The sequence below is a fragment of the Methylophilus sp. genome (assembly GCF_052437885.1).
In the GTDB taxonomy this organism is placed as follows: domain Bacteria; phylum Pseudomonadota; class Gammaproteobacteria; order Burkholderiales; family Methylophilaceae; genus Methylophilus.
Genome location: NZ_JBQVPB010000002.1, coordinates 1 through 57,671 on the forward strand (window position 1 = coordinate 1; position 57,671 = coordinate 57,671).

The window sequence follows — 57,671 nt, forward strand, 5'->3', positions numbered from 1 at the left end:
AAGCAGCAACAAGACCCGGCAGTGGAGATCTATGCCGATGAGCATGCCGAATATGGCATCGTGGCCAAGGTGCTGGCGGCGATACAGCGGGCCGGTATCAGCAAATTCAGTTTTGTCATGTCGCCGGAAGCAGGCAGATAAGCGTATGACCAGCCTGGTCTATGCCGCGGATGATCACTACACGCTGGTTTGGCGTGCAGTGGTCGTGTCATTGCTGCTGCATGCGCTGGTGGTGGCGATTTATCCCACGCTGAGTCATATACAGCTACCCGCCATGCCGCAACGGCTGGAGATCGAATTCTTCACCATGAAGATGCCTGCTTCCAAGCCCAGCGAGCAGCAGGTTTCTCCGCCGGTGGTGACTTCGGCTCCACCCGAGCCACAAACGACCCCCACCACGGTCAAGCCACGCACAGCGCCGCCGGTGGAGAACCAGAAGTCGGTCATCACCGCCCCTGCCCACAATGAGGCAGATTACCAGGTGCCTGAGCAGGCATTGCCGGCGCGGGTAGAGCCAGCGCCGGCCGTGAATACCACCGCTGCGCCGAGTAGCAGTGATGCAGCCAACCATACGGCGACCGAGTCAGCCGCCAAAGAAGCGCGTGCCGCGCCTGCGGTGAGTGCGCCGGTAAGCAATGAGACTGATGAGCTGGCCCCCAGCGACAATGATGCCTGGGGCGATTATGGCGATCAGCTGCGCAACCTGGTCAACAAGAGCAAGCAATATCCGACCATCGCCATCCGACGCCATCTGGAAGGCGATGTGACTATCCTGGCGCAGTTCGTGCGCGGCGAGCTGGTGCAGGTGTCACTGGTAGATAGCAGCAAGCATGCGCCACTCGATGAGGAGGCGGTGCGCATGGTGAGAAAAGCCATCGCCCAGCTCGGCGTCAAGGACAGCTTGAGGAAAAAAACCTTCAAGATCACTATCCCGGTTTCTTTCAGGCTGGAATAAAAAATACAAACGGTCTGCAGCAGACATGATCGGAAAGGCAATCCCTCACTTTCTAAACGATGATGTTTGCATTTCACCCCTTGCACCTGCCATCTTCCTCCGGCAGGGGCAGGGGATTTTTTTGCGCAAAACAATCCCGCTGACTGGGCCAGATTGAAACTGGACAACGATGAAGCCGGACTCGCTCGGACCTGGCGTTGACCGTTTGCAGTTGTAAAGAAACATTTTTTCTATGTCACTGATTTTTTTAGTTTTTGTGGCGTCATGCACCATCAGAAAACCATTCTGCCAGCACTGCTGAAAATCGCCGGAGAGTGGAATGGGCCACTTTCTTCACCGCATCCGCATTCTTTTTCTTGTCACTCAAGTCGTCTTATGCTACCTTTCAATGTGTAACAAATTTGTAACTAAACGTAATTTAGTTGCTACAGATTCAGTTCCGGGTTGGCAAACATGTTATCCATCTACGAAACACAATGCATTACAAAGCCAAATGCTTCCGCTTCTGCTGAAAGTGTCTGGAGGTTGCTGTTGAGTTTAGGCGTATTGACCGGGTTGATAGCCTTGGCTTTTTTGCATATCGGTGCCTGGATGGTGTTGCCATTTGCTGGTTTGGAAATAGTGTTAGTGGTTCTGGCGTTTGTGTTGGTGTTGCGACACAGCAGTGATTACGAAAAAGTCACGGTCGCTGAGGATCATGTTGAGATAGAACAGAGTGTGCTGGGCAAAATAAAACACGTTCGCTTTCAACGATATTGGACCCGTATAACGCTCAGGGAAGGTGAGAACGGTAAAACGTCACTGTGGATAGGGTCCCATAATCAAGAGGTCGAGTTTGGTCGTGACACCATGAACAACGCGCAACGCGATGAACTGGCTTCACATCTCAGGCGGACACTTCTCAAAACTAAATAACTAGATTTTGGAGCAGATTAGATGCAAGGAATGAAGAAACTCGGGGTTAGTGCTTTTGCACTGTTTTATTCATTAAGCGCACGCGCTGACTACACGTTCAACTTCCCGGACCCGGTCACACCGATGGCGCTGGACACGCTGCATGTGCATAACAAGTTCATGCTGATCACCGCCGTGATCTTTGTGGTGGTGCTGGCCATCATGATTTACTCTATCGTGAAACACCGTCACGACAAAGGCTACCAGGCCGTGGTCGACAAGACGCCTTCCACCTCGATGGAGATCTTCTGGACTCTGATCCCGTTCGTCATCCTGCTGCTGATCGACTTTGTCATCATGGGTATCCCGGCTTACCACAGTGTGGTGATGATGGAAGATACCCGCGACCAGTCGACCATGGTGATCAAGATCACCGGCTCGCAATGGCGCTGGCAGTATGAGTATCTCGACGGTGACGCCAAAGGCATCAAATTCGTCAGCAACCTCGCCACCTCCGACAGCCAGATGCATAACAAGGAAGACAAGGGCGAAAACTATCTGCTTGAAGTGGATAACCCGCTGGTGCTGCCTGTGGGCGAAAAAGTCCGCATCCTGATGACGGCCTCCGACGTATTGCATAACTGGTGGGTGCCGCAATTCGGTTCCTCACGCGTGGCGGTGCCTGGCTTTATCCGTGAAACCTGGGTGCAGGTCGAAAAAGCCGGTGTTTATCGCGGCCAGTGTAAAGAGTTATGCGGTAAAGGCCATGGTTATATGCCCGTGGTGGTGAATGCGGTCTCCAAAGAAGAGTTCGCTGCCTGGGCTGGTAAAAAACAGGATGAGCAAAAAGCTGCCGGTGATGTCAAAGAGTTGAGCAAGGAAGAGTTGCTGGCGCAGGGCAAGATCGTGTACGAGAAAAACTGTGCGGTCTGTCACCAGGTCACTGGTGCTGGCTTGCCACCGGCTTTCCCGGCGCTTACTGGCAGCAAGATCGCCGTGGGGCCGATCTTCGGCGCCGATGGTAAATATCAAAAAGACAGTCATCTGGATAGAGTGTTGAATGGTAAAGGCGTGATGCCACCATGGAAATCGACCCTGAATGACACTGAAATCGCTGCTGTGATCACTTATGAGCGCAATGCCCTGGGCAATACCGCATCGGTAGATGCCCTGGTGCAACCGCCACAAGTCAAAGCAGCACGTGAATAATACTTTAAGAGATTTTTAGGAGAGCAACGATGAGTACTACTTCCGTAGCACATCACGACGAGCACCAGGAGCATCCTACCGGGATCATGCGTTGGTTGACCACCACCAACCACAAGGATATCGGCACCATGTACCTGACTTTTTCACTGGTCATGTTCCTGGTCGGTGGCTGTATGATCCTTGGCATCCGTGCCGAGCTATTCAAGCCTGGCCTGCAATTGATGAATCCCGAGTTTTTCAACCAGCTGATAGGCGTGCATGCGCTGATCATGATCTTTGCGGCGCTTATGCCTGCTGCGACTGGTTTTGCCAACTGGATGTTGCCGTTACAACTGGGCGCGCCGGATATGGCATTGCCGCGCCTGAATAACTGGGGCTTCTGGATACTGCCGCCTTCAGCCATTTTGCTGACCCTGCCTTTCACTCTGGCACTGTTCGGTATCGGTGATGGCGCATTGGCGACCGGCTGGACTTTCTACCCGCCGCTCTCGGTACAGGGTGGCATAGGTGTGGACTTCGCCATTTTTGCCGTGCACTTGCTGGGGATCTCATCCGTATTGGGTTCCATCAACGTCATCGTCACCATTTTCAACATGCGTGCCCCGGGCATGACCCTGATGAAGATGCCATTGTTTGCCTGGGGCTGGCTGATCACGGCTTTCCTGCTGATCGCGACCATCCCGGTGCTGGCCGGTGCCGTGACCATGTTGCTGACAGACCGCCATTTCGGTACTCACTTCTTTGATGCTGCCGGTGGTGGCGACCCTATCATGTTCCAGCATCTGTTCTGGTTCTTTGGTCACCCTGAAGTGTATATCCTGCTGTTGCCGGTGTGGGGTTTCATTCCACAGATCCTGCAGACATTCAGCCGTAAACCCATGTATGGCTACAAAGCACAGGTGTATTCACTGTGGTCTATAGGCGCGCTGTCTGTGGTCGTGTGGGCGCACCATTTCTTCACTGCGGGTATGCCAGTGCCGGCGCTGCTGTATTTCATGTATAGCACCATGGCGATCTCGCTGCCGCTCGCTGTCTTGTTCTATTGCTGGATACGTACCATGTGGAAAGGCGCGATGACTTTTGAAACGCCTATGCTGTTCACGGTAGGCTGGATCATCCTGTTTGGTGTCGGTGGCCTGACCGGCCTGGTACTGGCCGACGTGGCAGCCGATGCGCAATACCATAACAGCTACTTCGTGGTGGCACACTTCCACTACACCCTGTTTGCCGGTGGCATCATGGGTATCATGGCTGGTGTGTATTACTGGTTGCCAAAAATGACTGGTCATATGTACAACGAGAAGCTGGGTAAATTGCACTTCTGGCTGACCGCCATTTCATTCAATGTCACTTTCATTCCGCAGTTCTTTGTCGGCCTGGCTGGCATGCCACGTCGTATCCCTGACTACGCACTGCAATTTGCCGAATTCAATATGATTTCGACCGTAGGTGCTTTTGTACTGGGCTTGTCACAGTTGTTACTGGTGTACAACATCATCAGTTGCGCCCGTGGTGGCCAAAAGGCGACCGACAAAGTGTGGGAAGGCGCGATTGGCCTGGAGTGGACATTACCTTCACCGCCGCCATATCACAGCTTTACCGAGCAACCTATCGTCAAGTGATCGCAGTGGCATCACTGTGTCATGGTGAATCGCTACCAGCACGCGCCAGTGCCATACTATGTTAATCAATGGCACTGGTCGCCGACTCACCCGGGCACAGAGAAATACAGGAAAAAGATTTTGAGCAACAAACCGAAGCAAAGTAACAATAAAAAGATCGCCTGGATTCTGGCGGGTGTGGCGATCGCATGGTATGTGGTTTCAATGTTCACCATGTGGAAATAATATTGTTAAAGGTATGCAGTCGTGAACGAGCAGCAGGCGCAGGCCAATAAAAAACTGGCCCTAAAGTTAGTCTGGATCATAGTCGGTGCTTTGCTGTTTGCATTCGCCCTGGTGCCGCTGTATGACGTGTTCTGTTCTGTCACCGGTTTGAATGGCAAAACCAGCAATATTGCACAGACCGCCACCAGCCAGAAGGTGGATACCTCGCGGGAGGTGACAGTGCAGTTTGTTTCAGCGGTGATGCCTGGCCTGGGCTGGAATTTCTATCCCAAGCAGGCGAGTGTCAAGGTGCACCCCGGGCAAGTGACGGTGGTGATGTTTGAAGCAAAGAATATTACGAGTGAAGTGGTGGCCGGGCAGGCAATCCCTAGTGTGACACCGGGTAAAGCCTCGGCCCACCTGAAAAAGATTGAGTGTTTCTGCTTTGTGCGGCAATCACTGGATCCCGGTCAGGTGAAACTGCTGCCACTCAGGTTTTTTATCAGCGCGGATCTGCCGCCAGATGTGAATGAGCTTACCTTGTCGTACTCATTCTTTCCGGCGACTAATGACGCAAATTAATGTGATGTGTGATTCAAGGAGGCTCTAATCAAGTGTGACTTCTAAGCCAGACCTGGCCTGTGCAGGAAATATCGACGCGGTATGTAGCTATTTATCAGTCTATGTTTTATCAACAGCAAGGGGTGGCAGCGAAGATGGACTTAAGCAGAGCTTGCGACATTATAAAAATCAAATGATTGGGAGTTAGGCATGGCAAGTCATTCAGATAACCATTATTTCGTTCCACACGGCAGTATTTATCCCGCATTTATTTCTGTAGGCCTGCTGTCTATGGCCAGCGGTTTTGTATTCAATGTGACGGGCTCAGATCTGCGCGGTGATGGCTCGCTCAAGAATCCATCCCTCGATTATCTGGCCACCCCTGGCAAATACATGATGTATATAGGCCTGGCGATCATTCTGTTCATGATGTTCAAATGGCTGAGTGATGTGGTGACAGAGAGCCTGACCGGGCAGTATAAAAGATGGGAAGACAAATCATTCCGTATCGGCATGATAGTGTTCATCTGTTCCGAAGTGGCGTTCTTTGCCGCGTTCTTTGGTGCGCTATTTTATATGCGGGTGCTGTCGGTGCCTGACCTGGCTTCGTATGCGCCGGATATCACGCCGTATAAAGACTTCCTCAACAGCTGGCCGTCACAGGGGCCGGGCGGGGTGGTGCTGGGCGAGACCTTCAAGCCTAATCCTGATTTTCACCCTATGGAATGGAGTGGTCTGCCGCTGATCAATACGCTGCTGCTGTTAAGCTCGGGCGCGACCATCACCTGGGCGCACTGGGGTTTGATCAAAAATAAGCGCAAGCAACTGATCACCGGTTTATTTCTGACCGTGGCACTGGGCGTGACTTTCCTGTTCTGCCAGGCAGCTGAATATCACCACGCCTATACCGAAATGGGCTTGACGCTGAAGTCAGGCGCTTATGGTGCCACCTTCTTCATGTTGACCGGTTTTCACGGTTTTCATGTCACCATTGGTACCCTGATGCTGATCGTGATCTTGCTGCGCAGTATCAAGGGCCACTTCACGCCTGAGCATCATTTCGGTTTTGAAGGTGTCGCCTGGTACTGGCACTTTGTGGATGTGGTGTGGTTAGGCTTGTATATCTTTGTCTACATGCTCTAGCCAGACTAAAAAGGGCGCAGCAAGCGCCCTTTTGTTTCACTGCCGGTGAGCTGGCCCATCATCAGAAAGCAGCACTTAACAGTGCTGCATCGGGGTTATCGATTACTTTATCGCAGGTGACTAAAGGCTATGGCCGATATAGCCAAAATGGGCGGCAATAATGAGCAGCAGGAACAAGGCGATAGAAAGGCCGATACGCATGGTGAGTGCTTTCACGGTGCGGTCAGAACCTTGCTTGTCTTTGAGCAGGAATAGCAGGGCAGAAAACAGACTGCCTATGATGACCAGTAATACAAGAACCGTTGCAATTTTAATAAGCATGGTGTGATCCTGCGCTAAGTGAAAGCAATGAGTGAAGGCACATTATGGGCTGTAAGTAGGAAAATGCAAATACCTTTAGGATCGTATGTTTTACGGGTGCGGCCGCTGGTGATACTGGTGGTGGCAGTCATGGTTTTTGGCTGTTTAAAATTGGGCATGTGGCAGTGGCACAAAGCCGAACAAAAGCAGGCGATCACGCATGCCCTGGCCGACGGCAGACTGAATGTGCTCGAGCTGGCGGCACAGGGCAAGCTGGATGAAACGCATGTAGAAGCATTGCATACGCGGACGGTGAAGCTGAGCGGGCATTACCTGGTTGAGCAAAGCTTTTTCCTTGATAATCAGGTCGAGCAGGGGCAGGCAGGCTTTCATGTGCTGACGCCATTTCTGCTGGCTGACGGGCACACCGTTATCCTGGTCAATCGTGGCTGGGTGGCGGGTTTCGCAGATCACCAGCAGTTACCAGTGGTAGAGACGCATACTGCCGAACAGACCCTGACCGGCATGTTGTGGCATCAGAGCAAAACCGGTTTTCAATTGGGTAAGCCGGGAACAAGCTGGAATAAAGTACAGCAGGTGATCGATTTTGAATATTTGCAGCAGCAGCTGACTTACCCTTTGCTGCCGCATGCTATATTGAAGCTGGACCCGGCAGTAGCACAAGATGGGTTCGTCCGGCATTGGGATGTACCGGCCGGGCAGGTAGAGAAACATTTAAGTTATGCCTATCAATGGTTTGGTTTTGCTTTGGCCAGCATACTGATAGGTGTGTATCAAATGCTGGAAAAACGCCAGTAAACAAGCCAGTAAACAAGTTAATCAGGTAGGTTCATGCAAGAAGATACAACAACGCACGCTAGTTTGAATGCCGCACAGCAGCGCAAAGGACGCATGATCTTTTTACTGCTGGCCATTTTCTTCACCGTGCCACTGGTCGTGGTGGTGGCGATGATCAAGTTTGACTGGCGCCCCAGTGGCAAAAGCTATGGCCAGCTGATCCAACCCCCGGTTTCAATCGCATCCACCAGCCATTGGCTGACCGATGACAAGCAGGCTGTGCCTGCCTTCTGGCAGGATAAATGGAGCATGGTGCTGATCGCAGGCGAATGCGATGACCGTTGCATGCAGCGCCTGCACGATTTAAGGCAGGTGTATGTCTCGCTGTATAAAGACATGATACGCGTGCAGCGTGTGCTGATCACGCAGCAGGCCGACACACAGCAGATACGTGCACGTTTCCCTGACCTGCTGATCATCAATGGCGAGCCTGAACAGATAGTAGCCGTGGGCCGCATGCTCAGCGGTGGCGGGCAGAATACGCTGGCGGCGCAACGCGTTTATTTTGTCGACCCGCTAGGCAATATCATGATGCAGTATGACCTGGAGCAGGAAGCCAAGTGGATACGCAAGGACCTGGTGAAATTGCTCAAGGCTTCCTGGGCAGGTTGATGATGTTTAAACCTTTAAGTGTTTTTGCGGTGGTGCTGGCATTTTGCGTGGTGGTGCTGGGCTCTTATGTGCGCCTGTCTGATGCCGGCCTGGGTTGCCCTGACTGGCCGGGCTGTTATGGCGCCCTGTCAGTGCCGCAAAGTGAGTCTGCCATACAGTCTGCACAGCAGGCCTACCCGGACCGGCCACTGGAACATGCCAAGGCCTGGAAAGAAATGGCGCACAGGTACCTGGCCGGCAGTCTGGGCCTGGTGGTGCTAGGCCTGGCTGTGCTGGCCTACAGGCACAGGCAGCACATACGCAGCAGCTGGCAGTTATCCGCGGCTCTGGTGGTATTGGTCGGCTTGCAGGCATTGCTGGGCATGTGGACAGTGACTTTGCTACTCAAGCCGCTGATAGTCACCCTGCATCTGCTGGGCGGCATGAGCACACTGGCTTTGTTATGCTGGATAGCCGTACGCAATACTGGACAACCATCCATCGCCTTGCCCTCGGCCCAGCAATGGTGGTTACGCCTGGCCTTACTGGTGTGGTTGCTGCAAGTCATACTGGGTGGCTGGACCAGTAGTAATTATGCGGCGCTGGCCTGTACTGATTTTCCGACCTGTCATGGCCTGTGGTGGCCGGACATGGATATGTATGATGCCTTTCACCTGACGCGCGCGCTGGGTGAGAGCCGCGATGGCGGTCAGCTGCACCTCGATGCCCTGACGGCCATCCAGTGGGTGCACAGGCTGGGGGCTTTGCTGGTGCTGGCCTGGGGTGTGGTGAGTATCAGGATTCTGTTGCAACGGAAAACCGCCAGGCCGCTGGCATGGGCACTGCTGGTAGTCCTGTTGTTACAGATCAGCGTCGGTATAGGCAACCTGTTGCTGCAACTGCCGCTGGTGCTGGCGGTGTTGCATAACGCTGGCGCTGCTTTGCTGGGCATCTGCCTGGTGACTGTGAATGCGAGATTAATTGATACGTCTTATTAGAAAAGTTGGGGGATTAGTCATGCAAAGTATTTGGGTTACACAACTGACATCGGCCAAGATGAGCCTGCGCAATTTTTATGCCTTGACCAAGCCGCGGGTGACGGCGTTGATCGTTTTTACCGCCATCATAGGCATGTTGATGGCCACGCCGGGCATGGTGTCACTGCAGATATTGCTGGCAGCGACAGTGGGTATCGCTTTTGCCTCGGGCGCGGCGGCTGCGTTCAACTGCCTGATAGAGCACAAGATAGATGCCATGATGGCACGCACGCGTGCGCGACCTATCCCGACCGGGCAACTGTCGCAGATGGAGACCCTGCTGTTTGCCAGTGTGCTCGGTGGCCTGGGCCTGAGTATTCTGTATTACTGGGTCAACCCGCTCACCATGTGGCTGACACTGGGCACCTTTGTCGGCTATGCCGTGATCTATACCGTTTTTCTCAAACCGGCCACGCCTATGAATATCGTGATTGGTGGCGCATCCGGCGCCATGCCGCCTATCCTGGGCTGGGCGGCAGTCAATAATACCGTCTCGCCGGAAGCGCTGGTGATGTTCCTGATTATTTTTGCCTGGACGCCGCCGCATTTCTGGGCGCTGGCCTTATACCGCCGTGAAGAGTATGCCAAAGTCGGCATGCCTATGTTGCCAGTGACGCATGGCGAGCGGTTCACCTTGCTGCATATCCTGCTGTATACCGTGATTTTGATCGTGGTGTCTTTCATGCCTTATGGCCTGGGCATGAGCGGCTGGTTATACCTGGCGTCTGCTGTCGCGCTGAATGCGGTGTTTCTCTACTATGTGGTCAGCCTTTACCGCCACTACTCTGACGCATTGGCCAAAACCACATTCAAATACTCTATCCTTTACCTGAGCCTGATCTTCGCCGCTTTGTTGCTGGACCATTACTTGATCTAGCGGCTCATATCAAGCACACCTGCTTAAGATAACTTGGTGGCAGCATGTTGCAATGCTGCCATTTTTGTTTCTACGCCTAGTAATGGCTGCGATAGCTGATCCAGCGTCTGCTGGTCTATCTGCTGCAACAGCGAACTGAACAGCGCCGGTTTACCGTGCAAAAATCCCTGGATAAAATCACAGTTGATCACCTTGAGGATATTCTCCTGCTGGGCGTTCTCCACGCCTTCGGCGATCAGCTGCATATTCAGCTCATGTGCCATCTGTATGATAGAGCGGCACAGGATAAAGTCATAGTTGTCCTCACCCAGGTTGCTGATAAATGACTTGTCGATCTTGACGTAATCGACATGGTATTTCTTCAGATAACCCAGTGCCGAATAGCCGGTGCCAAAGTCGTCGATAGAGAGCTTGATCCCCGCCTGCTTGAGGGCTCTTAAAGTGTCCTGCACCACGCGTGAAGGTTCCAGTAGCAAGCCTTCGGTGATCTCAAAACAGAATAATTCACACGGGATATTCGAACGCTCCAGGCGTTTGATGAATGCCATCAGGTGTTGCGGGTGCGCGAACTGCACCGGCGAGATGTTGAGGCTGATCTGCACACCTTGCAGGCGCAGCGGGTCTATGGTCGATAAATCACGCAATACTTCATTAAACACCCACTTGCCTATCTCTATGATAGAGCCGGATTCTTCTGCCAGCGGGATAAACGTGCCCGGCGGGATATTGCCGCGTGTAGGATGCTGCCAGCGTAGCAGCGCTTCGGCTTTGATCAGCGTGATATCCTGCAGGCGGTAGATAGGCTGGTAGACCAGGTGCAACTCGTCATTTTCAACCGCCGAACGCAGGTCGTGCGTCAGGGAGATGCGCTCGGTGATCTCCTGTTGCATGGTCTGGGTAAAAAACTGGTACTGGTTCTTGCCCGCGCGTTTGGCGGCATACAGGGCCTGGTCGGCATACATCATCAGCGTTTCGGCCGAGTCACTGTGGTCGGGGAACACGGCGATCCCTATGCTGGCGGTGACGAAATACTGATTATCATCGATATGGAAAGGCGAGCGCACCGTCTCGACGATCTTGGCGCCTATATCATGCAACAGCCTGACATCTTTCAGTTTGGGGATCACCACCACAAACTCATCACCGCCGAGCTTGGCGGTGGTGTCGCCGTCGCGTACACATGACTGGATACGCAATGCCGCATTCTGCAGCAGCCGGTCGCCGACCGCATGCCCGGCAATATCATTCACATCTTTAAACCCATCCAGGTCTATCAACAGCAAGCCCAGTTGCTGCTGCGACTGCTGGCAGTCCAGGATAGCGTTCTCCAGACACTGCTGTAACAGATAGCGGTTGGGTAATTGCGTCAGGTAATCATAATTGGCCTGGCGCCAGATCTGCTGGCGCACTTCGGTTTCGCGGCGTTGTGCGCGCAAGTAAAAACGCCACAGCTGATAGACGAGAAACACGCAGGCCAATGCCAGTACCGTTATGCCGGCCTCTATCGCCAGGCCGCTGACCAATGCCGGTTCACTGGCGGCCAAAGGCTGAGCCAGTGTCGCCGACCAGGCCTGCGGCACCAGTGGCGGTGACATTGATAGCACTATCAATAATCGTCTTGCAGATGAGTTTCTGAGTGGGTTATGCATACCATTCTATCTTTGCGTTCCTTGCAATGATGGCTTGGTATCAGGGCGGCCGGTATTACCCGCTGGAGGTCTGCGCCACCCCACACCAAGAGCTAACTGGGTTAACGGCAGGCAGGCGAAAAACTTGAGGGGTGCTGTGGATTATTTTGCAGTGGCCACCTGCAGCGCGGCTGCAGGTGGTTGCTACGTGAGTGCTACGTGGCTCAGAGACTGCGGGCCGGCATTATTTGCCGGACAAACAGCTCTTCATAAAGGCTTTGCGTTCGTCGCCTTGCAAGGCCTTGGTCTTGGCATCGGCGTTGCAGGTCTTCATTTTATTCTGTTGCGCAGTCAGGCCGGAATCTGCGCTATCGGCTGATAAACAGGTTTTCATAAAGGCTTTACGTTCGTCCCCTTGCAAGGCCTTGGTTTTGGCATCGGCATTACAGGTTTTCATTTTCTCCTGTTGCGGGCCTGCAGATACTGACAGACAGAAAGAGGACAGCAGCAGGGCAAGAACCAGTTTTTTCATGAAAGTCTCCAAACAAAAATAAACAGATGATAGTGTGATACAGGCAGCCATATGCGTGCCTGTGACTGGCATTCTGACACAGACAAGAAAGCCCAGGTAAACAAATAGCTAAACAAAAAATCTGCACAAAAAAAGCCCGGTGAGACACCGGGCTTTCAGGTCTTGTGACTAAGGTCTACTGGATAGGCACGCTGTGCAGTGTGCCTGCTTTCATATCTGGTACCAGCAAGGACTGACCATCGCTGGACAGACTGATATCTGCCGCAGACTGGTAACCCTGGATAATGCGCTGCGGTGTCGCTTTCGGCTCACTCAGTTGCCAGACATTGCCGCCCGCCCAGTCGCTCACATACAGGCGGCCATGGGCATCGCGCACCAGGCCATCAGCACCACCAAAGCCCTGGTTGAGCAGGGTGACGGTCGGCTTTTTAGCGCCCAGTTGTACCCTGAACAGTTTGCCCGTGCCAAAGTCAGCGACCAGCAGGCTGTTCTGGCCGTCCATCAGCAAGCCATTCGGCCGTTTGATACCGGCATTGCCTTTGAGCACTTCAGTCACTTTACCGGCTGCGATCTTGAAGATGCCTGCGCCTTTGCCATTGTCATCGCCACTGTCCGAGATATACACATTGCCCAGACCGTCTATCTCAACATCGTTGAGGAACACTGGTTTGCGTGGAAAGGCCGAGCTCTCAGCCAGCACGGTTTGCTGACCACTCTGTGCATCTATACGCACCACTCGGTCTACATCGGCGACATACAGCTGGCCATTGAAAAGATCCAGGCCTTTAGGGTCATTCAGGCCATCCGCCAGTGTTTTGCGGGTGCCATCTGCAGCGATACTGGTGATCTTGCCATCACCGGCTTTGCCAAACTCGCCTATCTCCGACACATACACCACACCATCAGGCGCGGCGAATACCGATTCCGGCATGGCAAATCCACTCAGGGTCTTGTCACCTGTGCTGGCCGCCGGTGCGCTGGTCGCCGCTTTGGTCTGGGCTTTGCCATCATAGCTGACACGGTAGATCACGCCATTGTAGTCATCCGACACCAGCAATGAGCCATCTGGCAATTGCAGCACATCGTTAGGGCGTCCCCAGACTTCACCTTCGGCACTCAGCCAGCCGTCTATGAATACCTTGGTTTCCTTGACTTGTTTCTGCTCGTCAAACGTGACGCGCACCAGCTGGTAACCGACCGGCTCTTTACGGTTCCAGGAGCCATGCTGTGCAATTACGGCATTGCCCTGGTATTCACTGGGGAATTGCTTGCCGGTGTAAAACTTGAAGCCCAGGTTGGCGCTGTGCGCCTGAAACTCGGCGACCGGTTTGGTCACTGCCGCTGGCGGGGTCTTGTTCTTCCAGTTCGGGTCACGTGCATCGCCACCGGCAAAGAAAGGGAAACCAAAATGCAGGCCCGCTTTAGGCGCCGCATTCAGCTCGTCATGCGGAATATCCGCGCCCAGCAAGTCCACACCGTTGTCGGTAAAGAACAGGGTGTTGGTGCCCGGCTGAAAGTCCAGGCCGACTGAATTACGCACGCCTTTGGCAAAGGTTTCGACCTGGCTGCCATCCGGGTTGAGGCGGATGATGGAAGCTTCAATACCCGTCGGGTCGCAGATGTTGCAAGGCGCGCCTATGGTCACATATAACTTGTTATCAGGGCCGGCAGCGATATAACGCCAGCCGTGATGGGCTTTGTTCGGTAATTTGTCATAAACCACTTCACGCATGGCTTTAAACGGCAAAGTCAGATCAAAGTCAGGCGCTGCATAGCGCGTGATACGATGTTGTTCGGCCACATATAAATGCCCGTCTACCATGGCGACGCCATTGCCTACGGTGAGGTCATCCAGAATAGCGACTACCTGGTCTGCCTTGTGGTCCTTGTTTTTATCGACTACGGCATATACTTTGCTGCCACGGGTGCCAACATAGACATTGCCATTGGTGCCCAGTGTCATCTGGCGTGCGCCCGGCACTTCAGCGTAGACATCGATATGAAAACCGTCCGGCACGCGCAGTTTGCTCAGGTTGTCACGTACATCCTGACTATCTGCCCAGGCGCTGACTGACAGGGTTGCGAATATGGAACCGATCAGACCTTTTATCAATTGATTTTTCATCAAGCTTATCCTCTTCTCCAAAAAATGATTACCCATGCAAGTTTGGTATGAGTAGTCTACGCAGAGTAGGGTTCAGCCGTAAGTTTAAAAAATATGAAATGATTGCCTATTTCTATTCAATAAATGCTTAATATAGCTAATCGGGTGTAATATTCATGCCTAATCACTTTGGTATTTAAATGATATGAGCAACCTTGATTGCTGGTCTGCCCACGACAGGGATAGAACCATTGCGCTGTTATCCAGCCAGACGCCTAATGAGGGCTTTACCCTCACGGCACTGGAGGGCGTCAAGCTGATGCGCTGGAATCGCGCCATTCCACGCAGCCCGGTATTTTATGAGCCCAGCATCGTCTTTGTCTGTCAGGGCAAAAAGATAGGCTATCTGGGTGGCGAGGTCTATCAGTACAATCCGCAGCAGTTCCTGATCCTGTCGGTGCCGCTGCCATTCGAGAGTGAAACCATAGCCTCGCTGGAAGAACCTTTGCTGGCGATCTCTATCCGTATCAATCTTTCCATGATCTCGGAATTGCTGCTGAGCGTGGAACATGACACGCCGATGAAGATCAATGGCCGCAGCGGCATCACCTCCACGCCGCTGGATGCCCGTTTATCCAATGCCGTGGTCAGGCTGCTGGAGTGTCTGCAGTCTAAAGCGGATGCCACGGTACTGGGCCAGTCCATCATTCGCGAGATCCATTACCGCATTTTGCAGACCTCGCAGGCGTCTGCCATCCTGGCTGCGCACAGTACGCACAATAATATGGGCAAGATCAGCAAGGCCTTGCGCCTGATCCATGCCGAGTATGACAAAGAGCTGAATGTAGACAAGCTGGCGTCGGAATCGACCATGAGTGTCCCTTCTTTTCATGCGGCGTTCAGGGATGTCACCGCCACTTCACCTATCCAGTACCTGAAAATGACGCGTCTGCACAAGGCGCGCCTGCTGATGGTGCAGGATGGCCTGAGTGCCACGCTGGCAGCCAATAAAGTAGGTTACGAGAGCGCCTCGCAGTTCAGCCGCGAGTTCAAGCGCATGTTCGGCAAAAGCCCGATGGAAGAAGTCAGCGCGGTGCGCAGTGCCCTAATCACCACCCCGAGTGAGGCGGCGGCGAAATATGTCACTGTCCAGCAATAGGTGGCAACAATAAGTTGCAGCAATAGGTGGCAGCAATAAGCCGCAGCAATAAGCCGCCAGCGGCAAACACTGTGGGCAGGCAAACTCATAGCTTTAGGCAATCATTCAAGAAAAGCTGGCAATTATTTTGCGGGTGATTCTTTTAGACTTAATAGGTTAATGTCGTCGGGGTCTCAGTCTCGCCCTGATGGCATATTGATTTTTTTGCTGCAACAAAAATGATATGGAGAACCTGCTATGGCAATCACCTTTAAAACAGCCGCCTACGGTGTGCAAAACGCGACCACCCCGGTAGCGCCTATGAGCATAGACCGGCGCGAGCCTGGTCCGCACGACGTGCTGATCGATATCGAATATTGCGGTATCTGCCATTCCGATATCCACCAGGCCAGAAACGAGTGGGGCGGTGGTTCTTTATATCCCATGGTGCCTGGCCACGAGATCGTTGGTCGCGTCAGCAAAGTTGGCGCCCATGTGAGCAAGTTCAAGCTGGGGCAACTGGTCGGAGTCGGCTGTATGGTCGACTCCTGCCGCCACTGCGCAGACTGTGACGCCGGTGAAGAGCAGTATTGTGATGGCTCGGTGTTCACTTATAACGCAAAAGACCCCAGACATGGTGGCCTGACCTTTGGCGGCTATGCCGAGCGTATCACTGTTGATGAGAACTTTGTCGTCAGCGTGCCCGAGAACCTGGATACCAAAGCGGTTGCGCCGTTGCTGTGCGCCGGCATCACCCTGTATTCGCCACTCAGACACTGGAATGTACAGCCTGGCCAGAAAGTCGGCATCATCGGTCTCGGTGGCCTGGGGCACATGGGGGTGAAACTGGCCGCAGCCATGGGCGCACATGTGGTGATGATCACCACTTCAGCCAGCAAAGCCGCCGATGCCACCAAGCTGGGGGCACACGAAGTGCTGATCTCCAAAGATGCCGATGACATGGCCAAACACGCCGCCAGTTTTGATCTGATCATAGACACGGTGCCGGTCGCGCATGACCTCAACCCTTATATAGGCTTGCTCAAGCGCGATAAAACCATAGTGCTGGTCGGTCCGCTGGACCCTGTGGATGTGCACGGTGGCAACCTGATATTGAAACGCCGCCAGGTGGCGGGTTCACTGATAGGCGGTATCGCAGAGACCCAGGAAATGCTGGATTTCTGCGGCAAGCATAATATCGTCAGCGATGTGGAGATGATAGATGCAGACTATATCAACCAGGCTTACGAACGCATGCTTAAGAGCGATGTGAAATACCGCTTTGTGATCGATATCGCTTCACTGAGATCTACGTTGAACGCTTAAGATATGGCGACTTTGGCTGGCCGGGTTTTGCAGATGCACAACCCGGGCTGGCTGATGGTTGCTGTGCAGCAATAACAGGGGTGGTTAAAAGGCCAGGGCCGTGTGGCAAAAAAACACCGGGTTGAGGGGTAATCTGTCAGGTTGGCATGAAATGCGCTACAAATTGGCTGGTTTAAAGGCGCAAGACTAAGGTCGGTGTTAAGATGGTTATCTGTTCATTTTTCACTTAGCGCATGCTTGCAGAAAAACCTCCCCAGGGCCTGATATCACTGGTGATATCGATACTTGCCTATCTTTCCCTCACCCAGATCGACAAGGTGATGCATATCGGCCAGCAGGAATCGCTGGTGGTTTCCATAGTGTTTGTACTGCTGATCATCAACCTGGCTTTTCAGCTGTCGTTCCAGGTGGAGTATGTGGCAGAGCGGCTTAAAGAGCCGTATGGCACCATGATACTGACTATCAGCGCGGTGATCATTGAAGTCGTGATCATCGTCATGATGTTAAGCCATACCTCTTCAACCACGCTGGCGCGGGATGCGATCTACTCGGCGGTGATGCTGGATATGAACGGTATTCTCGGTTTGTGTGCCATTGTTGGCGGTATCAAATATGGCGAGGTGGAATATAACGTCAACTCCGGCAATACTTATATTGTGATGATCATGACTGCGCTGGGGATCTCCATGGTGTTGCCAGCGTTTTTGCCGCCCGAGCACTGGCGCCTGTATTCGATGTTCACCATCATCACCATGAGTGTGTTTTATGGGCTGTTCCTCAAGATGCAGACCGGCAGGCACCGTAATTATTTCAGTTACAGCGACCAGCACAGCAAGGAGCTGTTAGGTGTAGCGAACACGCGCAAAACCATAGTCGATGTCAGGCTGGCGATCGTGTATATCCTGGTGGGCATTATCACCATAGGCCTGCTGTCTGAAGAGATGAGCATGCATATGGATGCCGGGCTGACTGGTAGCGGGGTGCCGCCTATCGTGGCGGCCATCGTGGTGGCCGTCATCGCCGCCAGCCCTGAAGTGCTGACTGCGCTGAAGGCCGCGACGAACGACCGCATGCAGACGGTGGTGAATATCTCGCTGGGCGCGACCTTGTCCACCGTGATCCTGACCGTGCCGGTGATAGAGGCGATCGCCCTGATACAGAACAAGCCGCTGATCGTCGGCCTGTCACCGACGCAGATGGTGATGACGTTTTTGACTCTGGTGGTCGCCACCATTAATCTGCATGATGGCGAAACCAATGCCATAGAAGGCATGACGCATTTTGTATTGTTTATGGCATTTGCCATGCTGGCCACATTAGGCATGTGATCGCCATGCATGGCGTGATTAAGGCACCGCAGCTGGATCTTTCAGGCAACAGCTGCTGTTTATAAAGACTAACAGTCAGGCAACTGGCTCAACAGCCATGCAAAGGCTGATGTATAAGTGAATCATGAGTACTCTTCTCGAACTACTGCAACAATTCGGCCTGCTGATCGTGTTTGCCAATGTGCTGCTCGAACAGCTGGGTTTGCCGTTACCAGCGTATCCCACTTTATTGCTATCCGGCGTATTGATAGGCAACGGTCAATACAGTCTGGGCACTTTGCTGGCAGTGGCGGTGATCGCCGCCCTGATCGCTGATTCCATCTGGTACATGGCCGGGCGCAAATACGGCAAACGGGTGATGGGCAAGCTATGCAAGATCTCCCTGTCGCCGGATACCTGTGTCAGGCAAACCGAATCGCTCTACCTGAAGTTCGGGCCGCCGGCACTGCTGGTGTGTAAGTTCATTCCCGGCTTTGCTTCTATTTCCAGCGCCCTGGCCGGCTCTTCCGGCACGCGTTTCCTGGTATTCGTGCTGATGGATGGCCTGGGTGCCACGCTGTGGGCCGGTTCTGCGCTGTGGCTGGGTAGTCTTTTCAGTTCTGCCATTGATGAACTTATGCTCACCCTGGTGCAAATGGGCAAATGGGGCACCTTGCTGGTGCTGGTGTTGCTGGCGGCGTTTATTGCCTATAAATGGTGGGACAGGCAACGCTTTATCAAAAGCCTGCGTATGGCGCGCATCAGCATAGAGGAGTTGAACGAGATGCTGAACAGTGGTGCCGCACCTGTGATCCTCGATACGCGTGCCGCCCATCTGGTGGATGACGGCTGGATACCCGGCGCACAATTCATTACGCTGGAAGACGCTGACAGCCTGGTGCTGGATATAGACCACGATGCGCCTGTGGTGCTGTATTGCTCCTGCCCGAACGAAGTCACCGCTGCCAAAGTCGCCAAAAAACTGATCAATCGCGGTTATCGCAATATCCGGCCACTCACCGGCGGCATAGATGCCTGGCGCGATGCCGGCTTTGAGGTCGTCAGCGTGCAGGTGGTCGATACGGCGGCACCGGCAAAGGAAACCCATGTTTAATGTAGTGGGCATCGCACTCAAACGGCCCTATACCTTTGTGGTGATGGCCCTGCTTATCCTGATCGCCGGCACTTTGTCTGCCATGCGTAGCCCGGTGGATATCTTCCCCGAGATACGCATCCCTATCGTGGCCGTGGCCTGGCAATACGCCGGTCTGCCACCAGACGAGATGGCAGGCCGCATCACCACGCTTTACCAGCGCACGCTGACGACCACCGTCAATGATATCGAACATATAGAAGCCAATTCGATCAACGGTATTTCTATCGTCAAGATATTCTTCCATCCCGGAGTCAATATCGCGACTGCCAATGCGCAGGTGTCGGCGATCTCGCAGACCGTGACCCGGCAAATGCCGACCGGCACTACGCCGCCGCTGATCCTGAACTACAACGCTTCTACCGTGCCTATCTTGCAGATCGCCTTGTCTGGCAAAGGGCTGACCGAGCAGAACCTGGCCGATCTCGGATTGAACGCGGTGCGTATACGCCTGGTGACGGTGCCAGGCGCAGGCGTGCCTTTCCCGTATGGCGGCAAAAGCCGGCAGATCCAGATAGACCTCAACCCTTCTGCCTTGCAGGCACGCGGGCTGTCGGCGCAGGATGTGTCTAACGCCCTGGCTGCGCATAACCTGGTCGTGCCGGTAGGCACGCAGAAGATAGGCAGCATTGAATACACGCTCAACCTGAATAACGCCGCTTCCGGGGTAGATGAGCTGGCCAATATCCCGGTCAAGGTCGTCAATGGCGCCACCATCTATATGCGCGACATTGCGCAGGTGCGCGATGGCAACCCGCCTCAGACCAACATCGTGCATGTGGATGGCAACCGTTCAGTATTGATGACCATACTGAAAAACGGGGCCATCTCCACGCTGGCTATCGTCGAGGGCATTAAAGACAAGCTGGAAGAAATCAAACCCGGCCTGCCGGACACGCTGGTCGCCACCCCCATCAACGACCAGTCATTGTTTGTACGCGCGGCCATACATGGTGTGGTGTTTGAGGGTGTGCTGGCCGCTATCCTGACCAGTCTGATGATATTGCTGTTTCTCGGCAGCTGGCGCTCTTCGCTGATCATAGCCACCTCTATCCCGCTGTCTATCCTGGGCGCCATCATAGGCTTGTCGGTGACAGGCGAGACGCTGAACATCATGACCCTGGGTGGCCTGGCGCTGGCGGTGGGCATACTGGTAGACGAAGCCACCGTCACCATAGAAAACATCAACTGGCACCTCGAACAAGGCAAGCCGGTGGAGCAATCCATACTCGATGGTGCGGCACAGATAGTGACGCCTGCGTTTGTCTCGCTGTTGTGTATCTGTATCGTGTTCGTGCCCATGTTTTTCCTCGAAGGCCTGTCGCGCTTCCTGTTCGTACCCATGGCCGAAGCAGTGATGTTCGCCATGGTCAGCTCGTTTATCCTGTCGCGTACGCTGGTGCCTACCATGGCGAATTACATGCTGAAACAGCATGTGCACGGCGAGGCACAGACCACTGCCAGCCGTAACCCGCTGGTGCGTTTCCAGCGGCGTTTTGAAGCTGGCTTCGAGCGCATGCGCCTGTCTTATAAAAGCTTGCTGGAAATGGCACTCGCACACAGCCGGCTGTTCATGGGCGGCTTTATGGCTATCGTCCTGCTGTCGTTCCTGCTGACACCCATGCTGGGCAGCAAATTTTTCCCCGCGGTGGATAGCGGGCAGATCCTGATGCACGCACGTGTGCCTGTGGGTACCCGCATTGAAGAGACCGCCAGCCGCTTTGCCAATATCCAGACAGCTATTAAAAAAGTCATTCCTGCCAAGGAGATACTGACCATAGTGGACAATATAGGCATCCCTATCAGCAGTATCAATATGACGTATAACAACACCGGCCTGATAGGCACCCAGGATGGTGATATCCAGATCGCGCTCAAGCCGGAACATGGGCCGACCGCCGGTTATGTGCGCACCTTGCGCGAAACCTTGCCACAACAGTTCCCGGATACCACGTTCTCGTTCCCGCCTGCCGATATCGTCAGCCAGATCCTGAATTTTGGTTCACCGGCGCCCATAGATATCCAGATCCGCGGTGGCAAGCTGGCGGATAACTTTGAATACGCCAACCACTTGCTGACCAGGATACGCACGGTGCCCGGCGTGGTCGATGCACGTATCCAGCAGTCGCGCAGCCGTCCGGCATTCGATATCACCCTGGACAGGACGCGCGCGCAGGAGATAGGCATCAGCACCCGCGATGTGACCAACAGCATGGTGATCAATATGGCGGGCAGTTCGCAGGTTTCACCCACCTACTGGCTGAACCCGGCCAATGGCGTGACTTATTCCATCGTGTTGCAAACCCCGCAATACCAGCTGGATAGCCTGGATACGCTGGCCAACCTGCCTATCAGCGGCAGCAACGGACAAACCCAGACCCTGGGTGCCCTGGCAAGTTTTAAACGCAATATCGGCAATGCCGTGGTCAGCCAGTACGATATCCAGCCCATGGTGCAGATCCACGCCAGCACCCAGGACAGAGACCTGGGCGCGGTCGCCGCTGATATCCGCCAGATCCTCGATGAAACAAAGCCACAGGTGCCTAAAGCGGCCACTGTGGTGATGCTGGGGCAAGCCTATACCATGGATCATGCCTTCACCGGCTTATTCTTCGGCCTGCTGGGTGCCATCGTGCTGATCTATCTGCTGATCGTGGTCAACCTGCAATCCTGGAGTGACCCGTTTGTGATCATTACCGCCTTGCCAGCGGCATTGGCAGGCATAGTCTGGATGCTGTTCGTGACCTATACACCACTGTCGGTGCCGGCACTGACCGGGGCCATTATGTGTATGGGCGTGGCGACTGCCAACAGTGTGCTGGTGATCAGCTTTGCGCGCGAACGCCTGGCAGAACTGCAGGATGCGACCGCCGCCGCCATTGATGCCGGATTCGTGCGTTTCCGCCCGGTGTTGATGACTGCGCTGGCCATGGTGATAGGCATGACGCCTATGGCGCTGGGTCTGGGCGAGGGCGGCGAGCAGAACGCACCACTGGGGCGCGCCGTGATCGGCGGCCTGATCTTTGCCACCATAGCTACTTTATTCTTTGTGCCGGTAGTGTTTGCCGGCATACACAAAAAAACGACTTTTACCCCTGTCAGCAGCTCTACAGGAGAGACTCATGACCAGTAATTCCCCACGCCCCTCCCGTCGCCTGCAACTGGGTGGCTTGCTGCTTGTGCTGGTGGCGATCGCCATCGTCATCGTTGGCATCACCACGCGCGCCAGCCAGCACGCCAAACTCAAGGACTGGACCGAACAGCAAGCGGTGCCCACCGTCAGCGTCAACCAGCCTGGCAGTGCGGCAGAAGGCAATCAGCTGATCTTGCCAGGCCGGTTTGAGGCCTATGCGCGTGCACCTATCTATGCACGGGTCAGCGGCTACCTCAAACAGTGGAAAGTCGATATCGGCGGTGCCGTCAAAGCCGGGCAGTTGCTGGCCGAGCTGGAGACCCCTGACCTTGACCAGGAACTGTTGCAGGCCAAGGCCGACCTGGCCAGTGCGCAAGCCAATGTCAGCCTGGCAGAAACCACAGCCAAACGCTGGCAGGATATGCTGAAAACGCAATCCATCGCCCGCCAGGAAGTGGACGAAAAACTGGGTGACTATCAAAGCAAACAGGCGCTGGTGAAAGCCGCCGAAGCCAATGTGCAGCGCTTGCAGGCACTGAAAGGCTTTGCCAGCATAGTGGCACCGTTCGACGGTTCTGTCACCGCGCGCAATACCGATACCGGCGCACTCATCAATGCCGGTAGCAGCGGCAGTAGCGCGCAGCCCTTGTTTGAAATCTCCAACACGCGCAAATTACGCCTGTACATCAATGTGCCGCAGAATTACGTCAGCCATATACGTGCAGGCAGCAAGGCGAGTTTCGGCGTGCCTGAATATCCTGACGGCCGTTTTGAAGCCACCATACAATCCACCTCGGGCGCCATCAATGCGTCGTCTGGCACCACCCTGGTACAACTGCTGGTGGATAATGCGGACGGCAGGTTCCTGCCGGGTGGTTTTGCCAACGTGAGCCTGCAACTGAAGGAAGCCACAGGTATTCTGACTATCCCGGCCAGCGCGCTGATCTTTGACCAGAACGGCTTGAAAGTAGCGACGGTGAATGCCGATAACCAGATCAGCCTGAAAACCATCACTATCGCGCGTGACCTGGGTAAGACACTGGAGATACAGTCTGGCCTGACTGCCAGTGACCGCGTGATTGAAAACCCGCCGGATGGCGTGGTGGATGGTGATCCAGTCAAGATCGCCACTACGGCTGACGCGGCTAAATAACTTATTTTTAGGTATTCTGGCGCGCAGTCTGATCAGGTCAGCTGCCGGTCAGCGCGACAGGATCAGCCAGGCACTCAATGCGGCCGCGGACACACTCAGAAACACATTGACTGCCGGTGGCAGCCAGAAGATATGGCCGCGCGGTTTTTCTTGCGCGCCCAGTGTTTTACAGAACACCACAAACTGCAATGCGGAGAGCAGGGCAGTGCCAGCGCCTATCAGGATAAAACCTACGCCTATATACAAAGACAGGGTGCTTTGTGAATCAGACAGCGGGTTCTCGTGCGCCATCAGCTTGATAAACAAACCAAAGCGTTCTATCACAAAGCCCAGGCCCATCAATGCGATAGAAGCCCGTTGCCAGGCCAGCAGGGTGCGCTCGGCAGCAAAATAAACACGTGGATCGTCAAGGTAAGACATGGCATGCACTCAAGGAAAGACCAGCAGCCATTCTACGACTTACCCGGCAGAATGCCTAAGTAAGTCGTTTCGCGGTGCACAGATCACGGTTACGCCCGGGGCCGGCTGGCTCCAGGCAGGTGATGGTCAGCCAGGGTTCAGGCAAACAGTCTGGTTCAGGCAGACAGTCCAGATCAGGCAGACAGTCCAGATCAGGCAAACAGGCTGATGCCCAGTATGGCCAGAATGGCGACACCGATAGCCAGGATCAGGAAGATAAAGAAAAAGACTTTTGATATCTTGGCGGCGCCGGATTCAACACTACGGAAACCCAAGGCCCCGGCAATGATGGAAATAACTAGAAATACCAATGCGTAATAAAGCATTTTTGTGACCCCTTATTTGTTAGTAAGTGTAGTTAAATCATAAAAGCCAGGCCCCTGTTTGCGTATAGGGCATTAACTGCAATGCAGGTAGGAAATCACCTACATTGCAGCCAGGCTATGCACAGGTATTCCCACGCCGGCTGCGGCGGGTGAAATGGCCGGCAGTGCTGTCAGGCTGGCGCTCTGCTGGCGATAGCCGCCACCTAGGCAGACACACTGACAGATAGTGATTATCTGACATGGGTGCTGCCATCGTTACCTTTGTCAAACAGCAGTATCAGTGCCGGCAGCAGCATCAGGTTGACCGCTACCGATGACAGCAGGCCGCAAACCACCACCACGGCGAGCGGGTATTCGATCTCGTAACCTGACACCGGCCCTTTCAGTATGATAGGCACCAGCGCCATGCTGGTCGCCAGCGTGGTCATGCTGATCGCCCGCAAACGGTCAGAGACTGCCGTTGCCAGCAATGCAGGCAGGGCATAGGCACGGCTGTGCCGCAGTTGCTGATAGCGCGAGATCAGCAAGATACCGCTTCTGGCGGCGATACCCAGCACTGCGATCAGCCCTATCATGGCCCCCAGCGAGATAACGCCACCAATCAGCCAGATGCCTATCACCCCGCCTGCCACAGCGACCGGCAACACGGCGAACAGCATCGCGGTCAGTCGTACCGACTTCAGGCTCATGAACATCAGCAAAAACACCAGCGATAACGCCAGCAGGCTGTAGCTGACCAGTGTGCGGGAGGCGGTTTTCTGCTCGGTGTATTCGCCCAGCATGCGTACATAATAGCCTGCCGGCAGGGGCAGCCGATTCAGCCTGGATTCTATCTCTTGCGCCACGCTACCGATATCCGTGCCCACTACGTCGGTAGAAATATCGATCTTTCGCGAAGCGGCTTCGCGCTTGATCTCATTTTGCGTCGGTTGCACCGTGACACTGGCGACATCTGCCAGAGCGACCACCGCCCCGGACGGGCTTTGTATGCTGATCTGGCGCAAGGCCTGCAGGCTGTCGCGCGCAGGCACAGCACTCACCAGCCGCACATTAAAACGCTGCTGCCCCACATAGACTTCACCCTGTATCTGGCCCAGTGTCATCAGGCTCAGTGCTTGTTTCACCTCTTTTTCGGTTACGCCGTAACGGTCTGCCAGCGCAGTATTCAGTCGCACATGGATATGCGGGATCAGCGCTTGCGACTCGACCTTCAAATGACTCAGGTGCGGGATATCCGCGATTGCCAGGCGTATGCGTTCTGCCTGGTCCCTTAAGGTATCCACATCATTGCCAAATAGCCGGATCACGATACTGGCGCTGGTGCCGGACATGACTTCTTTGCTGCGTTCTTTCAGGTAGGTCTGCACATCGGTGAAAATGCCGGCATAGCCGCTGATGCTTTGCTGTATCTTGGCCATGGTTTTTTCATAGTCGGCCTCAGGTGAGATACTGACCCACAGCTCGCCAAAATTAGGGCCGACCACCTCATCGGCGACTTCTGTACGACCGATATGCGCCCCCAGGTTGCGTACCCCTTCAATATGCATCAGGGCCTGGCTTGCGCGCAGTGACATGGCTTTCATCTGCGCGATAGAGGTGCCCGGGCGCTCGACAAAATGCATGAGGAAATCGGTTTCTTTAAACGCAGGCAGAAATTCAGAGCCGAGAAAAGGCAGGCTGGCCAGCATGCCGAAAAACAACAGCGCGGCGGCTGCGATCACCGCTTTTGGTCGCGCCAGTAGCTGCCGGGTCCATGCCGGTGGCGTGGTCTGATGCGCTACAGGCGCCTGGTCACCCTCACACTTGAGCAAACAGTAGGCCAGCACCGGTGTGACTATCAGCGCCACCAGCAGTGAGGCGAAGATCGCCAGCAGATAACCATAGGCCAGCGGTTTGAAAAAAGCGCCGGCGATGCCCTGCAGAAAAAATACCGGGATAAAGACAGACATCACGATCAGCGTGGCATGAATGACGGCGCCGCGTACCTCATACGAGGCCTGGGTGATCACTTTGAGCAGGCTTTTCGGTTGCGCCAGCAAACGGTTAGCGCGCAGGGCACGCAGGATATTCTCCAGGTCTATGATGGAGTCATCCACCACCTCACCCAGGGCAATCACCAGCCCGGCCAGTACCATGGTGTTAATGCTCACTTGCAGCCAGCTCAGCAATAACACAGCGGTCACCAGGGAAAGCGGGATCGCCGCCAGGCTGATCAGCGCCGCCCTGAAGTTGCGTAAAAACAGCACCAGGATCACGGCGACCAGGCAGGCACCCCATAGCAAAGCACTCTGCAAATTGTGCAAGGCGGTCTCTATAAACGTGGCCGGCCTGAAAATAGTGGCATCGACACTGATATGCGGCAGGGCAGGTTTCAACTCGCGCAATGCCTGGTCTATCTGTTGCGTGACGCGCAAGGTATTGGCATCCGGGTGTTTTTCCACGATCAGCAGCAAGCCATCGCCCTGGTTCACCACCGCATCGCCTATAGGCAGCGCATGGCCCCAGCTGATCTCTGCCACCTGGCCCAGTTTGACAGGCGTCGCTTTGGCGTAGCCCACCGTCAGTTGCAAATAATCCTCGGCATTCAGAGTGGGCCTGTCATAGCTGACGGCCATTCTTTGCTGGGCAGTATCCAGGTATGCCGCGCCGTCCGGCTGCAGGGCGATGCCCAGCTGCTGGCTGATCTGGCTTGCGTTCAGCTGGTGCTGCGCCAGTTTCAGCGGGTCAAACCGCACATGCAATTCCTGTTCACGCAGGCCCCAGATGGCGACATTGGCCACACCGGGGATAGCCATCAGGCGTGGTCTCACCGTCCATAGTGCTTTGGTACTCAATTCGGCCAATGAGTCGTGGCTGGAGCTTAGGCCTATCTTGAGCACCCTGGACAATGAGGATAACGGCGGCAGCATGACCGGCGGCCTGGCAACCGCAGGTAGCTTTTGTGCTACCAGCAGCAGGCGTTCCTGCACTGCTTGCCTGGCTTCAGCGATGCTGGTGCCTTCTTCAAACAGCATGACCACAGACGACAGGCCCAGCACAGATTTGGAACGCAGGGTCTTCATCTGCGGGATGCCGTTCATGGCGTGCTCGACCGGGATAGAGATCAGCTGTTCGGTTTCAACACTGGAAAGTCCAGGTGCTTCGGTCTGTATCTCAACCTTGACCGGGGCGAATTCCGGGAACACATCCATAGGCGTTTGCTGTATGGTTTTAAAGCCCGCCAGCATCAGGATCACGGCGCAGGCGATCACCAGATAACGCGTCTGGATGGCGCGCATGGTTAATTTTTTTAACATGGTTGGTTCCCGAAATTAATGTGTGTAGCCGGTTTCTATCGCGAACAGTTCCTGCGCGCCCTGGGTGACCACCGTTTTACCCGCCAGACGCTGGTCCGAGAGCACACAGCCTTGCGCAGTGGATTGGCTGATAAAGACTGGCTGGCGCGTAAACTGGGTCGCCTGCTGCTGCAGATAGACCCAGGTATTGCCATAAATATCGACGATGGTGGCCGAACAAGGCAGGCTCAGGCGTGGCCGCTGCGTGTGGCGCAAGGGCAGTTGCACTGTCAGCCGCTGCATGGGCACGATGTCGCCTTTGGCTTGCACCGCGTATACCAGTTTGCGCGTGCCGCTCAGCATGTCGCCTTCCGGCATGCTGGAAACCGGCTTCAGGCTATATGCCGCCAGGCTGTCGCCCGGCTGGTGCGCAAGCCAGGCATCCGCTGTCAGATTCAGGCGGCTGAGATGGGCGTGCGGCAGCGACACCGTCACCCACAAGGTGTCCTGGTTCACCACATCTGCCAGCCTGGCACCAGCCACCAGCAGCTGGCCAGGCGTGAAATACACATTGCCCAATAGCCCTGGGCCGGCCGCAGTCACGTGATAGGTGCCGGTGGCGCCTTGTTCAACCGCTTGTTGTAATAAATGGCGCTTATGCTGGATGGCCTGCAGGCTGGCCTGGGCCAGTGCGACATTGGCCTGTGCTTCATCGACTGCTTTCTGGCTGCCCACGCGTTCAGCCTGTAACTGGCTGGAACGGTTCAGGGTCAGGGTATGTGCAGCCAGTTGCTTTTCGGCTGCCTGTTGCTGGCCGCTGGCATCGGCCAGGCTGGTCATCAGGCTCAAACGCGTCTCTGGTGAGACTATGGGGGTGATGGTGAACAGGCGTTGCCCGGCCTGCACTTTGCTGCCTATATGCAAGCCGGGTGCTGGCTGCACCGTGCCGCTGACCGGCGTGCTGTAGGCAGCCAGCGCGGCAGGCGGCACACTCACCTCTGCCGGATAGCTTTGATAGGGTTGCACACTGGCCGCCGTGACTTTGCTGCTGCTGATGCCCAGTTTTTTGATCGCCTCAAACGGCAGGCTGACCTGGTTGAGCTGCGTTTCAGAGATCGTGGTCGTATGCGCAATAGCTGGCGTGGCAGACGCTTTGGTAGTGTTTTCAGCGGCTATGCCAGGGTGGGTGATGGCCAGAAGTAACGGCGACCACCATAGCAATAGGCTGCGGGGCAGGGTAAGAGATGAAACAGAGAGTAGGGCTGACATGGCGAGTGATTTCCTGTAAGTGATCTGGACGTTAGCGGATCTGCTGGCTGGGGATTGTGATTGGGATGGCGCTGTGGCTGCTACTGCGCAGCAATTCTGACCAGCTGCCTACCAGGTCTGCTTTTAATTGTGTTTCACGTAACTGCAGCCCGATAAAGCGCTTGCTGCTTTCCAGCACATTCAGGTAGGCGATATCGCCATGCTGGTAAGCCTGTTCAGCCGCGCGTAGCGTCTGCGCGACATTGGGTTGTAATTGCTCATGCAACTGGCGCCATTCCAGACAGTCACGCTGATATTTGAGGTGTGCAGTTTGCAGTTCGAGCGAGGCTTTTACTTTGGCTGCCTCCAGCTCTTGCTGTGCTTTTACCAGCTCGGCATCGGCACGGCTGATCTGTGCCTGGTTCTGATTGAATAGCGGCAGGCTGCCACGGATGGCGGGTGCCAGCGTATGGCCACTGGTTTCGCCACTGGTGGCATCGGCGATCACCGCGGCATTCAGCCAGTTGAGGCCGGTCAATTGACGTTTTTGCCGGGTGGCAGCCACGGCAGCCTCTGCTGCCAGCACGTCCGGCCGGCTGGTCAGCGCCTGTGTCTTCAGTTGCGCGATATCCACAGTGCTGCAGGCCGGGATAAGTGCGTCACTGAGGTTTAAGGTCTTGCTCGCTTCAGCCTGGCCTATCAGGTGCATCAGCTGTGTTTGCGCCAGCTGGCTATCCAGGCTGGCAAGCTGTGCATCGCGGCCTGACAGCAAGGCTTCGTTTTCTGCCAGCAATACTTCCTGTGTGCTGATGTCGCCCAGCTGTTCGCGTTTTTTAACCAGGTCGGCGATGGACTGATTCAGTTGAAACGCCTGCTGCAGCCTGGCCTGTTTCTCTGTGGCGATCACTGCCTGGGCATAGGCGACGCGGGTGTCGCGGATCAGGTTGAAACCGGCCTGTAGCAACTGCTGCTGCGTGACTTGCGCCTGGTATTGCATTTGTCTGGTACGAATAGGCCGTAACCACAGTGCTTCAATGGGAAACTCGATCGCATAGCGATAAGGCTTGTTGGCAGCGCCAAAGGCGTAGAATAACGATGGGTTTGCCAGCTGGTCTGCCTGGTCTATCTCGGCATTGGCCAGATTCAAATCATTCAACTGTGCCTTGAAACCCGGATTCTGCGCCAGCGCAGAGAGCACGGCCTCCTGTTCGGATAAATAGTTTGCCTGCGCTTGCGAGCCTGCATCCGCTGGCTGCGGCAGGGTCTGCTGCAGGGTCTGCACCAGCTGCGAAGGATCGCTGACTTTTTGTGCGCTCTGGCAAGCGGCCAGCAGTAATGTCACAATGACAGCGCTTATCTTTTGAAATTGAAAATGCATGGGGTAAATGACCGTGCTATGGAATAGTCCGCATCTTGCGCGGCTATTCTTAAGGCAAACTTAAACCGGCTTTAAGCTTGCCTTAAGGTCACTCAGCAACAATGGCTGTGATGCATGACAGGGAAACCGGTTTGAAACTCTTGTTAGTAGAAGATGATGTGATGATAGGCGAGAGCTTGCAGCATGCCATGCGCGCGCACGCCATTTACTGGGTGACCGATGCCTTGCAGGCAAAAGCTGCGCTGGCGGGTGAAAGCTATGATGCGATCTTTCTCGACCTTGGCCTGCCGCATCAGTCCGGGCTGGATTTTCTGTTGCAGCTGCGGCAGTCCGGCGACCTTACCCCTGTCATCATCGTCACTGCCAGGGATGCGGTGCAAGACCGCATACAGGGGCTGGATGCCGGGGCAGATGATTACGTGCTCAAGCCGTTCTCTATTGAAGAGCTGGAAGCTCGCCTGCGCGCGATCTTCCGCAGAAAAGAAGAGCGCCGCTCTAACCAGATCAGGGTGCGCGACACGGTGCTGGACACCGCAAACTATACGCTGACTGTGGGCACAGTCAGCCAGCGCTTATCCAGTAAAGCCTTCGCCATCATGCATACTCTGATGGCGCAACCAGGCATGATATTTTCTAAAGCACAGCTGGAAGAAAGGCTGTATGGCTGGGGCGATGAAGTGGAGAGCAATGCGGTGGAAGTGCACGTACACCATCTGCGCAAAAAATTCGGCGCCCAGCTGATACAAACCATACGTGGCATAGGCTACGCTTTTCCCGAGCAACACGACGCATGACGCAATCTATCCGGGCTGAGCTGGCGATATACCTGACCATCGCCATTGTGGGCGTGATCGGCCTGCTGTCATTTTTATCCTATCGCTCGGCGGCAGAAGAGCTGGGCGAACTCTATGATGCCAATTTGCAGCAGCTGGCAACTGTGATCGCCGCGAATGACGGCCAGTTGCTGTTATCAGCGGGCACACCGCCTGCACCGCCAGCCAACAGCAAGATCCAGGGTGAGGAAGATTATCTGATCAAGGTCTTTAATGGCGAAACCGCAGTCTATAGTTCGCACCAGCAGGTGTTTGATGCCAGTTCTGCACCGGCCGGGCTTTCTACCCTATGGGTCAACCACAAGCGCTGGCAGGTCTATGTGGTGAAACGTGCAGCATTGACGGTGATCGTGGCGCAGGATGACAAGCTCAGGCAGCGCACCATCCGTGAAACCGCCATACACCTGATCATTCCGCAACTGCTGATCGTGCCTTTTCTGGTGGTGATCGCCCTGCTGCTGATACGCAAGACCTTCAGGCCCTTGCTGGCTATTTCCAGCGCCATCGCTGCGCGTAGCCCGGAGAGCCTGCAGCCCTTAGCCCTTGAAAAAATGCCGAGCGAGCTGAGGCCTATAGTGCAGGCACTCAATCAATGGATGCACAAGGTGGCGCAGACCGTAGCCATGCAAAAGCGCTTCACCAGTGATGCCGCCCATGAGTTGCGTACCCCGGTCACCGCGCTCAAGCTGCAGATCAGCGCCATGGCCGACGCCGGCAAACATGAGTTCGAGCAGTGGGTCAGTCTGGCGAATGCGGGTGTCGCACGTATGGAGCGCCTGGTGCAGCAACTGCTGACGCTGGCGCGCGTGGACCCGGATGCCTTGCCCCTGGCGCAGCAAGCGATACCGCTTAACCCGCTGGTGATCAAAGTACTCAATGAGGTAAAAGCCATCTATCTCAAGAAACAACTGGATATAGGCTTTACCCACAGCGACCAGGTGCATATACACGGCATGGCGGAAGAGATAGAGATCATGCTCAATAATGTCATCATCAACGCCATACACTATACCCCGCCGCAGGGCACCATCAACCTTAAACTGGTCCAGCAAGCTGACGCTGTGCTGTTTGAGGTTGAAGACTCAGGCCCTGGCATAGCGCCGGCAGCGCTGGATAAAGTGTTTGACCGTTTTTACCGGGCGCAGGATGCAGCCTCACCAGAGTCAGGCGCCCTAGGTTCAGGCTCAGGCCTGGGCCTGGCCATCGTCAAAGAGATCGCGCACAAGCACCATGCCGACGTACGTTTGACTAACCGGCCAGCCGGGGCTGGATTGATCGTCAGCGTGAGATTTATGGCTACTGGCGCTAAAACAGACAGCCTTTAAGTTGGCTGGCTTATTCATCTTCACTAAAAGCATCGTGGAAGTCTTCCGCGGCGACCACTTCTCTGGCACGCATCTTCTGGATAAACAGAATGCCGTCCCTGGTCAACTGGCTTTCGTTTGAGCGCCTGCCTTCGCGCACATCGCCATTGGCGGTCAGTGGCAGGCGAAACACCTGCTGGTGATACCTGAGACTGGCTTCGCCCAGCCCTTTTCGTTTGCATTTTTCCAGGTCCAGCACCGTGATCAGGTAGTAGTGGGGGCCGCGTGGGTTGTTCACGCGTTTCAGGTCTATCACGCCCAGTGTCGCGCTGTCTTGCGCTACCGTGATCTCTTCCCCCGACGCATTGATGCTGATGGTGTAAGTCAAGCCGTCTTTCGCGACAAATTCTTTTTCATGCATAAGCCGAAATCCCTTGTAAGCCATTTTTATACGTGCGGCGACAACGCAGCCGCACTGTTTCAATCATACACACTAACACTCAAATGTCAGGTGTTTCGCTGTTTTTGCGCGCCGCTTGATGATTTACGGAACAAAGCAGTAAAGTCATGGTTTTCTTGATGTCAATAAATATTAATTTGTAGTAAAGTATGTTTGTACAAATACGTCGCCTGTTCACTATGCAATGCGCGCCTGTTTAGGACCTACATGATGCAAGAACAAGTATTCTTTAGCCTTGAGGGTATCAAGGTCAGTGACACCCAGTTTATCGCTGAAGGGCAAACCTATCATCTTGATGAGGTCACCTCGGTCAAACACGGCCTGATCGAACCCCGGCGCGGCTTTTCTACCTTCTGTATGTTGTCAGGCTCGTTCCTGATGATATTTGAGGATGTGTTCATGCTGGTCGGTGGCTTCTCCATCGCCCTGGGCATGTTGGCGTGGTTTAGCGCACAAACGCTGTACTCTGTGGTCATTCATACCGCAGAAGGCGAAAAACAGGCGCTGACCAGCGCCAGCAGTCATGATATCAACCGGGTCATCCGCGCCCTGAATACGGCTATAATCAGCAGAAGCTGAACGCCCGGCCTGAAACCACCAGTGCATGCTGCTCTGATGGCATCATTGCCGCAGACTGGCAAGAGTGGCCGTGATGCCCTGTCATGGCGCACAGTACCTTCTGCAAACAGATCAGCAGTAGCAAGCAAACTGAAAAGGACCAGCAATGGAAGAATTCATATTCTTCAGTCTTGAAGGCATCAAAGTCAGCAATATCCAGTTTATTGCCGACGGACTCACCTATGCCTTGCAGGACGTGATCGCCGTGGAACACGGCATGACAGAACCCAGCCGCGCATTCGCCACCTTTTGTATACTGGCAGGCGCATTCATGTTTATTTTTGAAGATATCTTCATGTTCGTCGGTGGCTTTGCCATCGCCCTTGGCATGGTGGCCTGGTTCACCTCCAAGACCAAGTATTCCGTTGTCATCCATACTGCCAGCGGCGAACACCAGGCACTCAGCAGTGAGAGCAGCCACGATATAGACCGCGTGATACGGGCGCTGAATACTGCCATCATTCATAGGGATTAATGACAGCCTGTGCGGCGGCAGCGAGTGAGTGCATCATATAAAAAGCCCCTATGACCAGGGGCTTTTTACTGGCCGCAGAGGTAGAATGCAAGTGTGAAACGCTCAGGCGGGCTGAATATTCAAATTGGGATCTTTCACTTATTCAAACAACAACAAGGGGTAGGCTATGCAGGCAGATGATGTAGAGTATGTTGGGTTTTGGGCGCGTTTTCTTGCTTCTGTGGTAGACACCATTTTAGCGACACTTATCGTCTGGCCTTTTATCCAGCTAGTGTATGGCGACGCATTCTTGTCGCCGGAATTCGCACTCGGGCCTGTAGAGAATTTAATTTCCTGGTTGCTGTTCCCGGTCGTCGTGATCGTGTTCTGGGTCACCAAAGAAGCCACGCCCGGCAAGATGCTTATTTCTGCCAAAGTGGTAGATGCCGAGACGGGTAATACGCTGACCAAAGGCCAGGCCATAGGCCGCTACCTGGCCTATTACCTTGCAGTTATCCCATTTGGGCTAGGTTTTATCTGGGCTGCCTTCGATAAGCGCAAGCAAGGATGGCATGACAAGCTGGCTGGCACAGTCGTGGTACGGCGCAATAAATAAACGGCCATGCTACAAGCGGGGCAGTATGCCTCGCTTGCAGTCTTATTTAGCCATGCAGTACAAGCGGCCATGGATGATGACGGCACAAGTGATGTAAACGCCTGTTGTTTTTAGTGATGGCTGCGCCATTACTCGCAAGCTCCATTATTCTCGAGCATAAGTGCTATAGTGAGCACTTGAAATCAACCCGCACGATTAAGCCGCTATCAACCCATCATTCGTTTGACCCAGCCATCACGGCGAACAAGAGCTGCCATGCCAACCAAGACCTCTGAAGCGATTCCTTTTAAACCAGATGATGCCGAGATCAGCTTCCGTGCCATGGCTGAATATGCCCCGGTGATGATGTGGCTGTCAGGGGATGACACATTCTTTAATAAACAGTGGCGTGAGTTTACCGGCTGCGAGTCAGCACAGGCGGGCGAATCAGCCTGGGCAGCAAGCGTGCATGCTGAAGATATTGCACACTGCCGGGAAATTGCCGCGCAGGCGTTTGCCACGCAACAGGCATATAGCACTGAATATCGCCTGAAGCACCATGACGGCAGTTATCACTGGGTCATGGATAAGGCCGTGCCCAGCTATTCCGCACAAGGCGTGTTCACTGGTTTTGTCGGCAGTTGTGAGCTGATTCAAGAGCGCAAAGCGCTAGCAGCCGAGCTGGAGAAAAAAACCGCACTGCTACGCCAGCTGGAACAAGAGAAAGATGCCAATCTCAGAAAATTCGAGCAGCTGGCCCAGTTATATGAAACCATACTTTCAGCCACTCCTGACCTGATCTACAACTTTGATTTTTCGGTGCCGGAACCGCGTTTCTCCTATGTCAATGAAGGTCTGGTGCAGATGCTGGGCAGGCCGTTCGAACAGATCGTCGGCAAGACGCTCAGAGAGCTGGGCTATGAAGACTGGCATGCAGAGATGCATCACAAAGAAATAGACATCGTCCGCGCGACCAAGAAACCGATACGTGGCGAAGTGGCTTTTACCGGCACCTTCGGCCGCAGGATCTACGACTATATCTTTGCCCCGGTATTCGACAGTACTGGTGAAGTGGTGGCTGTCGCAGGCACCACGCGCGACGTGACTGAGAGCCATGATGCACAGGAGATGCTCAAACAGAACAAAGAAGCCCTGCAAGAGGCCGATTTGAAAAAAGATGAGTTTCTGGCCATGCTGGCGCACGAATTAAGAAATCCGTTAGCGCCTATCAGCGCCGCGACCCAGATCATGGTGCTGAGCAATTATGAAGAAGCCAAGGTGAGAAAGTCCAGCCAGATCATAGAGCGGCAGGTCAAACACATGGTCGGCCTGGTGGATGATCTGCTGGATGTCTCGCGCGTCACACGCGGGCTGGTGAATATCGAGAAGTTGCCACAAGATATGGGGGCGGTGATCGCCAGTTCTCTGGAGCAGGTGCGACCCCTGATCGAATCGCGGCAGCATGAATTGATCGTAGAGCTCACGCCGCAAGCTGCCATGGTGCTGGGTGACCACAAGCGGTTGGTGCAGGTGGTTTCCAATATACTCAACAACTCTGCCAAATACATAGAAAACAGCGGCCAGATCACACTGACGATGAAGGTCGAACATGGCAATGTCATCATCACCGTCAGCGATAATGGCATAGGCATACTGCGTGAAGATCAGGAGTCCATCTTTGAATTGTTTGCGCAGGCAAAACGCAGCTCAGACCGCTCGCAAGGCGGGCTGGGCATAGGCCTGGCACTGGTGAAAAGCATGCTCAAACTGCATGATGGCACCATCACCTGTTTTAGTGAAGGCTTGAATAAAGGCAGCCAGTTCACCATCACTTTGCCGCTGTGGGCCGAAAAAACGTCAGCAGAAAACACGCCTGAGCTGCTTGAGGCGCAAGCGCAGAAACTAACCGTGCTGGTGGTGGACGATAATGTGGATGCCGCCACCACCCTGGCGACATTTATCGAGCTGTATGGTCATGAACTGCTGGTGGAACATGACTCGCTGAAAGCCTTGCAGCTGATCGAAACCGCCTTGCCCACGGTGTGCGTGCTGGATATAGGCTTGCCCAAAATGGATGGCTATGAGCTCGCGCAACGTATCAAAGCCAACCCGGCTATGCGTGCAGCCACCTTGATCGCAGTCACCGGCTACGGCAGGGCCGAGGATAAAAAAGCTGCCTTTGCCGCCGGGTTTGATCACCACCTGGTCAAACCTGTGGATTTTGAAGTGCTGATCAAGTTGATCAACGATGTGGCAGAGAAGGCGACTTTAAAGCCGTAAGCAACACCCGCCAGGCGCAGGCCAGGCTTGAGGTCGGCGTATTGCCAGTCTCGCATCTGGCTAGCTGATGCGTTTTTGCGATTATTTTTTTCTGCGGCGGCCCAAAGCGCTAAAGAAATCCCGATTCAGGCTGTTAAAGAGTCATGGACATCAACAATAAGCATAAACCATGACTTCAATAGCGATCAGTACCGGCTCGCTGGCAACAGCTAGCGCCGGTGGCCAATCCGCAGGCAATGACAGCAGCATCGCCGGGCTGAAACAAAAACTGGCTGCACTCAACAAGAGCCTGCGCGAAGCTTTGAATGAATCCAGCGAGGCTGGCATGCAAAAGGCCAAAGGCATACAGATGCAGATTCAGATCGCACAAGCCAAGCTTGAGCAGTTGATTCAGCAACAAGCGGAGAAAGCCAGCAAACAGCAGGAAAAACCGGCAGCAAATACCGCTGTCATGCAAAGCCGGCATCAGGGCCAGATTGACGTTTATGCCTGATGGGCGCAGCTCAAACTGTCTTGAATCAGTCCTTCACTCGCACTCCAGCTTCACACCCAGGCACGGGCTTTTTTGCGCGCGGCCTGATGTCATGATAAAAACACCTGCTGCATCGCGCCTCACCCTGGCTGCGTTACAACCGCTAAATATAGATCACAGATAAAACTTCACACAACTATATTGTCATAAATGTGGTCTAGTAAAAATATGGCTGCGCGCAGGTTGCATGTGTGAACACAGTTGCGTAGACAGCAGAGGTAGTAAGAGGGGAGAGATGCATGCCAGTTGCCAATCATGAAGATTTTCTGGATTTCACGTTATTTTCACGTTTTTCATTGGACAAGATCCAGGACTGGATCACCTGGATCAATGCGGCCGGCGACATTGTCTATGTGAATGAAGCGGCTTATACGGCGCTGGGTTACAGCAAGCAAGAGATCTACAAGCTGAAGATCTTCGATATCGATCTGAGTTATACACCTGCGAGCTGGGCTGCGCATCTGCAGCGACTGAAAGCCCAGGGCTCGCGTACCTTTGAAACGCAACACCGCAAAAAAGACGGTACCTTCTTACCGGTTGAGATCAACTCCAATTATATTGAATACCATGGTCTGGAATATAACTGCGCCATCGTTCGCCCTATGGTGGACAGGCAACGCGCCGAAAAGCGCGAACAGATCAAGAACCATGTGCTTGACCTGGTGGCGCATAACGCACCGCTGAAAGAGATTTTAGGTTATCTGGTGCGCGGGGTAGAAGAAGAGAACCCCGAGCGCTTGTGCTCTATTCATCTGTTGGACAGCAGCAAGCAGTTCCTGCGCAACTACGCGGCACCAAGCTTGCCGACAGGCTATTCTGAGGCGATAGAGAACCTGAAGATAGGCCCTAATGTAGGCTCATGCGGCACGGCGGCGTTTGAAGGCAAGCCTGTCATGGTCGACAATATACAGACCGATAGCCGCTGGCAGGGTTACCAGGCACTGGCTGCGCAGTACAACCTGGCTTCGTGCTGGTCGGTGCCTATCATCGTCGACCATCATGATGTGGCGGGTACCTTCGCCATTTATCATCGCTACCCGCAAACGCCGGCGCAGGCAGATATAGAGCAACTGGAATATCTCTCCAATCTGGCGCGTATCGCCATCGAGCGTCATCGTAGCGCCGAAGAACTGCGGCTGTCTGACTCTATATTCAAGAACACCAGTGAAGCCATGCTGGTGCTGGATATCAATGGCATGATCATCGCCACCAACCCGGCGTTCACCAAAATATCCGGGTATCAGTCATCAGAAGTCATAGGCCACCATCCTGTCACTTTCGGTTCGCCGCGGCATTACCGCGATTTTTATGACGCGATACGCAAAGACCTGCAGGAACGAGGCTCCTGGCGCGGCGAGATCTGCGGGGTGAAAAAAACCGGCGAAGAGTACATCAACTGGGTGACGGTCAATACCACCAATGATGATAAAGGGCTGCCATTCAGAAGGGTGGTGTTGTTCTCTGATATCACCGAGAAGAAAAAGCATGAAGAGCGCATCTGGTATGAAGCCAATTACGACGCGCTGACGCATCTGCCTAACCGCCGCTTGTTCCAGGAGCGGCTGCAGCAGGAGGTTTTTCGTGCCAACCGCCTGGGCACCAAAGTCATCCTGCTTTACCTGGACCTGGATGGTTTCAAAGAAGTGAACGACGCCATGGGCCATCAAGGCGGCGATCAGTTACTGATAGAAGTCGCCCGCCGCCTGAATGCAGTGGTGCGTGTGACCGACTGCACATCGCGCCTGGGTGGCGATGAATTCACGGTGACGCTGCTGGACGTGCATGATTCGCAGGCGGCGACCAAGGTCGCCACTTCTATCCTCGAGCTATTGCAGGCGCCTATCATGGTAGATACGCATGCCACTTACATTTCGGCCAGCATAGGCATCACGGTTTACCCGGACGACGCTGACGATGCTTCCAGCCTGATCAAGAATGCAGACCAGGCCATGTACGAAGCTAAAAAGCTGGGCCGTAACCAGTATTCGTTTTATACGCAGGAGATGCAGTATGTAGCCAACCGCCGCACCGAACAGAAGCGCGAATTGCGCAATGCCTTGCTCAACCATGAGTTTGAGATCTATTTCCAGCCGCTGGTCAATTTCAAAACCGGGGCAGTCACCAAAGCCGAAGCCCTGATCCGCTGGCGGCATGCCAGCATGGGCATGGTGAGTCCGGCCGAGTTTATTCCGCTGGCTGAAGACGCAGGCCTGATCCACGAGATAGGCAGCTGGGTATTTATAGAATGCCTGGACCAGGCGCTCAAGTGGCGCAGCCAGCTACACCCCGACTTTCAGATCAGCGTTAATCTGTCGCCGGTGCAATTCAAGCACACGGCCTACTTTGACCGCTGGTTCAACCTGATCGCCTCTGCCGCCAATACCAATAATTGCCTGTGTGTGGAGATCACCGAAGGCGTGTTGCTGGATGCTTCGGCCAAAACCGCACAACAGCTGCTGCGTTTCCGCGAAGCCGGCATAGAAGTGGCCATTGATGATTTCGGTACCGGCTATTCATCACTGGCCTATATCAAACGCATAGAGGTGGATTACCTCAAGATAGACCGCAGCTTTATCACCAATATCGCCGCCGAATCTACCGACTACCCGCTGGTTGAAGCCATTATCATGATGGCGCATAAACTGGGGCTGAAAGTCGTGGCAGAAGGGGTAGAGACTGAAGCGCAGCTGGCATTGCTGGACAGCATAGGCTGCGATTATATCCAGGGTTATTACTATGCAAAACCGTTGCCCAGGGCAGAGTTCGAAGCCTGGGTATTAGCCCGGCAGCAGCCGGTGTCCTAACGCTGTGACTGCACACTAAAACAGCACAGCCGCTGGCGCGACTGTGCTGTGACTTCTAGGCTTGCAAGCTTACTTCCAGCGCTTTTATGCGCGCTTCCAGCGTGGCGATGTGCTGGTCACGCTGCTCTATCGCTGGCAGCACATCTTCTGCCCGCAATAATCGGGGGATGTGTTTAGGGCAATTGGCGTCCCAGGCTTTTACGGTAAACACGATCACGCGCTCTACGCGTGCCGCGTAATCCGGCGACGCTACCCGCGCCAGCAACTCTGGGTCCCCGGTCACCACTTTCGCTACGCCCCAGATCTTGACGCGTTGCGCATGGGCATAATCCATCAGAAAAAGCTGCGCTTTCGGGTTGTCATCCAGGTTGCCGGCAGTGATGTATTGCTTGTTGCCGGCATAATCGGCAAAGGCCAGTGTCTGCTCGTCCAGCACATGCAGAAAACCAGGCGGGCCACCTCTATGCTGCATATATGGTTGCCCTTCTGCATTGGCGGTGGCCATATACATGCTGGTCTGCGCAGCGATAAAATCTGCCAGTACCGGCGTCACCTGTGATTCCCAACCGCGGCTGCTTTCAAATTTTGCATAGCCGGCTCTTGAACCGTTTTCTTGCTGCCGTGCCTTTACCGCTGGGGTGAAGGCGATTTCACTGGGCGAAACTAAAGTTGAAACCTGATCCAGATGTGCATTCATGATCTTCTCCGCTATGTGTTGAACCACAACTGCATTCTAGTCATGCGGAGACGGGGGAAAAACCTGGCTGGCTGCAATAGATTATTTCACCGGGAGAAATGCTGCAGCCGGTAGACGCGGCATGCATTCGTCACAGCTTGGCGTTTGGTATTACCCGCAGATCAGGCGCAGGGGCTGCCACTGTGACTGGCCACACGCAATCGCCGTCAGTGACGCAGATAAAACTGCCTGGCGTATCTTTCAGCACACAACCGCCGGTAAAATCACCAAAAGAAGGTAGCAGGGTCATGCCGGCCAGGTGGTGGAAGCACGGTAAAACCAGCCGCTGCCGACCTTTGCCCAGCAAGCGGAAAGCCGGGTGTATATGACCGGCAATCACATGATGGGTCGCATGCGGTGCAGGCATATGCTGCAAGGCGAGATCGCCCAGCAGGTAAGGCTCATCCACGGTGGTTATCTGTAAGTCTGCGGGTGGGTCGCCTGCGTGCCTGTCATGGTTGCCGCGCACCAGGATGCAGCACATGGTTGCATGCTGCGCCCGCCATAGCCGCAAGGCCGCCAGCGTGGCCGGGGCATGCGACTTGGGCGCATGCAGGAAATCACCTAGCAGTATCAGTTGCTCGGTTGGGTATTGGCCTAGCAACACGTTGAGGCGCTGCAAGTTCTGGCTGGTGGTGCCCTGCGGCACTGGCTGCCCCAGCGCCCGGTAGGCCGCAGCCTTGCCGAAATGCGCATCTGCGATCAGCAGTGCTTTTTGCTGCGGCCAGTAAATGGCTTTGTCGGCGAGCAGCAACAGCTCATGGTTTCTGATGGTGAGCGGGTATTCACTGTGCATGGCTGTATTTATCCATCTAGCTCAAAACCCGTGCCGCGCCTTGGGCGGGATGATGCGGCTACGCGGCCGTTTGGCGGTGGATGCACTTTCTTCAGTCTCTGCGCTGGGTAAGCCGATTTTGCGTACACGTTCGCGTTTTTTATACACTTTTTCCTGCACATTGAATTTTGCCTGGGCGCTGACGGTCTCTTCTGCGGTATAGGCACCCGGCCCGGCGGCTTTTTCCAGATCGGCCACCATACGGGCGATGCGGTCAGCCAGTTTTTCTGAACTGCTGCTTTCGCGGAAACGTTCGACCAGTAGCGGAAATGCGAACGGTGTCGGTCGTTTGATGTGCATGAGTTGTATCTGCTTGCTTTGCAGCTGTTGCAAGGTGGCTGAGAGGCGTGCGATCTCCAGTTCCTGTTGCAGTACTTCCTGCTGTGCCTGGGTCAGCAACAGGTTGTGCGGGTCGTATTTGCGGAATACATCAAAAAACAGGCTGGATGACGCCTGCACTTGTCTGGCACTTTTATGTGCACCGGGAAACCCGGCAAACACCAGCCCCGAAATACGCGCGATCTCGCGAAAACGCCTTTGCGCCAGTTCGCTTGCATTGAGGCTGTCTATCACGTCCTGCAACAAATTGTCGGTGGTAAAGATCTCAGGCGTCAGCAGCGTCTCCCATGCCACGGGCGTGGCAGAAAGCAGTTCTAACCCATAATCATTCACGGCAATGGAGAAAGTGTTCGGCTGGTGCCGGCCTGCACGCCAGGCCAGCAAACTGGCCAAGCCGAGGTGCACGCTACGCCCGGCATAAGGGTAGAGGAACAGATGCCAGCCTTCGCGCGAGTGCATGGCTTCTGCCAGCAGCTTGCTGTTGGTCGGCAGTGCAGACCATGCGCTTTGCACCTGCAACAGCGGTTTGATCATCTGCATTTCCGGGCCGTCAAAATGGCCGTGCGCAGCGGCATCCATGCGCGCCACCATGGCGCTGGCCAGTTCAGTGGATAGCGGCAGGCGGCCACCATTCCAGCGCGGCACGGCGGCTTTTTTGCCGCTGGCTTTACGCACGAATGCAGTCATTTCATGCACGCGCACCAGTTCCAGCAGGCGGCCGCCAAACAGAAAATGGTCGCCGGGTTTGAGGCGGGCAATAAAGTTTTCTTCTACCGAGCCCAGGCTTTTGCCAGAGGCCGCTTTGCTCCAGAACTTCACCTGCATGCTGGAGTCGCTGACGATGGTGCCTATACTCATGCGGTGCCGCCGCGCCAGCTGTGCATCCGGCACATGCCAGACGCCGTCTGCATCGGGAATGGCACGGCGGTAATCCGGGTAGGCGGTCAGCGACTCGCCGCCATGTTGCACAAATGCCAGCGCCCAGCGCCATTCTTCATCACTGAGCTGGCGGTAGGCATAACAGCTGCGTACTTCTGCCAGCAGATCGTCTGCCATAAAGCCGCCGCCCAGCGCGATCGTCACCAGGTGCTGCACCAGGACATCCAGCGGTTTTTGCGGCGATTCACGCGGTTCTACATTGCGTGCGGCGATCGCATCCTGTGCGGCGACCGATTCGATCAGCTCCAGGCTGTGGGTAGGCACTACGGTCAGGCGCGAAGCCCGGCCAGGCGCATGGCCGGAACGACCTGCCCTTTGCATCAGCCGCGCGACGCCCTTGGGCGAGCCTATCTGCAATACGCGTTCCACCGGCAGGAAATCTACGCCCAGGTCGAGGCTGGAGGTGCAAACCACCGCCTTGAGTGTGCCTTGTTTCAGGCCGCTTTCCACCCACTCGCGTACATTCCTATCCAGTGAGCCGTGATGCAGGGCGATCAAACCGGCCCAGTCTGGTCGCGCCTCCAGCAGGGCCTGATACCAGATCTCGCATTGCGAACGGGTGTTGGTGAAGACCAGGCTGTTAGGGCTGGCTGCTATCTGCTCCACCACCTGCGGCAGCATGCGCAAACCCAGGTGGCCCGCCCACGGAAAACGTTCTATGCCTGGTGGTAACAGCGTGTCTATCAGCAGCTGTTTCGCCAGCTTGCCTTGCACCAGTAAAGCATCCGCGTCCGGCACCAGCACTTGCATGGCATGCTGTAAATTACCCAGGGTGGCCGACAAACCCCAGGTGACCAGTTGCGGTTGCCAGCGGCGTAGCCGTGCCAGGGCCAGTTGCAGCTGCACGCCGCGTTTGTTGCCTAGCAGTTCGTGCCATTCGTCTACCACCACCATTTTCAGGCTGGCAAACGTTTCGGCGGCGTCCGGTCGCGTCAGCAGCAGTGTCAGGCTTTCCGGGGTGGTGATCAAGGCGGTCGGCAGGCGTTTTGATTGCCGCGTGCGCTCGGCACTGCTGGTGTCGCCGGTGCGTAAACCTATGCTCCAATCCAGATTTAATTCTGTGATGGGTGCAAGCAGGGCGCGTTCGGTATCGGCAGCCAGTGCGCGCATGGGGGTGATCCACAACACCGTCAGTGACTGTGTTACCAGTTTGCGCCTGGCAGGTTTTTCAGCAGGCGCACCGGCGGTTTTGTTGGTGGATGGCCGCGGCTTTTTCAAGGCAAAGCGCTCTATCGCCGCCAGCCATACCGCATAGGTCTTACCGGCGCCGGTAGTGGCGTGCAGCATGCCGGAGCGGCCGTTGGCCACTGCCTGCCACACCTGCTGCTGGAAAGCGAACGGCTGCCATTGCCGGGTAGCGAACCAGTGACGGCTTAAGCTGAAGTCGCCGTGCTCTGGCGTGTCAGTCTCATCACCAGGTACGGTCAGTTGCGGGTCAGTGTGCGAGCGCATGGCTAGACTGCATCCTGGCTGTCACTGCGAGAAGCTTGCGGCAGCAAGGCCTGCAGGGACTGCAGTGTATCGGCTTCGGCCACTGGTTTATCCTGCCGCCAGCGCAGCATGCGCGGAAAGCGCACCGCGATCCCGCTTTTGTGGCGTCCACTTAAAGCGATGCCCTCAAAGCCCAATTCAAATACCATGGTAGGAGTCACGCTGCGTACCGGGCCGAATTTCTCCACCGTGGTTTTGCGGATGATGGCATCCACTTCGCGCATTTCAGCATCAGTCAAACCAGAATAGGCCTTGGCGAATGGCACCAGTTTGCGCTCAGGGTCATCTTCGGCACTATCCCACACTGCAAAGGTATAGTCGGTATACAGGCTGGCGCGGCGGCCGTGACCGGTTTGCGCGTAGATCAGCACCGCGTCGGCGGTGTAGGGTTCTATCTTCCACTTCCACCAGACGCCCACATCTTTCGTACGGCCCACGCCATACTGGGCGTCCTTGCGCTTGAGCATGAAACCTTCTACGCCCAGGCTGCGCGAGGCCGCACGCTGGAGGTCCAGCGCTTGCCAGCTTTCGCCGGTGAGCAAGGGCGATATTTGCAGTTGCGGCTGCATACACTGGGCAACAATATTTTCCAGTTGCTCACGCCGGGCAGATTGCGGGTGTTGCCGCCAGTCCTCTCCCTGCCATTCCATCAGGTCATAAGCCAGTATCACCACCGGCAGGTTTTGCAGTATCTTGGCCGTCAAGGTCTTGCGGCCTATGCGTTGTTGCAATAAGGCAAATGGCTGAACTTGGCCTTGATTTTCGCCTTGTGTCTGCTGTGAAGTTGGCTGATCGCCTATTTGATCTTTTATCTGCTCAGGATCGACTTCAACATCAGGCTTAGTTGCATGTTTCCACACCACCAGCTCACCATCTATTACCGTGCCATCCGGCAGTGATTGCGCCAGCACCTGTAATTCTGGAAAGCGTTCCGTCACCAGCTCCTCGCCGCGTGACCATAGCCACAGCTGGCCGTCACGCTTGACCAGCTGCGCGCGTATGCCGTCCCATTTCCACTCCACCTGCCATTGCTCAGGGCTGCCGATAGCTGCGGCCAGCTCATCGGTAACCTGTTGCAGAGGGTGCGCAAGAAAAAACGGGTAGGGCTGGCCTTCGCTACGTTCGTCACCGGCGTCACTCACAGGCGCTATCAGTTTCAGGTAATCGGCCGCAGTCGGGCGCGCAGCAAGGTCGGTATAGCCGACCAGACGCTGGGCGATACGCTTGGCGTCTATGCCTGCCACTGCCGCCAGGGCGCGTGTGACCAGCAGGCGCGAGACGCCGACGCGGAAACTGCCGGTGATCAGCTTGATGCACACCAGTTTGCTGCGCTGATCCAGTTGCTGCAATAGTGGGGTCAGTTGCAGCGTCAAAACTTCAGGGGCGAGCCCGCGCAATGGTAATAATTTATCTTCTACCCAGGTCGCCAGCCCTTGTTCTGAAGTATGGCTTGATTGCGGCAACAGCAAGGCCATGGTTTCTGCCAGGTCGCCCACGGCGTGGTAACTCTCTTCAAACAGCCATGGTGGCAGGCCGGCTAGCGTAAGTGTCAGTTCACGCAATAATTTGCTGGGTACTAACTGGCGCGGCCGCCCGCCGGCCAGAAAATACACCGCCCATGCGGCATCTTCAGGGCTAGCGGCAAAAAAATAATCGCGCAACGCTGCCAGCTTGGCATTGCTGCTGGTGGTCGCGTCCAGCCGGCTATAAAGATCGGCAAAAGCTTTCAAACGGTCACCTTTGCCATGGTCATATGCTCGCTGCCTTCTGTTTCAGGCGGCAGTTTGGCTGCGGGTGCCAGTGCGTCAGGCTCAGTGTCAGGTGCCAGGCCAGTCTCCGCTTCGGCCGATTCTTCACCATACTCGGTGACGAATGCCTGCGCATCCAGGCCTTGTTCGCACAACCAGCGCACCATGGGATGTACCTGCCCGTGCGTGACAAACACCCGCTGGGCCCCCGTGGCCTGTATCGCGCTCTGCAAACCGGGCCAGTCGGCATGGTCAGACATGATAAAGCCGCGGTCTACGCCACGGCGCCTGCGTGTGCCGCGTAGTTGCATCCAGCCGCTTGCAAACGCATCCGAGTAATCGCCAAAACGTTTTATCCACGGCGTGCCTTGCGCCGATGGGGGTGCCAGCACTATGCTCTTGCCTATCTGCGATTTATCCTGCAACTCGCTGACATACTGCGTGGCAGGCAGGTGCACGCCCGCTTCGCGATAGACCTGATTGAGCGGCTCCACCGCGCCATGTACCAGGATAGGGCCGATATGCGGGTCAAGCCCGGACAATAGTCGCTGCGCTTTACCGAAAGCATAGCAAAACAGCACGCTGGCACGATTGTTATCTGCATTGCCATGCCACCACTGGTTGATATCGGCAAAAATCTCGTCCTGCGGCTGCCAGCGGTAAATGGGCAGACCAAAAGTGGATTCGGTGATAAACGTGTGGCAACGCACACTCTCAAACGCCGCGCAGGTGCCGTCCGGCTCCACTTTATAATCGCCGGATGCCACCCACACCTCACCCTGGTATTCCAGACGCACCTGGGCAGAACCCAGCACATGGCCAGCCGGGTGCAGGCTGAGTTTCACACCATGATGGTTGATACTTTCGCCATATTCCAGGGTCAGCAGATTGATATCCTCACCCAGGCGCTTGCGTAATATGCCTTCACCAGCTGCCGCTGCCAGATAGTGCCTATGGCCAGTGCGCGCATGATCGCCATGCCCGTGCGTGATCACCGCACGCTCCACCTGGCGCCAGGGGTCTATATAAAAATCGCCCGGCGGACAATAAAGGCCTTCCGGGCGCGCAATAACTAGATCCATATCTCATATTGGTGATTGAACATGCAGATGTGACAGCAGTAATCCGATTTCATTCTGCACGCCCCAGTAAAAAATAAGGCAGCTGCTCAAAAACTAAGATATCTGCCTAAGTCTTTCTATGGTGCTTCCCCGGGCTGATCTTAGTCCGTGCGCTATTCGATCAGTCTAAAGTTCTAAAACGTGTTTTGAATGTTTGATCAATCAGGTCACAGTTTATAAAAAGAGTATTCGCTTATCTTTCGTGGCGTTTGACTTAATATTTTTTAAGTGATAATTTATGTTAACAGAAGTTAATTACTCAAGTCTGGTGTTTGAAGAGAACAGCGCTTTAATCAATCGAGATAAGGATGAGGGTGGATACTATGGAAGCAGAAGTTGCATTGACTTTAGTGTCCAGGATGTTATGGATGAGTATGCTGATTATGGCGCCCTTGCTGCTATTAGTCATGATGATAGGCATCCTGGTCAGTATTTTTCAGGTGGTCACCCAAATTCAGGAGATCTCGCTTTCTTTTGTACCCAAGCTTGTTACGGTAGTCGTTGTTTTGCAAGTGTCCGGCCCCTGGATGTTGCGTTCGCTAGTCAATTACGCATCTCAACTTATCAGTTCTATTCCGCAGTATTTGCTGTAATGGTTATGCAGAGTTTGTTAACGTGGGCTGGATTAGTGCTGATTGCTTCCATCAGACTTGGCATGATTTTCATTTCTACACCGCTACTGGGCAATGTGCCGATGCCGCGCACCGCCAAGGTCATACTGGTTTTAGGCTTGTCACTGCTGTTTTTGGATCAGGTTCAACCGACGTCTTACTCCCTCATTGAGCCCGCTAACCTGATAGTACTGATTGTGACTGAATGTCTGGCGGGAGCAATGTTGGCATGTTCTATTTTAATCACCTTTGCGGTATTCCATTTTGCTGGGCGCCTGCTTGATTCTCAGATCGGTTTTGGCCTGGCAGGTTTGGTGGACCTGGCGACCCGCAATAATATGCCGTTGCTGGGAACCGTGTTAAGTATGGCCGCGATCTGGGCAGTGATGGCGCTGGAAGGGCATTGGGCTCTGATGCAGGTGGTACAGTTATCCTATGAAGTGATTCCGCTCGGTGGTTCTGTCTATCAGGTGCATCCGCAGGCCATGCTCGCTTATTTCGGCAGCATTTTTTCTTTTGGCTTTATGGTGGTCGCGCCGATAGTGGCAGCGCTTTTTATTGTGGATCTGGCGATGGCGTTCATGTCACGCACCATGCCGCAGATGAATGTTTTTGTGATGTCGCTGGCGGTGAAAGTCATCGTCGGTTTGCTGATGCTGGCCATGACCTTGCCACATGCCGGCTTTCTGTTCAAGCGTATCTTTGATGCTCTGTTTGATTCTTATGGTCATGTTTTGGGGGTGCATGGTGGCTGAGCAGGATCAGAACCGTAGCGAAGAAGCTACCCCGTTCAAACGTGAGGAGTCACGTAAAAAAGGCTTGGTAGCCAAGAGCCTGGATGTGAACTCGTTTGGCATACTGGCGATCGCCCTGACAGGTTTTTATATATTTGGTGCGCAAATCTACAGCCAGGAGTTGTCGCTATTCACGCGTATCTTGCAGGATATTCCCAATGTGGTATTTGGTGTAGACACTATGGCGACACTACTATCAAGCTACCTGAATGCTTGCATGATGGTATTGGCACCACAGATTGCGCTGCTGGTACTGGTGGCTATCCAGCACTAAGATATAGCCGGTGCCATTGACCGCTCTGACGACCTCAACATCAGGGTAGGCCTGATTGATTTTTTTGCGTAAGCGGCTGATCATGGCCTCAAGGCTGTTGCCTGAATAGCGATACAGACTGCCCAGGGATTCGCTGATCTTGAGTCTGGAGACCGGCTTGCCGTAGTGGCGTTGCAATAAATCCAGCAACTGTGTTTCCGGCACACTTAAACGGATCTCCACATCGTTCGGCGCAATCAGCATCCACTGGCGCACGATCAGTTGCCAGTGCGCAAGTGAACCCCGCTCTTCAGCTGTAAATACACGGCGACAGACTGAGCGCAGCGTGACCAGCAGCTCCTCATGGATAAACGGTTTCTGCAAATAAGCATCCGCCCCTTGCGTGAGGATCGCCAGCTTGGTTTCGATCGTAGATTCCGACGTGATCACGATCACAGGTGTTTGCGGCCTATGCGTGGACAAATAATCAATCACGTCTTTACCATCGCCATCAGGCAGGCCAAGGTCTAGGATCAGGACGATATTATCTGCCGGAGGTTGATTGTCAAACCACTCGATCCCCGACTTGACGGTGCCCTCGCATGACACCTGTACATGGCCGGCTTTGGTGAAAAGGGCACTGACGACGATTTGCATCAACGGGTCATCATCAATGACAAGAATATGGTCTATGTTTGTAGGCAGTGAAAGATTCATGACCCAAGTCCTGTTAAGCTGCTGTTAACGATATCAATCATAACTATGTAATACAGTGTTGCTGCAACATGGTTTTGCTCGTGATTCAGCGTGCATATTGCCTGCTTAAGTTGACTAGCCTGCACGCGTTGCCATCAGTCAAAATTGTTAATATTTAATAAAACAATAATTATCGTAATATACTACCAAACTAAAAATTCAAAATCTTAATGTTTCTGACAGTTTGTAAATTTCAGTGGTTTTTACATTGCGGGAATCTGATGAATGCTGAATTTCGAGTTTGCACCATTCACATTCTTTCCTTGTTCAGCCTGTGGATGGAACAGCTTTCCACAGTCAGCTAAGCGGGTGATCAGGGCTGGATTTTGAGCGTGAGGCAAGCGCTGGTTTGGCGTTGGCCAAAACGTCTATTTTTACCGACGCGCACTCCCTTCAGATGCGATGGTGGCACGCAGCAGGCACAAAAAAAGCCAAGTTAGTCATCACTATCTTGGCTTTGCTTTTATGATTGGTGCGCCCGGCGAGATTCGAACTCACGACCTGGCTTCGGAAACTGAAAATTATGATGTACCTGTACATCAATTGTAGTATGGAAAATTACCTTAAATTTCATTTTTTCAATAGAATCAATAAGATAAATTTGTAATATTGTGACCTTTAACATCCCTTCGTTAAACACGACTTTTTGAAGTTCACAATCGCTGTTTTAACTTGGTTGAAATTTAGGATTTTACGATCTTATTAACTTTGACCATTGGTTAATAATTACTTGACTGAGAAATCCAGTCAAGATATTGTATTTTTAATGGCGTATCAAACGCCAGTTTCGGAATAACGAAATCTTAATTTTTAATTGGGCCCGCACCCAGTCTAAGCACTAAATCTCTTTTTGCTTAGTATGACATCAGTCATATCCATTTGCTTAAACTCAGTTTTAAGTGGGCTCTCTAACTCCGCCCTCAAATTTCCAATTTGCAAAACTCATCAGCAATGCTACTTATAGCCTGCTGTTTTCGCGCCTTTAATTTTTGGCGCTAATCATCCCAGTCGTGCGGGCGATGTGGGATTTTTTTCGTCCAAATTTTGAGGTATTAACATGAAAGAAAGTCCTTATAACAATCGATTAAATTTTTATTATGGCCAGGTTGACTACTTGCAGCAACATTTATCAGCGCCGGCTCGAGCCGATATAGATAAAACAATCGAACTCCTAGGCGACGTGAAGTTTCTACCGATACCGCTGAAGGTGGCTATTGAGGGAATCACTGTTTCAATAGATGCGCTACGTAAAAAAATTAATAATCCTAACCAAATTTTTGATGGTTGCTTACACAGATTCGTCTCATTGCACATTGAACTTTCTGAACAATACCAAAAGAACAATTTCAAAAACTTTATGATTCTTGAGGTCAAACCTAGCGAAAGAATTTGGCAGTTATTTGTAAGGATAGGAAATGCTGCAAACAACTATTCAGACGAGTTAAAAGAATTTTTAGGGGCTTATTTCTTATTACGTTTGGATGGGAATCAAACGGTAAGAAAAGATCTGCCGGCTATTCTGTTCAAGTTTTCAAATGGTGGGAGGGATGCATTAAGAGACTCTGAGTGGATGGCTTTAGAGATTCTGCTTGTTAAAGTTAGAAGAGATTTTTCAGAAAATGTGTCTTCACCTATTTTTGACCAAGAACAAAGTTTCGAAGAGTTGGTGGCGCAAAAACTTAGAAACAAGTTGGAATATGCTGATGATAAAGCCAAGCAAGGAGCGTTAGATTACAAAACGCTTTCCATCCCCGTATTTTGCTCAATGGCTGCAAAGCTCAGATCAGAGTGTGAGGTTGGGAATAACTCTTCAGCTAAAATTTTACTAGCATCATTCATCGGGATTCCGTTCAAGCACATTGATAAATTACCTTTATTGCGTCCTGAATCCGAAGACTGGGGGATTGTATTTGACCCAGTTGAAGGGGTAATTAAATTTGATCTGGATTTGGTTTTACCTAATGGTGCAAAGGGAAATGGGAATGCGTACATCAGAAGCTCAACAATTCTAGTAAAACCTTTGCCCGAGTTTTTAAGAGTTTATCTAAATGCGAAGCTATCACGAAGTATTGAATACCCCCGAAATATCGGAGAGCTTCTTGGCAATGGCATTGATTCAGAATATTCCTATGAAAAGGTTGCCAAATTTATAAACTCCGTTGCTCGGGTAGCTATTCAGTTTTGTGATACTGATCCATATTTGGCAGGTCTAATCGCCAATGACTTTCGTATTCTCCCTAAGTCCAAAGGCTACTACAAACAAACTACTCGAAAAGATCTTTGGAATGCATCAGCTCAATTCTTCCAGCAGATTGGTTGGGGTGATCCTGCTCCACAGGCTAATGGCTTAAATTTTGGGTCGCAGGCTGTAATTTCAGATGATGCAATAAGAAGTTTATTTGAACGTCTTGCAATAGATATTCAAAACAAGCCTTCCAACAACGCAAACATTTCCAGAGTACTTAGTTTTCATAACAAATTTACAACTTATGTCGGTTGCCTCAGTGTCTTTTCGCTAGTTCTGAGAGGGAGTAAAAAGCTACCTATCTATGTTGATGCAGTTTCTCAAGGGCAAAGTTATATCCTTGTAAATGACAAGAATGTTCACGGTAAAGCTTCTTTACAGCCTGTCACGATCAATCGAGTTCTAAGAGATCAGTTTTCATTGTACATATTACATTGCCAATCCCTGTTTAAACGGTTAAAGACACTCAATAACATTGACAGGAATTTTATCAAGGCACTACATGGCATAGTAAGTAATGAACATGTGCCGTTATTGATAACGACAGAACAGCCTTTCGGAATTTCAACAGCCAACTTAATTAAAAATCTAGGTGAGAATTTAGTCGGAAATTTTGGCAGACACTACTGGGAAACTAATTTTTCTCAACATGGAATTACCAGTCGAGAAAGTGCAGCGCACCTTCGTCATCAGTCTGCTTCCAATTTCAATTGGGATCATGGCAGTGATTTGATTTTATCTGATTTGAATGAGCGAATTGGCAAGGCGCAAGTTGATAAGTTAATCTCTCTCGATATTCGAGCAGTAGCGGGTTTGTCCGGGAGATTTATGAAATGATGCAAGTCACCGTCGATCAAACCGCGTCACTGCGATTCCAAACTCTCATCTCGTATGCTCTGAAGAACCTGAGTCCTCAACACTCAAATGCTTATGCCATTGCGCTCATGTGTTTTGATGGCGTTACACCTCAGCATCTGCATGCTGCGCTCCTTGCAAAGCCATATATAACTCCAGAAGGGATATGCATCAGTTGGAGTTCGAATATTGGACGGCTACATCGAGTAATTTTGAGTCCGATGACTTTGAACTTATATATACAAATCAAAGATAAAAACTATAGTACTTTTAATCAGAGCAATTTTGACTCTTTATATCAAGGGCTTTGTGATTCGAAGAGGTCCCTGAAAAACGTTTATGCTTCTGATCAACTAAGTTGGCTTAAAGAGAATACGAATGGGCCATTATTTGCACATATTTCAGACATATTTCCATTGTCTGGGGTTTCATCTACAGCTTATGCCAGGCTAGATACGCGGTTAGCCTTGATTGGTTTTGCATGCTCTGAAGAGGACGTGGAAGCCGACAATGCATTGTCAGAAATGATCGCTGGCTTTTTAGAGCGTAACGAGCGTGTAGATTCAGAAAAGGGCTCTGTTATTGCTGCTTCATTGAAGAAGGCATGCGGATTGCGTGGTAACACAGATGCTGCAAAAAAGCGCCGGATGTTAAAAGAGTGCTTGGGTCTAGCAGTTATTGCTAGAGATTATGGGCCAACGGCTAGCCTTTTAGTTGCTTGGGCAATTTCATTGATTACACATGGTACTAGGGATGTCCTAGCTGCGAAGACCATTTACGATTATGTTTACTCGATATCGACCGAGCTCTATAAATCTTTTAACGGTCTAGATATCTCTTCTTTGGATGCAGCAGCATTTCAATCCATCTATCAAGCAATCAAAAATAGTAAGTTAAGTCAGGGAGGAAGTGAAAATAAAACCTCTACTTCTGCAATGTCCTCTTTTCATTTTTTTCTTGTGTACTGGTTTGATGTACCTGCGTCTGGACGATTAAAAGCTGATAAGAGTACAGAGCATGTGCCTGTTGCAAATGTAATTTGGGCACATGAAGTTGAATTGATCATCACATGGTTAGACCAGGCTACTTGTGACGAACGTTTGGTATCTATTTGGCGAATTGGATTGTTGCTAGGCTCAAGCAAACGGATTCGAATTGGAGAGCTATTTGATCTACGGATTGGAGATATTGAGTTTATTAAGGATACGTTGGTTATTCACGTGAGAGGTCAAAAAACCAAAGCTTCCAAAAGGGACATCGTTGTTGTTGATAGCAAGTTGTACCGTCTCTTTTCAGAATTCTTGGATAGAAGGAAAAAAGAGTTTGCCAATGAAGGAGACTTTATCTTTGGAGACCCATACAAACCAGAAAGATTTTATAAATTTGGAAAGCTGTATTATGGATTTAATACTTTGTTAAAGGCCGTCACTGGAGACCGTTCTGCAAGTTTTCATTGGTTATCCCATTCGGTAATTTCATATGGATTGACTTCATTACTTTCTGAGGGAGGTGAAAAACAGATAAATCCATTTGCACAATTCGCAACGGATTCAGCGCATTTCTCAATTGATACAACTTGTTCTGAGTATATGCACCTTCATCACATTCCAATAAGGCGGATACTAGATCGTGCACTCTCAAAAATAAACCTAACATCCGAAATGGTTAACAAGTGGGTCGGCGTCAGAGCTAACACAATTCGTAAGCACATTAGCAATCATAGATTGTCTCCTCAAACTTACTATTGGGATCTAATGCTGCATTCAAAGGTGAATATAGAGTCATTTTCTAATCAAGGTGACTACATTGAAACCGTGGTACCGCATATCCCTGAATTTCTTAGTGATAAATCAACCCTGGGTTTTGAAAAGGTGTTCCATGTATTAGCTGATATGGTTTCCGATCAGCCTAAAGAGTCAATTCTTCTGAAAAACGGTATCAATCATGAAGAGTTCAAAAGTATTCAAAACGCGTTGAAGTCTAGTCTTCAGAAACATGGGCTGGCAGATGACCTTAAATTGGATGAGCATGAATCTTTAGCAGAGGTGGATTTAAGGGTTTTGAACAGGTATGGTTTTGACTTTGAGTCACCGCAAAATAAGTGTAAGCCACTGTTTAGATACTTTTCGAAATTAAAAGGCCACCATGCAATTGACCATCTAAATGGATGTAAGGCATGGGCAATTCTTAAAGGCAAACTTAAGTCTTCTTACTTGAGCCTTAATGAAAAACTGCATTCCGACCTGTTTTTAAGCTTGTTGAAAACTGCGTTGCTAGATACAACTAAAGTAGCAGTTTTCTACACGCCACATGCCGCTCAACATCGCTTGCATCTCAGGGTTGGTGAAAAATTCATAACCTACTTTGGGCGCCGACCTTGCTTTTATGAAGTGAAAGAGCATAAAGGGCGACCAGATATTTACATGGCATTGTCTGATGTTCAGGTAAAGCCAGATGCAGCTCCTTATGGAAGTGCTACTAGTATGGCTGGATTCAATGCGATCTTCTTGTCAGCTTTAGTATGGATTGGATGTGTCTCATGCAATCTGTAGAGTTATTCACTTTCCCAATATATTCTATGGGATCAGAGTTTTCTGAAAAGAATTTAATTCGCCGTGCTAATCAAACTGTTAATGAGCTCAAGGTCAAAATTCCATGTTTAAATCAAAAGTTTTTTCTAATAACATTTGATTTTAAGCTCTCCAATGGTGCTCTTGGCTTAGTATTAAATGCAGTAGATGTTCAAGGTAGTCTTTATATGAATAACTTAGCTCCAACATTGACCGAGTTTCAGCGACGCGTTATTCAAGAAATGAAAGAAATTTCTATGCGCTCCAACTCATTGGTGCTCAAAGAAATTGCAGGTCAAGTCTTTGAAGGGTCCCCCAGAACAACTTCTACAGCAGAAGATGCTGGGTTAGCCAATCTTAGAAAACACCAAGGTAAATTAGATCAGTTTGAGTATGATGAGCAGAGGCAGCTGGATATAGTTCCTTATGCAATGCGTGACAAACTAGATGAGAGGGTCAGAGAGATTAAATGTGTGATTAGAAAAAAACTACGTTTTCATGCTGTGATTGATCAAGTCAGAGATTCCTTTGAGATCAAGCCATTTCAAGCGAAACAGTCTTTCAATTTGAATCTGGAACACTTTCTAAAAGATGATAAATTTCATGAACACATAGGGCCATACATGCGACAGGCTTCAATCATAAAGCTTAAAGTTAAAGCTAATCTTGATCCAAGTACAAATGTAGTAAAAAACTATTTTTTGGTTTCATATTAATATGCATCCTGAAGGTTATATCGGCGGACTCATAATCCGTTGGTGCTGTGTTCGACTCACAGAGGGGCCACCAATAGAATCAAGGGCTTAGGTTAATTCCTAAGCCCTTTTCTTATTGTGCTCATTTTAATGGAAAGTTCAACCGAGTAATAATTTCGCAATTGAATTTAGTAAAGAATTCCTTGGTAAGAGCTCTAGGAAAAGAGGCGCACGATGCATTGCCTCGGCTATATCTGAGTACAAGGTATTGGCTTATTGAGAAAAATTTTACTGGGCGTTCTTAGATTTCGGTCAAGAGTCCTGCTATTCAAAAGATGCAAATGATGGCGATGAATAAAGCATGCAGTTAGTTGTAATGACTCAATAAAAACCAGCAACTGATTTAAGACATCGCTGCATGCTCTAGTTTTGCAGCCATCCATACCTCTTTCGCAGCATCTGCATTCATCACTGCAATTCCAATACCTACCACTAGGTCAGGCCAGCCTGACAACCAATTAATTGTTGCTATGCCAGCAGTTATGATTGCAATGTTAGCAAAAGCATCATTTCTGGCTGATAAGAATGCCGCTCGGGTTAAGCTGCTACTATGGAATCGATACTTTGCTAACAAAAATGCACAAGCAAGGTTGGTAACTAATGCGCCGAACCCAGTCAACGAGAGAAGCCATGGATCAGGGGCAGTAGGAAGGTTGAATTTTTGCCAGGCTGTCCATAATAGACTGAGTGCTGGTACTAGGATAATCAATGCAAGTATCTTACCTAGTTTTGCTCGCGCTCTTAAGGACCAGCCAAGAGCTAGCGCGATTAGCAGATTAACAGAAGCATCTTCGAGAAAATCGATACTGTCTGCAAATAGCGAAACTGATCCGATCTCCTTCGCCACGCCGAACTCTACAAAAAAATAAGTCAGGTTTGCAATAGCAACCAATATGACTGCTGTCCTTAGATTTTTTTCTTCAATCAAATGTAGGTGATTTTTATTGTTCATAGCGAAATCCTGTGTTTGTTATTGAACCATGTTAGCGAATATCAGTTTTGGTATCTAAATTTGATTGCAGTACCGTGCAAATTTCTTCGAGCAGCTCAGGTTTTGCATGTTGCTTGCTCCAGTAAATGCCAATTGGCCAGCTAATGGCCGGTGAACCCAACGGAACATATCGTACTTCACTATCATCCCAGTTAACTACTGTGCCGGGTATGATTGCTAAACCTAATCCCTGCTTAACCATGATTCTCAGTGATTCAAAATTAAGTGCTCTGAAATCATCTTCGTGTGCTTGGTGACTTAAAGAAAAAGACGTATCAAATTGATTCAGAAGCTCTCTGAAATGCGATTGGTCTTCTATTAAAAACAAGAGTTGTTGATTT

Annotated in this window: 48 protein-coding genes (1 of these 48 running past the window's edge); 30 read left to right on the top strand and 18 right to left on the bottom strand. The window is 52.6% G+C overall.

Going from position 1 to position 57,671, the window contains the following annotated elements; genetic code table 11:
- The 7 genes from ACT6RZ_RS01850 to ACT6RZ_RS01880 form a co-directional block, all read left to right on the top strand.
- Positions 1-141, top strand: a 141-nt coding sequence (locus ACT6RZ_RS01850) for an ExbD/TolR family protein (RefSeq protein ID WP_444700774.1), incomplete at its 5' end; no start/stop codon positions are given.
- 4 nt (positions 142-145) lie between these two features.
- On the top strand, positions 146-955 hold the full coding sequence (locus tag ACT6RZ_RS01855; RefSeq protein ID WP_444700488.1) for an energy transducer TonB: 810 nt from the start codon (positions 146-148) through the stop codon (positions 953-955).
- A 453-nt stretch (positions 956-1,408) separates the two neighbouring features.
- Complete coding sequence (locus ACT6RZ_RS01860; RefSeq protein ID WP_444700489.1) at positions 1,409-1,870, top strand: DUF2244 domain-containing protein; 462 nt, start codon at positions 1,409-1,411, stop codon at positions 1,868-1,870.
- A 21-nt stretch (positions 1,871-1,891) separates the two neighbouring features.
- Positions 1,892-3,058 (top strand): cytochrome c oxidase subunit II, encoded by a 1,167-nt coding sequence (coxB, locus tag ACT6RZ_RS01865; protein ID WP_444700490.1) that lies wholly within the window; start codon positions 1,892-1,894, stop codon positions 3,056-3,058.
- 29 nt (positions 3,059-3,087) lie between these two features.
- Positions 3,088-4,680 carry a cytochrome c oxidase subunit I gene (ctaD, locus tag ACT6RZ_RS01870; protein WP_444700491.1) on the top strand — a complete coding sequence of 531 codons (1,593 nt, stop codon included), beginning with the start codon at positions 3,088-3,090 and terminating at the stop codon, positions 4,678-4,680.
- A 246-nt stretch (positions 4,681-4,926) separates the two neighbouring features.
- A complete protein-coding gene (locus ACT6RZ_RS01875; protein ID WP_444700492.1) occupies positions 4,927-5,466 on the top strand; it encodes a cytochrome c oxidase assembly protein in 540 nt (179 codons plus the stop codon).
- Between the two features lie 189 nt (positions 5,467-5,655).
- Complete coding sequence (locus ACT6RZ_RS01880) at positions 5,656-6,588, top strand: cytochrome c oxidase subunit 3 (RefSeq protein WP_444700493.1); 933 nt, start codon at positions 5,656-5,658, stop codon at positions 6,586-6,588.
- Positions 6,589-6,708: 120 nt separating this feature from the next.
- On the opposite strand, the gene ACT6RZ_RS01885 is transcribed toward ACT6RZ_RS01880, so the two are convergent.
- Positions 6,709-6,909 (bottom strand): twin transmembrane helix small protein, encoded by a 201-nt coding sequence (locus tag ACT6RZ_RS01885; protein WP_444700494.1) that lies wholly within the window; start codon positions 6,907-6,909, stop codon positions 6,709-6,711.
- A 63-nt stretch (positions 6,910-6,972) separates the two neighbouring features.
- On the opposite strand from ACT6RZ_RS01885, the gene ACT6RZ_RS01890 reads away from it, so the two are divergent.
- Genes ACT6RZ_RS01890 through cyoE form a run of 4 tightly spaced genes read left to right on the top strand, consistent with a single transcriptional unit; the run spans position 6,973 to position 10,251 of the window.
- Positions 6,973-7,707 (top strand): SURF1 family protein, encoded by a 735-nt coding sequence (locus ACT6RZ_RS01890; protein ID WP_444700495.1) that lies wholly within the window; start codon positions 6,973-6,975, stop codon positions 7,705-7,707.
- A gap of 33 nt (positions 7,708-7,740) precedes the next feature.
- Positions 7,741-8,358 carry an SCO family protein gene (locus tag ACT6RZ_RS01895; RefSeq protein ID WP_444700496.1) on the top strand — a complete coding sequence of 206 codons (618 nt, stop codon included), beginning with the start codon at positions 7,741-7,743 and terminating at the stop codon, positions 8,356-8,358.
- 2 nt (positions 8,359-8,360) lie between these two features.
- The gene (locus ACT6RZ_RS01900; protein WP_444700497.1) at positions 8,361-9,335 is read left to right on the top strand and encodes a COX15/CtaA family protein; all 975 of its coding nucleotides are present in this window, start codon (positions 8,361-8,363) and stop codon (positions 9,333-9,335) included.
- Positions 9,336-9,354: 19 nt separating this feature from the next.
- Positions 9,355-10,251 (top strand): heme o synthase, encoded by an 897-nt coding sequence (gene cyoE / locus ACT6RZ_RS01905; RefSeq protein WP_444700498.1) that lies wholly within the window; start codon positions 9,355-9,357, stop codon positions 10,249-10,251.
- A gap of 23 nt (positions 10,252-10,274) precedes the next feature.
- On the opposite strand, the gene ACT6RZ_RS01910 is transcribed toward cyoE, so the two are convergent.
- The 3 genes from ACT6RZ_RS01910 to ACT6RZ_RS01920 form a co-directional block, all read right to left on the bottom strand.
- Complete coding sequence (locus ACT6RZ_RS01910) at positions 10,275-11,846, bottom strand: putative bifunctional diguanylate cyclase/phosphodiesterase (RefSeq protein ID WP_444700499.1); 1,572 nt, start codon at positions 11,844-11,846, stop codon at positions 10,275-10,277.
- Positions 11,847-12,123: 277 nt separating this feature from the next.
- Entirely contained in the window at positions 12,124-12,411 is a 288-nt protein-coding gene (locus ACT6RZ_RS01915) for a PsiF family protein (RefSeq protein WP_444700500.1), read from the bottom strand.
- A 175-nt stretch (positions 12,412-12,586) separates the two neighbouring features.
- Complete coding sequence (locus ACT6RZ_RS01920; RefSeq protein ID WP_444700501.1) at positions 12,587-14,536, bottom strand: SMP-30/gluconolactonase/LRE family protein; 1,950 nt, start codon at positions 14,534-14,536, stop codon at positions 12,587-12,589.
- A 184-nt stretch (positions 14,537-14,720) separates the two neighbouring features.
- Here ACT6RZ_RS01920 and ACT6RZ_RS01925 point away from each other — a divergent pair, with 184 nt between their 5' ends.
- The 6 genes from ACT6RZ_RS01925 to ACT6RZ_RS01950 all read left to right on the top strand — a co-directional run bounded on the left by ACT6RZ_RS01925 (position 14,721) and on the right by ACT6RZ_RS01950 (position 23,725).
- Positions 14,721-15,674 (top strand): AraC family transcriptional regulator, encoded by a 954-nt coding sequence (locus ACT6RZ_RS01925; RefSeq protein WP_444700502.1) that lies wholly within the window; start codon positions 14,721-14,723, stop codon positions 15,672-15,674.
- Between the two features lie 237 nt (positions 15,675-15,911).
- Positions 15,912-16,979, top strand: coding sequence for an NAD(P)-dependent alcohol dehydrogenase (locus ACT6RZ_RS01930; protein ID WP_444700503.1), 1,068 nt, complete (start codon positions 15,912-15,914; stop codon positions 16,977-16,979).
- A gap of 233 nt (positions 16,980-17,212) precedes the next feature.
- Positions 17,213-18,307 (top strand): calcium:proton antiporter, encoded by a 1,095-nt coding sequence (locus ACT6RZ_RS01935; protein ID WP_444700504.1) that lies wholly within the window; start codon positions 17,213-17,215, stop codon positions 18,305-18,307.
- A gap of 124 nt (positions 18,308-18,431) precedes the next feature.
- Complete coding sequence (locus ACT6RZ_RS01940; RefSeq protein ID WP_444700505.1) at positions 18,432-19,400, top strand: VTT domain-containing protein; 969 nt, start codon at positions 18,432-18,434, stop codon at positions 19,398-19,400.
- The gene (locus ACT6RZ_RS01945) at positions 19,393-22,572 is read left to right on the top strand and encodes an efflux RND transporter permease subunit (protein ID WP_444700506.1); all 3,180 of its coding nucleotides are present in this window, start codon (positions 19,393-19,395) and stop codon (positions 22,570-22,572) included. The genes ACT6RZ_RS01940 and ACT6RZ_RS01945 overlap by 8 nt, the downstream gene beginning before the upstream one ends.
- Complete coding sequence (locus tag ACT6RZ_RS01950; RefSeq protein ID WP_444700507.1) at positions 22,562-23,725, top strand: efflux RND transporter periplasmic adaptor subunit; 1,164 nt, start codon at positions 22,562-22,564, stop codon at positions 23,723-23,725. The genes ACT6RZ_RS01945 and ACT6RZ_RS01950 overlap by 11 nt, the downstream gene beginning before the upstream one ends.
- Positions 23,726-23,773: 48 nt before the next feature.
- On the opposite strand, the gene ACT6RZ_RS01955 is transcribed toward ACT6RZ_RS01950, so the two are convergent.
- The 5 genes from ACT6RZ_RS01955 to ACT6RZ_RS01975 all read right to left on the bottom strand — a co-directional run bounded on the left by ACT6RZ_RS01955 (position 23,774) and on the right by ACT6RZ_RS01975 (position 30,375).
- Positions 23,774-24,145 (bottom strand): YidH family protein, encoded by a 372-nt coding sequence (locus tag ACT6RZ_RS01955; protein ID WP_444700508.1) that lies wholly within the window; start codon positions 24,143-24,145, stop codon positions 23,774-23,776.
- Between the two features lie 191 nt (positions 24,146-24,336).
- A complete protein-coding gene (locus tag ACT6RZ_RS01960; RefSeq protein WP_379057834.1) occupies positions 24,337-24,510 on the bottom strand; it encodes a DUF1328 domain-containing protein in 174 nt (57 codons plus the stop codon).
- Positions 24,511-24,740: 230 nt separating this feature from the next.
- Complete coding sequence (locus ACT6RZ_RS01965; RefSeq protein WP_444700509.1) at positions 24,741-27,806, bottom strand: efflux RND transporter permease subunit; 3,066 nt, start codon at positions 27,804-27,806, stop codon at positions 24,741-24,743.
- Positions 27,807-27,821: 15 nt separating this feature from the next.
- Positions 27,822-29,054 (bottom strand): efflux RND transporter periplasmic adaptor subunit, encoded by a 1,233-nt coding sequence (locus ACT6RZ_RS01970; protein ID WP_444700510.1) that lies wholly within the window; start codon positions 29,052-29,054, stop codon positions 27,822-27,824.
- 31 nt (positions 29,055-29,085) lie between these two features.
- Complete coding sequence (locus ACT6RZ_RS01975) at positions 29,086-30,375, bottom strand: TolC family protein (protein WP_444700511.1); 1,290 nt, start codon at positions 30,373-30,375, stop codon at positions 29,086-29,088.
- 167 nt (positions 30,376-30,542) lie between these two features.
- Here ACT6RZ_RS01975 and ACT6RZ_RS01980 point away from each other — a divergent pair, with 167 nt between their 5' ends.
- Together ACT6RZ_RS01980 and ACT6RZ_RS01985 are read left to right on the top strand one after the other, a co-directional pair.
- Positions 30,543-31,205: a response regulator transcription factor gene (locus ACT6RZ_RS01980; protein ID WP_444700512.1), complete on the top strand. Its 663-nt coding sequence runs from the start codon at positions 30,543-30,545 to the stop codon at positions 31,203-31,205.
- Complete coding sequence (locus ACT6RZ_RS01985; RefSeq protein WP_444700513.1) at positions 31,202-32,569, top strand: ATP-binding protein; 1,368 nt, start codon at positions 31,202-31,204, stop codon at positions 32,567-32,569. Before ACT6RZ_RS01980 ends, ACT6RZ_RS01985 begins: the two co-directional genes overlap by 4 nt.
- 10 nt (positions 32,570-32,579) lie before the next feature.
- On the opposite strand, the gene ACT6RZ_RS01990 is transcribed toward ACT6RZ_RS01985, so the two are convergent.
- Positions 32,580-32,969 carry a hypothetical protein gene (locus ACT6RZ_RS01990; protein ID WP_444700514.1) on the bottom strand — a complete coding sequence of 130 codons (390 nt, stop codon included), beginning with the start codon at positions 32,967-32,969 and terminating at the stop codon, positions 32,580-32,582.
- 249 nt (positions 32,970-33,218) lie between these two features.
- Between ACT6RZ_RS01990 and ACT6RZ_RS01995 the strand changes: the two genes are divergently transcribed.
- The 6 genes from ACT6RZ_RS01995 to ACT6RZ_RS02020 all read left to right on the top strand — a co-directional run bounded on the left by ACT6RZ_RS01995 (position 33,219) and on the right by ACT6RZ_RS02020 (position 40,291).
- Entirely contained in the window at positions 33,219-33,587 is a 369-nt protein-coding gene (locus ACT6RZ_RS01995; protein WP_444700515.1) for a DUF6232 family protein, read from the top strand.
- 145 nt (positions 33,588-33,732) lie between these two features.
- Entirely contained in the window at positions 33,733-34,101 is a 369-nt protein-coding gene (locus ACT6RZ_RS02000) for a DUF6232 family protein (protein WP_444700516.1), read from the top strand.
- A 166-nt stretch (positions 34,102-34,267) separates the two neighbouring features.
- The gene (locus tag ACT6RZ_RS02005) at positions 34,268-34,696 is read left to right on the top strand and encodes an RDD family protein (protein ID WP_444700517.1); all 429 of its coding nucleotides are present in this window, start codon (positions 34,268-34,270) and stop codon (positions 34,694-34,696) included.
- Positions 34,697-34,951: 255 nt separating this feature from the next.
- Positions 34,952-36,955 (top strand): hybrid sensor histidine kinase/response regulator, encoded by a 2,004-nt coding sequence (locus tag ACT6RZ_RS02010; protein ID WP_444700518.1) that lies wholly within the window; start codon positions 34,952-34,954, stop codon positions 36,953-36,955.
- Positions 36,956-37,124: 169 nt separating this feature from the next.
- Positions 37,125-37,448 carry a hypothetical protein gene (locus tag ACT6RZ_RS02015; protein ID WP_444700519.1) on the top strand — a complete coding sequence of 108 codons (324 nt, stop codon included), beginning with the start codon at positions 37,125-37,127 and terminating at the stop codon, positions 37,446-37,448.
- Between the two features lie 278 nt (positions 37,449-37,726).
- On the top strand, positions 37,727-40,291 hold the full coding sequence (locus tag ACT6RZ_RS02020) for an EAL domain-containing protein (RefSeq protein ID WP_444700520.1): 2,565 nt from the start codon (positions 37,727-37,729) through the stop codon (positions 40,289-40,291).
- Positions 40,292-40,346: 55 nt separating this feature from the next.
- Here ACT6RZ_RS02020 and ACT6RZ_RS02025 read toward each other — a convergent pair whose 3' ends face one another.
- From ACT6RZ_RS02025 to ACT6RZ_RS02045, 5 genes are all read right to left on the bottom strand, one after another.
- Entirely contained in the window at positions 40,347-40,988 is a 642-nt protein-coding gene (locus ACT6RZ_RS02025) for a pyridoxamine 5'-phosphate oxidase family protein (RefSeq protein WP_444700521.1), read from the bottom strand.
- Positions 40,989-41,118: 130 nt separating this feature from the next.
- Complete coding sequence (pdeM, locus tag ACT6RZ_RS02030; protein ID WP_444700522.1) at positions 41,119-41,823, bottom strand: ligase-associated DNA damage response endonuclease PdeM; 705 nt, start codon at positions 41,821-41,823, stop codon at positions 41,119-41,121.
- 21 nt (positions 41,824-41,844) lie between these two features.
- Positions 41,845-44,592, bottom strand: a complete 2,748-nt coding sequence (locus ACT6RZ_RS02035; RefSeq protein WP_444700523.1) for a ligase-associated DNA damage response DEXH box helicase — start codon at positions 44,590-44,592, stop codon at positions 41,845-41,847.
- Between the two features lie 2 nt (positions 44,593-44,594).
- The gene (locus ACT6RZ_RS02040; RefSeq protein WP_444700524.1) at positions 44,595-46,361 is read right to left on the bottom strand and encodes an ATP-dependent DNA ligase; all 1,767 of its coding nucleotides are present in this window, start codon (positions 46,359-46,361) and stop codon (positions 44,595-44,597) included.
- Positions 46,358-47,461 (bottom strand): ligase-associated DNA damage response exonuclease, encoded by a 1,104-nt coding sequence (locus tag ACT6RZ_RS02045; RefSeq protein WP_444700525.1) that lies wholly within the window; start codon positions 47,459-47,461, stop codon positions 46,358-46,360. Before ACT6RZ_RS02045 ends, ACT6RZ_RS02040 begins: the two co-directional genes overlap by 4 nt.
- A gap of 277 nt (positions 47,462-47,738) precedes the next feature.
- On the opposite strand from ACT6RZ_RS02045, the gene ACT6RZ_RS02050 reads away from it, so the two are divergent.
- Positions 47,739-48,866, top strand: coding sequence for a flagellar biosynthetic protein FliR (locus tag ACT6RZ_RS02050; protein WP_444700526.1), 1,128 nt, complete (start codon positions 47,739-47,741; stop codon positions 48,864-48,866).
- Positions 48,859-49,179 (top strand): EscU/YscU/HrcU family type III secretion system export apparatus switch protein, encoded by a 321-nt coding sequence (locus ACT6RZ_RS02055; protein ID WP_444700527.1) that lies wholly within the window; start codon positions 48,859-48,861, stop codon positions 49,177-49,179. Before ACT6RZ_RS02050 ends, ACT6RZ_RS02055 begins: the two co-directional genes overlap by 8 nt.
- Here the strand turns inward: ACT6RZ_RS02055 and ACT6RZ_RS02060 are convergent.
- Positions 49,102-49,875 carry a response regulator transcription factor gene (locus tag ACT6RZ_RS02060; protein ID WP_444700528.1) on the bottom strand — a complete coding sequence of 258 codons (774 nt, stop codon included), beginning with the start codon at positions 49,873-49,875 and terminating at the stop codon, positions 49,102-49,104. The two genes, ACT6RZ_RS02055 and ACT6RZ_RS02060, sit on opposite strands and share 78 nt — an antisense overlap.
- 1,096 nt (positions 49,876-50,971) lie before the next feature.
- Here ACT6RZ_RS02060 and ACT6RZ_RS02065 point away from each other — a divergent pair.
- From ACT6RZ_RS02065 to ACT6RZ_RS02075, 3 genes are read left to right on the top strand one after another with little or no spacing between them, the layout of a single operon-like run.
- On the top strand, positions 50,972-52,996 hold the full coding sequence (locus ACT6RZ_RS02065; protein WP_444700529.1) for a hypothetical protein: 2,025 nt from the start codon (positions 50,972-50,974) through the stop codon (positions 52,994-52,996).
- Complete coding sequence (locus ACT6RZ_RS02070) at positions 52,993-55,566, top strand: hypothetical protein (protein WP_444700530.1); 2,574 nt, start codon at positions 52,993-52,995, stop codon at positions 55,564-55,566. The genes ACT6RZ_RS02065 and ACT6RZ_RS02070 overlap by 4 nt, the downstream gene beginning before the upstream one ends.
- Complete coding sequence (locus ACT6RZ_RS02075) at positions 55,554-56,300, top strand: hypothetical protein (RefSeq protein WP_444700531.1); 747 nt, start codon at positions 55,554-55,556, stop codon at positions 56,298-56,300. Before ACT6RZ_RS02070 ends, ACT6RZ_RS02075 begins: the two co-directional genes overlap by 13 nt.
- A gap of 382 nt (positions 56,301-56,682) precedes the next feature.
- Here ACT6RZ_RS02075 and ACT6RZ_RS02080 read toward each other — a convergent pair whose 3' ends face one another.
- Entirely contained in the window at positions 56,683-57,291 is a 609-nt protein-coding gene (locus ACT6RZ_RS02080) for a cation transporter (protein WP_444700532.1), read from the bottom strand.
- 31 nt (positions 57,292-57,322) lie between these two features.
- Positions 57,323-57,671 carry the 3' end of a LysR family transcriptional regulator gene (locus ACT6RZ_RS02085; RefSeq protein WP_444700533.1) on the bottom strand. 560 nt of this gene lie beyond the right edge of the window, so 349 of the gene's 909 nt are visible here — the last part of the coding sequence; the start codon falls outside the window, past its right edge — the gene reads right to left on this strand; its stop codon occupies positions 57,323-57,325.

Excerpts from the sequence above, each read along its gene's own strand:
- ACT6RZ_RS01855 (WP_444700488.1), top strand. The coding sequence starts at position 146 with ATGACCAGCCTGGTCTATGCCGCGGATGATCACTACACGCTGGTTTGG.
- ACT6RZ_RS01860 (WP_444700489.1), top strand. The coding sequence starts at position 1,409 with ATGTTATCCATCTACGAAACACAATGCATTACAAAGCCAAATGCTTCC.
- coxB (WP_444700490.1), top strand. The coding sequence starts at position 1,892 with ATGCAAGGAATGAAGAAACTCGGGGTTAGTGCTTTTGCACTGTTTTAT.
- ctaD (WP_444700491.1), top strand. The coding sequence starts at position 3,088 with ATGAGTACTACTTCCGTAGCACATCACGACGAGCACCAGGAGCATCCT.
- ACT6RZ_RS01880 (WP_444700493.1), top strand. The coding sequence starts at position 5,656 with ATGGCAAGTCATTCAGATAACCATTATTTCGTTCCACACGGCAGTATT.
- ACT6RZ_RS01885 (WP_444700494.1), bottom strand. The coding sequence starts at position 6,909 with ATGCTTATTAAAATTGCAACGGTTCTTGTATTACTGGTCATCATAGGC.
- ACT6RZ_RS01890 (WP_444700495.1), top strand. The coding sequence starts at position 6,973 with ATGCAAATACCTTTAGGATCGTATGTTTTACGGGTGCGGCCGCTGGTG.
- ACT6RZ_RS01895 (WP_444700496.1), top strand. The coding sequence starts at position 7,741 with ATGCAAGAAGATACAACAACGCACGCTAGTTTGAATGCCGCACAGCAG.
- ACT6RZ_RS01900 (WP_444700497.1), top strand. The coding sequence starts at position 8,361 with ATGTTTAAACCTTTAAGTGTTTTTGCGGTGGTGCTGGCATTTTGCGTG.
- cyoE (WP_444700498.1), top strand. The coding sequence starts at position 9,355 with ATGCAAAGTATTTGGGTTACACAACTGACATCGGCCAAGATGAGCCTG.
- ACT6RZ_RS01910 (WP_444700499.1), bottom strand. The coding sequence starts at position 11,846 with ATGTCACCGCCACTGGTGCCGCAGGCCTGGTCGGCGACACTGGCTCAG.
- ACT6RZ_RS01915 (WP_444700500.1), bottom strand. The coding sequence starts at position 12,411 with ATGAAAAAACTGGTTCTTGCCCTGCTGCTGTCCTCTTTCTGTCTGTCA.
- ACT6RZ_RS01920 (WP_444700501.1), bottom strand. The coding sequence starts at position 14,536 with ATGAAAAATCAATTGATAAAAGGTCTGATCGGTTCCATATTCGCAACC.
- ACT6RZ_RS01925 (WP_444700502.1), top strand. The coding sequence starts at position 14,721 with ATGAGCAACCTTGATTGCTGGTCTGCCCACGACAGGGATAGAACCATT.
- ACT6RZ_RS01930 (WP_444700503.1), top strand. The coding sequence starts at position 15,912 with ATGGCAATCACCTTTAAAACAGCCGCCTACGGTGTGCAAAACGCGACC.
- ACT6RZ_RS01935 (WP_444700504.1), top strand. The coding sequence starts at position 17,213 with ATGCTTGCAGAAAAACCTCCCCAGGGCCTGATATCACTGGTGATATCG.
- ACT6RZ_RS01940 (WP_444700505.1), top strand. The coding sequence starts at position 18,432 with ATGAGTACTCTTCTCGAACTACTGCAACAATTCGGCCTGCTGATCGTG.
- ACT6RZ_RS01945 (WP_444700506.1), top strand. The coding sequence starts at position 19,393 with ATGTTTAATGTAGTGGGCATCGCACTCAAACGGCCCTATACCTTTGTG.
- ACT6RZ_RS01950 (WP_444700507.1), top strand. The coding sequence starts at position 22,562 with ATGACCAGTAATTCCCCACGCCCCTCCCGTCGCCTGCAACTGGGTGGC.
- ACT6RZ_RS01955 (WP_444700508.1), bottom strand. The coding sequence starts at position 24,145 with ATGTCTTACCTTGACGATCCACGTGTTTATTTTGCTGCCGAGCGCACC.
- ACT6RZ_RS01960 (WP_379057834.1), bottom strand. The coding sequence starts at position 24,510 with ATGCTTTATTACGCATTGGTATTTCTAGTTATTTCCATCATTGCCGGG.
- ACT6RZ_RS01965 (WP_444700509.1), bottom strand. The coding sequence starts at position 27,806 with ATGTTAAAAAAATTAACCATGCGCGCCATCCAGACGCGTTATCTGGTG.
- ACT6RZ_RS01970 (WP_444700510.1), bottom strand. The coding sequence starts at position 29,054 with ATGTCAGCCCTACTCTCTGTTTCATCTCTTACCCTGCCCCGCAGCCTA.
- ACT6RZ_RS01985 (WP_444700513.1), top strand. The coding sequence starts at position 31,202 with ATGACGCAATCTATCCGGGCTGAGCTGGCGATATACCTGACCATCGCC.
- ACT6RZ_RS01990 (WP_444700514.1), bottom strand. The coding sequence starts at position 32,969 with ATGCATGAAAAAGAATTTGTCGCGAAAGACGGCTTGACTTACACCATC.
- ACT6RZ_RS01995 (WP_444700515.1), top strand. The coding sequence starts at position 33,219 with ATGCAAGAACAAGTATTCTTTAGCCTTGAGGGTATCAAGGTCAGTGAC.
- ACT6RZ_RS02000 (WP_444700516.1), top strand. The coding sequence starts at position 33,733 with ATGGAAGAATTCATATTCTTCAGTCTTGAAGGCATCAAAGTCAGCAAT.
- ACT6RZ_RS02005 (WP_444700517.1), top strand. The coding sequence starts at position 34,268 with ATGCAGGCAGATGATGTAGAGTATGTTGGGTTTTGGGCGCGTTTTCTT.
- ACT6RZ_RS02010 (WP_444700518.1), top strand. The coding sequence starts at position 34,952 with ATGCCAACCAAGACCTCTGAAGCGATTCCTTTTAAACCAGATGATGCC.
- ACT6RZ_RS02015 (WP_444700519.1), top strand. The coding sequence starts at position 37,125 with ATGACTTCAATAGCGATCAGTACCGGCTCGCTGGCAACAGCTAGCGCC.
- ACT6RZ_RS02020 (WP_444700520.1), top strand. The coding sequence starts at position 37,727 with ATGCCAGTTGCCAATCATGAAGATTTTCTGGATTTCACGTTATTTTCA.
- ACT6RZ_RS02025 (WP_444700521.1), bottom strand. The coding sequence starts at position 40,988 with ATGAATGCACATCTGGATCAGGTTTCAACTTTAGTTTCGCCCAGTGAA.
- pdeM (WP_444700522.1), bottom strand. The coding sequence starts at position 41,823 with ATGCACAGTGAATACCCGCTCACCATCAGAAACCATGAGCTGTTGCTG.
- ACT6RZ_RS02035 (WP_444700523.1), bottom strand. The coding sequence starts at position 44,592 with ATGCGCTCGCACACTGACCCGCAACTGACCGTACCTGGTGATGAGACT.
- ACT6RZ_RS02045 (WP_444700525.1), bottom strand. The coding sequence starts at position 47,461 with ATGGATCTAGTTATTGCGCGCCCGGAAGGCCTTTATTGTCCGCCGGGC.
- ACT6RZ_RS02050 (WP_444700526.1), top strand. The coding sequence starts at position 47,739 with ATGTTAACAGAAGTTAATTACTCAAGTCTGGTGTTTGAAGAGAACAGC.
- ACT6RZ_RS02060 (WP_444700528.1), bottom strand. The coding sequence starts at position 49,875 with ATGAATCTTTCACTGCCTACAAACATAGACCATATTCTTGTCATTGAT.
- ACT6RZ_RS02065 (WP_444700529.1), top strand. The coding sequence starts at position 50,972 with ATGAAAGAAAGTCCTTATAACAATCGATTAAATTTTTATTATGGCCAG.
- ACT6RZ_RS02070 (WP_444700530.1), top strand. The coding sequence starts at position 52,993 with ATGATGCAAGTCACCGTCGATCAAACCGCGTCACTGCGATTCCAAACT.
- ACT6RZ_RS02075 (WP_444700531.1), top strand. The coding sequence starts at position 55,554 with ATGCAATCTGTAGAGTTATTCACTTTCCCAATATATTCTATGGGATCA.
- ACT6RZ_RS02080 (WP_444700532.1), bottom strand. The coding sequence starts at position 57,291 with ATGAACAATAAAAATCACCTACATTTGATTGAAGAAAAAAATCTAAGG.